Below are 56,753 nucleotides of genomic sequence, written 5' to 3'. Positions count from 1 at the left end.
ATAGAGTTTACATGTTTCGATACTGAGAGAACGTTTCAGATTTGAGTACCTCCGGCTTGGCCGAAGGTCGCTGAGTTATCAATTTTTTCCGAAGATTGCTGTCTACACCACCGCACGCACGTTGGAGTGGCTTAAATACAACTGCCTGCGAATTATAAACTGCTGTGCCTAACCTCTAATTGCTACTCACATCTGGTACATCTAAGCTCCAAGGATATTCAAGTTTATAGTCGGAGGTGCGTTTATGCGTTGGTTTCTGACGCTCACCATCCTGTTTTTAGCGGCTCCCGGGCACGCTACATCGCGGACGGCCCCTCCCGACAGGATGATCTTGTGTCCAACCCAGAAGATCTCGAGGTGCGACGTTACGGTTGATCCGCTTGGGCAGCCGGCACGGCCCGTAATGTGTCAATACAGTCACTGCAGAGTCGGACGCCCCAAAATCGTCGATGGCCGGAAGGTATGCTCCTTCTCTTGTCCGAATTACATAGTACCATGATCAGATCGATTGCTCGAGCGTTTATCGGATTGACCGTCCTTCTCATGATCGGTGGATGCGGTACTTACGTCCCTTCGCTGCAAGAGCCGGGAGAGGGCACTGCACGCTTTTCGGAGTTTTCACCCGGTGGCTCTCTTGCCTTCAAGATAAAGGCGAAGGTGTACTGCGATATTGTTGATGCGGTGGTAGCAACTCGAAGCGAAGGTTTACTTCCGACAGGGTGGGCCGTTCAAACAACTCTAGATTTGCAGGTCGACGAATCGAGCTCATTCAATCCTGGCGCAACTTTTATTGAGCCGCTTCGGGCCTCCGAAACCTTTTCAGTGGGACTCGGAGGTGTGCTTTCCTCCCAAGGCACGCGCGGAGAGAAGTTCGGCACTTATTGGAGTCTCGACAGGCTTCAGTCCCGGACCGGGAATCCTTGTAGAATGGATGGAGAGCAAGTTACGGGCAGTTCGTTTCTTCTGAGTGAGCTCGGGATAACAGAGTGGCTAAGAGATTCGCTCAAATCCCGTTTCTACTTGCCCTCGTCTACGGGCGAGAAGAGTGATCCGTTCTTCAAACAAGACTTCCTATCTTACCACATAAGATTTCTTGTCGTAACGAGCGGTGGGGTAACCCCTACTTGGAAGTTGGTCCGCGTAACGACCGGGGGCGCTCCGCTCGTAGGAGCGGGCAGAACTCGGACACATGACCTGCTTCTTACATTTGGCCCCACCTTCAAGGCGGGAGAACCAAACTTGGCTATTAACTCCCATGCGGCGCAGGATTTCGGAATAGCTGTTTCCAACAACTCGCGCATCCTTCAACGCACATTTTCACCTATACCATGATGCCATGAACAGCCTCGCGAACTCGACCGTCAGTCTTTCTCAGAATCCCGATGCGTCACGAGATCCGACCATTGGAACCAGATGCTTTGTAACCAGATCATCAACAGCGGCTGGTTTCGAGAGAGCATGCCGGCGGATGAACGGCAAGATCAGCGGACCGCGATTCTGGCAAGCGTGAAGCCAGGGGACGCTGTAGAAGGCGTGGTCGCTACCCAGCTCTATGCCTCTCATGCAGCAGCTATGGAATGCTCTCGACGCGCGATGCTTCCCGGTCAGCCGGTGGAAGCCAAGCAGATCAATCTGACGCTCGCCGCGAAGCTGACTAAGGCCAACGCCACTCAGGTGGAAGCGCTGAAGAAGTATCCAAGCAAGGGTCAGCAGAAGGTCATTGTTGAGCATGTGCACGTCTATCAGGGCGGCCAAGCGATTGTCGGTCAAGTGACCCCTGGGGGGTCTGGGAAAAATATGGAAGCACAACCCCATGCTGTTGGATATGCAAAGGGCCCCGAGATGCGGTGCGCGAACCAGAAGCGGCAAGCCCTGCCAGTCCCCGGGAATGCCTAACGGCCGGTGCCGGATGCACGGCGGGCCATCTCCTGGAGCACCGAAGGGCAACCAGAACGCTTTCAAGCATGGTCGGTATTCGGCCAGCTCGATCCAGCACCGTCGCCAGATTGCGGCGCTTATCAACGAAATGCGCGAGGTGGTCCAAGCCGGTCCCGTAAAATGAAATTGAGCCTTTAGGTTTCGGCCTTAGTCACTCAGGGTTGTTAATCTCTTGCGAACATGATTCAAGCGCCGGGGCTGGAGGCTTACAATGAAAAAACTGTTTACGATCGGCTATGAGGGCACTACGCCGGCCCACCTGTTTTCCATCCTTCGTCGCAATGGGATCGAACTCTTGATCGACGTTCGCGACCTTCCCCTCTCCCGCAAGCCGGGGTTCTCGAAGACATCCCTATGTCGGGGCCTTGAAGGCGCCGGCCTCGGATATCTTCACCTAAAGGGGCTGGGCGACCCCAAGGCCGGGCGAATAGCGGCGCGCGAACGCCGCTTCTCTGACTTCCGCCGAATATTCAACTCTCATATGTTAACTACTGCAGCGCAGCAAGCGCTGGAAGAAGCTGTTTCGGCGGCCTCAAAATCAGTTGCGTGCTTGCTCTGCTTTGAACAGGATCACACAAATTGCCATCGCTGCATCGTTGCTGAGTCGATGACGCGGGGTGGGAAATTCAGTCTTGTTCATTTGAATGCTGCACCAGTGATTTCAGGCAGCGTTTCGGGAGGGCGAATATCCTCTAATGACAGGCCACCCGCCCACATCGGGTAGCACCGAAGCCGTTGTGATCGTGAAGGCGGCCCCGCAGGTTGGCCGCCGCCACGGTGAGACGGTCTGTTGTGCCGGAATTGACCTCTACGGCAATTGGCTCAGACTGTATCCGGTGTCATTCCGAACACTGGAGCAATCAAAGAAGTTCGGGCGCTGGGATCGAATAAAGTTCAACTGGCGGCTGCCCAACGACGACAAACGAGCCGAGAGCCGTCGGGTGGATCAACAGTCCATTGAGATTGTAGGCCAGCTCAGAAAATCAGAACGAAGCCGATTCCTCACGAAGGCTGTTGTGACAAGTTTGGCGCGGGAACGGCAGGCCGGTCGAAGCTTCGCACTACTGCGGCCCGAAATTATTGCTTTCAAGGTTGAGAAGAAGGACACGAAGGAAATTGCGGCCGAAAAACAGTTGTTCGAGTCAATCCGCGCGCAGGACGACCTCTTCGCAAAGCAAGTGACCAACAACTACAATCCCTGCCCGTACAATTTCAAATACCGATATCGGACCGACGACGGGATCCGCGAGGGGACCTGCCAGGATTGGGAGATTGAGGCCACGTATCACAACTGGTCCAGGGAATACGGAGAGCAACGAGCGCTGGATGACATGTACCGCGTATTTGGTCAGGAGTACCCGGCCAAGGGTATGCTGCTGGCAATGGGCACGCACTCACTCCATCAGGATACATGGCTAATTAACGGGGTGGTGCGGCAAGACGACTTCGGCCAGGGTGTGATGTTCTAGAAGCATTGTTCGTTCGTTTGAACTGTTAGGAAGCTTGGTAGCCCATTGGTCAGAACGATGACCTCATTGCGGTCCCCATCCACCCGGCGACACCGTAGAAGATACCGTAGCTGATCCATAGCCAGAGGAAGCTCCAGATCCCCGCAAGGGTTTGCTTGAAGCCGCCCCATTCTGACCAGACGGTCGTATCCTTCAAAAATACCTTTACATCTGCCACAGAAGATTTTGTGGCTTCTTTAAACAGGGCGTCTACATCCACATACTCGCGCTCACGAATCTTCTCGAAAAGCTTTTCATAGAATAGTCGGTTGGTGAGTGTGTCAGCCCAAACACGCGCGTAAACACTTTCGTTCGAAATGGTGACGACCTGCACGATCTGGTACGACGCTACGTCAAGCAAGAACACTATCATCAAGAGGATCGTGCCGGTGCGGTCCTCTCGCTGAGAGAAGGCAACCACCGCACAAATGAAGAAGACTGACGACCGGAACAGCCCAAGAGCAAACGCCCTATAAATCGGCGTAGCGGTCATGATTCCCTCCTCAGTGCCACGCTGCGAGCTCCTCTTTTCTGCATTCTATCTACGGCTTCGGTAATGGCCGCGGACGTACGTGCCGTTGCGCCTATAGTATCCGCTAACCGCAATCGTCTTCGGCAGCCCGGTTATTGTGCTTACGTCCCCATAACAGGAGCCGTTTTCTGCGCATCCCGGTCCGCTTGGGACGTACGTTGGGACCGAAGTACCCACTGACGGCGACGCCGTTCTTGCCGCGGCTTCTTCCCGTCCCTTCCGAACTTTCTCTAGGTCGGTCGCCGCAAGTTCTTCTAGTTTGCATGTGGGCGAGCCACTCAGGCATCTGGAGAGATTTCGCTCATAGTTGCTTGCCGCAACCTTGCTTCGCTGCTCCGGCGACAGGTCCTCTAACTTACAAGACGAGTATCCCGACAGGCACGACGAAAAGTTTCTTTCGGCCCTTCGCGCGCTAACCGACAGCTTTTCGTCTGGCGAAAGACCTTCCTCACTGCAAGTGGAATAACCTTGAAGACAGGCGGCCAGAATGCGCTCACGGGCGCGGGCATCAGTTGCTACACGCTGTTCGGCTGTAAGGCTTGTAGGCTGACAATTCGAATATCCTGCCAAGCAGGCGCGCAGGTTACGTTCATTATTCGACGCAGTGACGCGAAGTTGTTGGTCTGGTGTAAGGCTTGAAGGCGAACAGTTGGAATACCCGGCCATACAGGCGCTGTAATTTCGCTCCCGATCGATCACCGAGACCTTTGCAATGTCCTCTCCCGCGAGCGCTTCTCGCCTGCAGCCGTAGAACCCGGCAAGGCATGCTCGGAGATTGCTCACGTATTCCGAGCTGTACGTGGTGGACGGAGGGTCTACGGCCTGAGCAGGCGGTCCAGGACTTGGCTGGATTGGAACCGCCGTGACCTGGCTTCGATCGGGAGGTTGCTCGGCCCTGGCGACCTGAGGAGTGATTGGTGTAGCCGCTTGCTGAACTACGGCCGTCTCCTCCCGAGCAAGGGGCGGCTTGGTCGCGCAGCCACTAAGCACTGCCGCCAATAACGACAGAGACCACAAGAATGTTCGCCAGTCGCGCATCCCCAACTTCCCCCTCCGCATTAGAGCATCGGTTGTTTATGGGAGCCAGCACAATCCTCTCCTGATCCCAGCAACCTGATCCCAGCAACCTGATCCCAGCAAGCTGATCCCAGCAAGCTGGGGCCGATCTCGGCTTATCCCGGGAAAGTACGGGTGGTAGCAGTCCAAGAAGCCATCATGCGAGACCTTGCTTAGGTGACGGCTCATGCGAATGGTCAGGAAATCGAAGAACTAGACGCGCATTCACAAGGGGCGGGCCATTAAGCTTTAGTCGAATTAACTATTGCCCTCGCCGTAAAGTTGCAGGATGCTCAACACAATTTTCTCGGGGGCAGGCATGGCGAAATTATCAGCGAAAGTGTCGGCGCGTATCACAACGCAGCTGAAAAAATATCAGAGCATTCTGGCTAGTTTGCAAAAGCGGGACGTCAGCGAAGCTGACACCGTCACCGTAATCAACGATATGCTCTCCGAGATTTGCGGCTACGACAAATATCTTCATATCACGAGCCAGTACGCGATCCGCGGTACATACGTGGATTTGGCCGTAAAAGTTGATGAAGAAATCCGGTTCCTAATCGAAGTAAAGGCCATAGGCATCGAACTCAAGGATGCCCATGTCAAGCAGGCGATCGACTATGCTGCCAACGAAGGCATTGAGTGGGTCGTTCTGACAAACGGTGCCCAATGGCGGGTCTACAAAGTTCACTTCGGCCAGCCTATCGAAAAGATTCTCGTTTGCGAGTTGGATGCGATCGGAACGAGCGCTAGGAGCCCGGACGCTCTTGAGTGCTTCGGTAATCTGAGCCGCGAGGGTTTTTCAAAGGGCTCTATGGCCGAATTTCTGCTCCAAAAGCAGGTGACTAACAAGTTCACTGTGGCAGCGGTCTTGCAAACCGATTTTATCTTGGAAGTCTTGCGACGTGAAATTCGTCGAATGAGTTCCGGAGTAAAGGTTGAAGTAGACTATCTCAGATCGCTTTTGCGCGAAGAGGTTCTGAAGCGTGATCTGGTGGATGGAGACGAAGCGAAGGCAGCACTTCAGAACATCAGACGGCTCCAACGAGCCGCAACCCGGAAGAAGGGGCCTACTGCCAAATCCGTAGACGACGCTCCGATTGTGGCGCCAGTCGAGGATGCTTCAGCCTCCCTCCCTCGGGCAGTGGTTGCCTCTTAGCGAAACGCCGACACTCCCGGCTCGCTGCAATAGGCCTTTTGCGGCTCGCAAGTTTGCGGGTTGGGGCTCCAAATGGGGTGGGGTACTTCAGAATAAAAATCTAGGCGCGGGCTTTTGGCCTGGGTCAAGCCTGTTCCCAATGTTGTAGGGCTTGGCAGGTGACGATTTGGAAGGCACGCTCCCAGCCAATTAACATGGGAGGGGCCGATGTCCTTCAAGGTCATCGACGGCGGCGGACCAGACAAGGAAGAGCAGGGGCGGCAGCAGAAAGACCGCGAGCAGCAACGCGACCAGGAAGACGAACGGCGACTTCTCCTGCGCGCTGCGAGAATGCGCCGCTAATGTCCTTCGTGTGGTTCCGGGAGCCGGAAAACCGTACGAGCTGCTTCGTCAGATGCAGGAGGTCGTCAATAAGGCGGTTAAGTACCGCGAGGCCCACGGATACTATCCTTCATCGCATCTCATCCAAGCCGAGCTGGCCTTGCTCGATGAGCATGAACAGCAACGGGAGAGGGGCGACCAGGGAGAAAGTTCAATCGACTATATGCGCTGCATATTATTCATCGTGGCGCGCTTCAGATAGCAGCGTCAGGCTTGATCGGCCAAGACACGCAGCAACGGGCCGGTGAAAGTGAATTGCATCGAGGTTTGAGGATGTGGGAACAGTGGCTGGAGGAGCGTGATCGTAAAGCTCGAGAAGCTGCGAGAGTCTCCCGAGCCGATCCCAAGCGGGGACGATCGATCGAGAAGCCAGTAGTCCCGAGGGGCAGCCTACCCGCGGTACCGGCCCTAGCTGCGGCTCCTCGCGCCGGCCAGTCGAAGCAAAACCGCAAGAAAGAGGCTTTTGGCCAAGACGAATTGAAGGAGTTGCGGAAAGCGATCAAGGCGAAGGACTCGAGGAAGATTGCCGAGCTAACCGCGAAGATCGGCCAACGACCGTCAGACGATTAGCTAAGCCCCCGCCGATCTACAAAAGATGGCGGGGGCTTTATTGTCATTTTCCAACTCCAGCCTGCAGCTTGGACTCCCGAAAAAATGGATGGGGGGATGGCGGTCGCGTCTTCCGGATCGCTCGCAACACGGCATCCTTAGCGCCGCTCGGCGGTTCAATGTTCATCCAGCATTTCGGGTTTATGTGATCCTGCTCCTGGACGTGAAGCCACTGGCAGGGAGAGTAGAACCATATAAGGCGGCGCTTGCCGATCGATGCGCTGCCGCTCCAGATGGCGGTGCCCTGCTTGGGCTTGTCGATGCTGGTGATCTTCATGAGCGGACCTCGCCCGGCATTGCATTAAGCGCCTCGGCCAGAGTTGCGAGCGCCGTCATATGCCAATAGTTCTTGTCGTCCGTCAGATCGTTATCCAGAATATACTGCAGTAGCGCCGCGGCGCCGGCTGGTGTGCTGGGCGCCGTTGACGTCGGCGGGGTTCAGGCAACTGCAACATGTGGTAATCTCCAACGGCGCGCGGCCGTCACGCTCCGCACAAGATGGCGGATCGAATGATGATGGTTGCGATGAAGGGGGAAAGCGCGGCGAACGCCGCGATTTCCGGAGTAAACCCATTAGGGCGGCCCGGGCTTTGATTGGCTGGTCGCAAGATGATCTCGCTGAGAAGTCGGGTGTTTCGACGCCAACGATCAAGAGACTTGAGTCCGCCGACGGCGATCTGGGTGGCCGAGCAGAGACGGGTACCGCTCTTGTAAGTGCCTTGGAAAAGGCTGGCATCGAGTTCATCGCCGAGAACGGGGGCGGTGCCGGCGTCAGAATGAAGAAGCGGAAGCGCTGATTTTTTTATTCAGAGGTACCCCACCCTATTTGGGGCCCCACCGCTTCAACTTTCGAGTGACAAAAGGCGATTTCCGCCTGCTGCGCTGCGGACGCCCTTCGGTTGATCGACACGGCGTTCAATAAATGCTCCGTCGATTGCGCACCCCATAAAAGGGGAATTAGATTTATGGCTCGAAATGCAGAGTTGTGCCTGATTTCACGGGACAAATAATTCCCCGGAAATTCCGAGAAAATTGAATTTCGGACTAGGCGGATGGCTTTGAACCCGCCACCGGTTGCCTGCCACAGAGGGCACGAAATGCGAGATCGGGCCAAGCCCCCATATGCCGCCCATAACGAAGCCCATCATTGCACGTTCGCGCCCGCCGGTTCACGCTGGCGGGCCCCTCTCCTCTGACTAGCTATGGTCTCTTGAGAGGCTCGAAGAGTTTAATGGATTGACTTGGAACCCAGTCCCTTGAGCCTTGTGCCGGAGACTGCAAACACTCATCAATCAGGTGACGGTGCCAGACAAGCCCAATGCTGGCGTTGTTCTCGTCGTCGAAGAGACGACCGGAATAGATGCCCATAAATTCCGATGTCAGGATATTTTCGGTACGGATCGTCAAATTAGCTAGGGGGGCGGTTCCGAAGATTCGGGCAAACACGGGAGAGCCAGACATCCCTTTTGAAGTTCGACTGTCAATCAAGAACGCCGGCTCATGTTCCATGGAACAATGATTTCACTGGCGATGCTTCCACGCTTCCAGATCGGAAATGGCACGGGATACGCATTAGTGCTCTCGGGTAGGGCGTGGCCAAGCACAACGCTACCTGCAAAGTGCAGGTACCTGTCGTAGTTCATATCGTTTACGCAGAACACCCGGCTCTGATCTGGAAGATTGTCGAGTTCCAGAGCGACAAGATCAACGTTCCATTCGAACGCCATCGGATGCTGAATCCAAAATGGGCTGTGAAAGTCCTCGTAGAGCGGGACGTGCACCGTCGGCACTAGACCGGTGCGCATCGAGGGGTCCGATGGAATTGACGGATTGTTGGCGATCTGGCGCTCGAAGTAACTCAGCTCAATTCGCTCGGGCACCCAGCCGTTGCCGATTGGCTTGCCGTCCATCATGTTGATGCCGGTTACAACGTGCCAATTCGTAATCAGAAACACTTTGCTGTCCAGACGCCAGAAAAAGCCTGTCGCCTGGCGTGGTTCGTTGCCAACCCCCTTCAGCTTGAGAAAGCACGCGGATAGCGACAGCGTGTCAAAGCGGGTCGCATAGTCTGGGAGGCTCAATTGCATCATTCTCTCGTCAGCAATCTCACGAACGTTCCGCTCACATGCAGGTCGAGCCAACCTTTCTCGACCGCATATTTGATGCCGGAGGCCATGCCACAAAAGCGTTCGAAATTCATCAGCTGGTTCTTCCCCCTGACAAGACGCCGAGCGCGCTTGAACTAGGCTCGGTCGCGCCCTTGTGTCGCCGCGGCCTATGGTCGTACTCTTACTTACATCTTTGAGCGATTCTCGGCACCAAATGCTTAGCCTAGTCCATGAGCACTGAACCAGATGTTTATGCAAAGCAGGCCGAAGCCGCTTATCAGCTCAGCTTCGAGCTGTTGAAGAGTGCCAGGGCTGCCCAGATTGAATACGGCCGTTGGCTGGTGAACACCCTCTGGCTGATGCATTCAGGAGCCATTGTCGGCCTTCTCTTCAAGGCGCACGCTGGTGAGCATCCCCCATCCTACTCGGGGGCTCTGTTTTGGTTTGTGGGCGGTATTGTTTCGGCTTTCATCGCAGCATTCGCCGCTTGGTGGAATTTCACCTTCGCAGCGGTGCTATTCCATCGCTGGACCGACGTCAGAATGCTTTCTGATCCTCAGTATTGGCCGCAGCCAGACAAAGGCAAAGCTATGAAAGCGACCATGTGGATTGCGATAGCCGGTGGTATCGGTTCGTTGGTTTGCCTCGTTGTAGGGAGTATCGCCGTTTGGCGGTCGTGGGCTTAAGAACTTAGGAGCAGCGCCCTTTGACAACAATCAGGCTGAAAAAAGATTGGATACTTGGTGAGCGACTCGGAGCCGGCGGCTTTGGCCAGGTCTTTGCTGCCGAGAGTCCAGATGGATCGAAAGCCGCGGTTAAGCTGGTGCCGAAGGCGCTTGGCGCGAGCAGAGAGCTTCTGTTTGTGGACTTGAAGGGGGCTCGTGGAATCGTCCCGATAATTGATAGTGGCGAACAGGACGAACATTGGGTCCTTGTTATGCCTCGTGCAAGCAAATCGCTGCGAGATCATTTGACAAGCACGAAACCTCTGGGCACGACAGACGCGACATCGATCCTGATTGACATCGCTTCCGCCCTCGCAGAGTTGGACGGCAAGGTTGTCCACAGAGACCTCAAGCCTGAAAACGTCCTCTATCTGGAAGGCAAGTGGTGTCTCTCAGATTTCGGCATTTCTCGATATGCCGAGGCGACAACGGCAGCAGACACTCAGAAGTATGCTCTTAGTCCGCCTTACGCTGCTCCAGAACGATGGCGGGCCGAGAGGGCGACCGGTGCCGTTGACGTGTATGCTTTAGGCGTTATGGCCTTCGAAATGCTCTGCGGCCGCAAGCCTTTTGCAGGCCCCCACATCGAGGACTATCGAGAGCAGCACCTGCATATGGAGCCTCCGGCAATCGATGTAGGGACGTCGGTCCTTAAGGCACTAGTCACGGAAGCGCTCTTTAAGGCCCCGGGCGCTCGGCCTTCGGCCGCCAATTTGCTCGCTCGTCTGAACCGATCACAACAACAACAACGCTCTGGGGGTCTAGGGAGGCTTAGCGAGGCTCATCTCGGGGAGGTTGCCAAACAGAGCGAAGGTGAGCGGCAAAAGTCCGCCGCGCGCTCTGCGACTGAACAGCGTGCCGATCTATTCCAGGGCGCTTCCGCCTTGCTCGACAGCTTGTACGGTCAACTGTCTGAAGCAATTTTAGAAGCTGCCCCGAGTGCTAAGAAGGGAAGGGCAGGCAAGAGGAATGGTGTCACTATCTCGCTTGGCACGGCTCAGCTGGAGTTGGTGCCTCTTACGAAGACACCCCCCTCTCCTTGGGAGTGGGAAGCTCCAGCATTCGATGTCGTAGCTCAGGCCGGTATCATTCTTCGCGTTCCTCGAGACCGATACGACTTCGAAGGGAGAAGTCATTCGCTATGGTATTGCGATGCATTCCAGGCGGGTCGATTCGAGTGGGTCGAGACCGCCTTTATGGTCTCGCCATTGATGGGCAGAAACACGACGATGCGGCCCTTTATGGCGGACCCGGGTATTGAGGCCGCAAAGGCACTCTGGACCGGAATGTCGGAATTTCAGTTGGCTTGGCCAATCGAGCAAATAGATCCCGAGATGCTCATAGATCGTTGGGCGAACTGGCTCGCCGATGGTGCGCAGGATCGGTTGCATGCGCCGTCAACCATGCCCGAAAAGCCAACTCCCCGAAATTGGCGTCAAAAGTAGGGGAACTTGGCTCGGGGAAAACTTGATCCCCAGCCAGGCTACAAACAGCCACCGCGGCTGGTGTGGGTGCCGCCCTGTAGAAAAATCTTGGAGCGGCCGGAAGACTACAAAACTTAGTCGCCATCCATTTCAAGCGTAGTGCTCTCGCCGGTCGAGGTGTCCGTCGCCTCAATCTCGACTGTTCGGCCAGAACGCCGGATGCTGTCTACGTCGTATTCTTTGTAGCCCTCAGTGCTATCGTAGACTTCAATTGTTCGGCCGCTTCTGACAAGTTGCCCGCGTTCGATCTCCACGGATGAGCCCGTATTTGAGTTCGTCCCGTCCCAGGCAAATGCTGGAATGCTGCTGAGAAGACCGAAACATGCAGCGAAGCAAATTCCCCGAGCGTTCATTCAAATATCTCCAAAAGCCGAATGGTGCTTACCCGGTGCTTACCTAAGCAAACACCCGAGCAACGCCGAATTCGAGAAGTGCCTGATTTTACTGGCGCGCCCGGAACGATTCGAACGTCCGATCCTCAGATTCGTAGTCTATTCGGGCCACAGTCGCTAGTCAGCAGCTGCGCCCATCGCGAACGGCCAGCGATCGGCGATGCGCTCGCAGCCGCAAAACCGGGCGTCGCGCTTAAGGACATGATTGATCATTTCGAGGGGAAGCGGTTCGGCCGCGCCGAACCGCTTCTACTGCCAGTCGGCGCTCGATGTAATCGTTGATCGATTTGACTGTGATGCGTCGCGATTTGCCCTCGGTATAACTTTCCAGCTCGCCCGTTTTGATAAGTTCGTACAGCTTTTTGCGCGAGACCTGGATCGCTCTCATCGCTTGGTTCGGCGAAGCTACGAGCGGGACGTCAAACGTGATAGACACGGCGCTAGACATATGAAGCATCCTGTTGTCCCCGGATATTTCTGAGCATGCCAGACCGGACTTTCGGCCCAAAGCACTCACGGGACCGTGCGCATTTTTCGGATGCCCGGTCGTACGACTTCGTGCTCTTTTCGGTCCACAGCCTCGATTTCCTTCGGGTAGAGTACAAGGCCTGCTTAGGTAGATGATCGACTATCTCGAAAATCGCCTCGAACGCGAGACCGGCGACAAACCATCGGACAGAACAAGAAGCGCGGTGGATCGGTCGTGGACTGAACGGAGGCTGAGTTGTCCAAGACAAACTAACCGGTTTTGTCGAAGCGGATGAGATTTGATCCTGCGAGGAATTGCGCCCAATCTTTCATGAGGAAGCGTCGCTTCTCGAGCTTTTGCCCGCGCTGATAGGCTGCCGTGGTCTCCGATTTATACTTGTGGGCGAGCGCTGCCTCGCGGACGCCATCAGGATAGTCTGTGCATTCTTCGGCCCAGGTTGCGAAGGTCGAGCGGAATCCATGCACGGTAACGTGGCCGTAGCCTAAGCGGTCCAGTACGGCGAGCATGGCATTCTCAGAAAATGCTCCACCCTCCGGATTCGGAAAGATCAATTCGCGTTGGCCGCCGGGCATCTTATCGAGGATAGCCAGAGCAGGATCCGACAGCGGCACAACGTGATCCTGGTGCATCTTCATGCGTTCGCCGGGAATTCTCCAGATCGATGAGGGCCGATCGATCTCCGACCAGCGTGCTCCTACAACTTCGTTTGTCCGGCATGCGGTGAAGATCAGAAAGCGCAACATCGCCGCGGCGATGCCAGCGGCGCTGGAAAGCACAAGTATGAACTGCGACGCCTCGGTATATGGTAGGGCAGGATGGTGCTGGACGACACGCTTGGGCCGCTTCGGAAGTTTCTCGCGTAGTTGTTTCGTGAGCTCGGCGGGATTGCGGAAGTCTCTATCGTCGACGTCCACGTTCTTCGCGATGATCGTTTCGATTCGGCCGCGCACCCGGTTCGCCGTTTCTCGCTTCTCGACCCAGATTGGTCGCAACAATTCATAGACATGGCTGGGCTTGATTTCCGGGATCGTGAGTTTCCCGATTGTCGGGTAGGCGTAGCGCTTGAGCGACGACGGCCATTGATCGCGGTGCTTTTCGCTCCAGGTCGTCCAGTGCTGGCGGAAGTATGCTTCGGCGCATTCCTCGAAGGTTGGCAGCACAGCCTTGATCTCGACGGCCTTCTGCTCCTCGCGTGCCTCACGCCTCTCCTGCACGATGTCGACGCCCGGCGTGCAGCGATCACCCTTGACGCGAAGACGCGCGGCATCGCGAGCTAGGCGTGCATCCTTGAGCGACACGTCTTTGAATGAGCCCAGACCGAGCCAGCGCTGCTTGCCGTCCTTCCAGTACCGGTAGCTCCAGTTCTTCGAGGTGGCGCTCGCGACGATGAGGTAGAGACCGTCGCCGTCAGGGTATTTGCCCGGCCGCGTTTCGCGTGCGACGTCGAGCGGTTTGAGCTTGCCGGCCATGTGTTCCCCCTCGCGGAAATCCGTCCTCCGAACCCACAGTCAAAAGCTACGGTTTGCGCGGTATCTAGCGGTAACATCACGGCACTAGCCGCAACAGCCTTCGTCGCGCTACTCGTTGTTTTTGCTGTCGATTCGAACAATCGGATACAGAGGAGAACAGTTTAGTGGCGGAGAGAGTGGGATTCGAACCCACGGTACGGTTTCCCGCACACACGCTTTCCAAGCGTGCGCCTTAAGCCACTCGGCCATCTCTCCGGAGGCCCTCTCTTGAAGGGGCAGGACTGATTTTGCAAGGGACGCCGGGCGCGGCCGCCAAAATTTCCCCAATTCATTGAATTTGTTTGGTAATTCTGGCCGCCCGGCGTCGGATGGCTGGTGCTTTGTCGGGCCTTGAACCGGAATCCGGCCACGATCGACGATGATAAGTGGCAACCCTATCGGTGGAGGACGGCATGATGATCACGCGGGCGCTTCAATTCTCCATCCTGGTATCGGCGCTCGCGTTAAGCGCCGCCGGCCCGGCGATGGCGCAGTCCTGCACCCGCCAAGGGGTGGATGTGACCTGCGACGACGGCAGGCGCGGGATTTTCGCGGGAGAATCACTCATCTGGGCGGACGGCACGCGATCGAACCTGGTCTCGCCGCATCCGAGCGTCATCATCGGCAACAAGTCGTCGGTCGTGATCGGCCCCGGCGTGTTCGCCGGCAATGGCAAGGGCGGTTACGTGCCGATGGAAAATCCGAGCGCGCCGACCAAGGCGCGCTGCCCGGTTCTGGATGGCGTGTCGTATTGCTATTGATTGCTCGGCGGTTTCCTGCCCTCGCATTAGATGCGGGGCAGGTCTTCACCTGAAAAAGCTTCGCTAATGATACCGCGCACCGCCATTGGTGCCGGAGCGAAGCGGCCATAGCGCGGGCTCGGTCACCACAGGCGCCAATTCTTCCCGGTCGAGCTGGCATTCGCGCAGCGCGTCTGTGAAGTCGGCGAGCCATTGCTGGATCGTGTGGCCGCGCAGCTTCGCCATCATCGCTTCCCAGCGCATCCGCCGTTCGGTCAGCGGCATCGACAGCGCGAGCGCGATGGTGCGCGCCATGCCGTCGATATCGTGCGGATTGACCAGCAGCGCGGTATCGAGTTCGTTGGCGGCGCCGGCGAATTTCGACAGCACCAGCACACCGGGATCGACCGGGTTCTGTGCGGCAACATATTCCTTGGCGACGAGATTCATGCCGTCCTGCAGCGGCGTCACCACGCCGACCTGCGCGGTGCGATAGAGGCCCGCGAGCACGGCCTGGCCGTAGCCCTTGTTGAGATAGCGGATCGGCGTCCAGTCGACCTCACCATGCGCACCGTTGACGTCGCTGACGAGCTTGGCGACCTCGCTCTGCAGATTCCCGTAGGCCTCGATCGCGCCGCGCGAGGGCGTTGCGATCTGCAGCAGCGACGCCGTGCGCGAAAGCTGCGGATGCAGGGTCCACATCCGGTCGAAAGCCTTGATGCGGTTGATCAGGCCCTTGGAATAATCCAGCCGGTCGACGCCGATCGCGAGCTTCTCGCCGTTCAGGCTGCGCCGCAGCCGCGAGACATCCGGATGGGTCGACGCCTTCATCGCCAACTGGGCAAACTGCTTCGGATCGATGCCGATCGGAAATACCGCGGCGCGCGTCCGGCCGTAGCGCGAGATGACGACGCCGTCATGCACGACGAGGCCGAGGTCGGACTGCGCGTAAGACAGGAAGTTCTCGCAATCTTCCTCGGTCTGGAAACCGATCAGATCATAGGCCAGCATCGCCTCGATCAGCTCGCGATGATGCGGCACGCCTGATATCACCGAACGCGCCGGCCACGGCGTGTGCAGGAAGAAGCCGATCGGCTGCGTGACGCCGAGATCGCGCAGTTCGGCGCCGAGCGCGAGGAAATGGTAATCCTGAATCCAGAACGCGGAATCGGTTTTTCGGAATCGCAACAGCGCGCGCGCCATGAAGGCGTTCACTTCGCGATAGCTGAGATAGTCTTCCTGCGTGGCGCGGATCAGATCGGCGCGCGAATGCAGCGCCGGCCATAACGCGGAATTCGCGAAGCCTTCGTAATAGCCGCCGTAATGCGCGGCCGGCAGGTCCAGCATCGCCAGCGCGCCGGTGCCAAGCGCCTCGATTTCGGCAAATGGTTCCTTCAGGTTCCCATCGCGGACCCTTCCGCTGGAACCGACCCAGATAGCGCCCGACTTCTCGACGATCGGCAATAACGCCGCGGCGAGTCCCCCCGTCATGGGTTCGTTGGGTTTTCCGCGCGAAACGCGGTTAGAAACGACGACGAGGTTCAAAGGTCCCCTCCCGTTGATGGCGCTCGCGTTAACAACCGTTCATCAATATGGTTCCTGATCACCCTTTCAACGAATTGAAACCAAATTCGGGCTGCGGCGTGCCGGAACTCACCGGAACTCACGAAAAATAAATTTTGTCGTGAACCCCGGCATCAAGGGCGAGAATCTGTGGTCGAAAGCCGTCGAGACGAAAAACATTATGGCAGTGGTGCGTCCCTTTCGTCATCAAGCAGGTGCGCAAGAAATTCACGCACGTCGCTCGGCGCATCGAAGTGCCCGGCCACGCCCGTGGCGCGGCGGCCGACGGAGAAGGCAAGGCCATCGAGATCAGGCATGATCGCAAACACGGTCTCGTCGGTGACGTCGTCGCCGATGAAGAACGGACGGCGGCCCTTGAAAGGTTCGCGTTTCATCAACTCGTGCACGCCGCTCGCCTTGGTGAATCCGGAATGCTTGATCTCGCAAACGCATTTGCCGGGCAGCACCTCGATCGGCGCGTTGGGAAGATCGGCCCTGATCAGCGACACCGCGGCATAGATCGCCTTCTCGGCGTGCGGCGCGAGGCGATAATGCAGCGCCAGCGAATAGCCCTTGTCTTCCAGCAATATTCCCGGGCTGAGCTTTGCGATCGCGGCCAGCCGGCGCTTCAATTCCTTGTCCAGTGGCGGCGCATGGGCATCTACTGACTCGCTATCCGGCTCGATCCGCATCTCGGCGCCATGGCCGCCGACGGCCGGGTATTGATCAGGCGCAAAAATCAGGTCGATATCGTTGAGCGAACGGCCGCTGACCAGCGCCAGCGCGCCGTTGGTTCGTACAAGCAGACGATTCAGCGTCTTCACCAGGCCCGGCGGCACCCAGACTTCGCGCGGCGTTGGCATCAGATCGAGCAGCGTGCCGTCGATGTCGAGCAGGATCGCGGTTTCGCTCAAGTGCGGCACCAGCGAGCGCGGCACCGGAACGGTTTCCGGCGCGGCGTCGTCTTCACGGACGATATCTTCTTCCAATGGCATTTCCAGCAGATCCTCATTCATCTCATCCTACTCCACAAATGCGAGCGGCCGTGCGACAGATTCGAGCGACTTGCGCTCGGCCGCGATGGCATACCGCCACGCGACGGCAGCAGCTACAATCATCAATGCCGACCCGAACAGGTAGCCTAAGAAAACGCTGTTGCGCGATCCGGTATCGATCAGGGCGCCGAACAGCGCCGGTCCCGCCACGCCGCCAATGCCCGTTCCGATCGCGTAGAACAGCGCAATTGCGAGCGCCCGCACCTCCAGCGGAAACGTCTCGCTGACGGTGAGATAGGCCGCACTCGCCGCCGGCGAGGCAAAGAAGAAGATCACCATCCAGGCGATGGTCTGGGTCTGCGCAGTCAGAACGCCGATCGAGAACAGATAGCCCGACAGCGCGAGCAAAATGCCCGAGACGCCATAGGTCACCGTGATCATCATGCGCCGGCCCAGCGTGTCGAACAGGCGGCCGAGCAACAGCGGTCCCAGGAAATTACCTGCCGCGAAGGGCAGGATGTACCAGCCGACATCATTTGACGGGATACCGAAGAAGTCGGTCAGTATCAGCGCGAAGGTAAAGAAGATGGCGTTGTAGAAGAACGCCTGCGAAGCCATCAGCACCAGCCCGACCATCGAACGCTTCCGATAGGTCGTGAATAATGTATGCGCCACTTCTCCCAGCGGTGTGTGGCTGCGCATCTTCAGCCTGACCTTCGGAAATACCTCATCAGCCGGATGATCCGAATGTCTCGTAGATGCCCTCTCGATATCGTCGACGATCGCATGCGCCTCTTCGGGGCGGCCATGGATCATCAGCCAGCGCGGGCTTTCCGGAATCCACATCCGCATCACGAAGACGATGAGGCCGAGAGCTGCGCCGATGAAATAGGCCGCCCGCCAGCCGAGATCCGGCGCCAGCACCTTGGGATCGAGCAGCACGATGGCGGCCACCGCACCAATTGCCGCCCCGATCCAGAAACTGCCGTTGATCACCAAATCAGTCCAGCCGCGATAGCGCGCCGGCACCAGTTCCTGGATCGTCGAATTGATCGCGGTATACTCGCCGCCGATACCCGCCCCGGTCAGGAAGCGAAACAGCGCGTAGCTCGCCACGTTCCACGACAGCGCGGTGGCTGCGGTCGCGGAGAGATAGACCGCGAGCGTGATGAAGAACAGTTTCTTGCGCCCGATCCGGTCCGTCAGCCAGCCGAAACCAAGCGCGCCCAGCACCGCGCCCGCGAGATAGGCGCTGTTGGCGAGGCCAACATCGAAATTCGAAAATTGCAGCGTCGGGCTTTCCTTCAGCGCACCCGACAGAGCGCCCGCCAGTGTAACTTCAAGTCCATCCAGAATCCAGGTGATACCGAGCGCGGCCACGACGCGGGTATGAAAGCCGCCCCAGCGCAGGCAATCGAGCCGCGCCGGGATGCTGGTCTCGACAATGCCGTCGTTATCCTGCTTGGCCGTTGCGGAAACGGACGCACTCTCACCCACTGCCGCACCGTGCCGTATTGCTTTCGGAACCATCCGATTGGACCAATGAAAAAACACCCCGGAACGCCCCAGCCCCAGGGTTTTCACGTCAAATTGCGGCAAACATGATGCCCGACGCCAAGATAACCCCCTCGGAGGATGGGGGTTCCGCGGGCATTGGGGTGGCGAAATTGCATAGCTGTCGTGATGACGCGCACATGCGGGGTATTCAGTGCGCTATGGCCTATCCACGTCATTGCGAAAAACGACAAGGGAACCGAACGATCGGGCGACCGTTTTTGGCAAAAACCGGAAATGGAGTTGACCATGGCCGAACGACGGAAGACCACATACCCGCGAAAAACCGCGGCCCGAAAAAGCGGCCGCACGACGACGGCGAAGAAATCATCGCCGAAGCGATGGTCGCAACGCGTGACACGGGAAAGCGACGCGCTCGATCTGAAGCGCGGTGTCTTCAAGCTGACCAGCGCAAAGAAAATCGCGGCGTCGCTCAAGCGCTCCGCCGAACATAGTTCACGCCGCAAGGCGGGCGCCTATCGCTCGGCGCTATCGATGCTGACCTTCTACATCAACCGCGCCGGCAAGACGTTGCCCAAGACTGAGCGTGCGCGGCTGGAACGCGCAAAAACAGAATTGAAGCACCAGTTCGGCAGAGAGTAGTTTGGACGTCGTCCCTGCGAACGCAGGGACCCATACGCCGCGGCCTTCGCAAGGGCCCCGCGGTTAGTTATCTGGCAAACGACATTCAGCGGTGGTTATGGGCCCCTGCGTTCGCAGGGGCGACGATGGAGAGTGGCCGCCCCTCACGCCGCCCTGATATTCGCCATGAAGCGATCGAGCTCTTCGCGCAGGCGCGTGCTTTCACTCGACAGCGCGCGCGCCGAGTTCAGCACTTCCTCGGAGGCCTCGCCGGTTTCGGTGGCGCCGCGATTGACGTGCATGACGTTGGCGGCGGCCTCCTGCGTGCCTTGCGCGACGTTCTGGACGCTGCGCGCGATTTCCTGCGTCGCCGAGCTTTGCTGCTCGACGGCGCTCGCGATCGTCGAGGCGATGTCGGAGATTTTTCCGATGGTGCCGCCGATCTCCTTGATCGCGGCGACCGATTCCTGCGTCGCGCCCTGCATGCCCGAGATGTGATTGGAAATCTCGTCGGTCGCTTTCGCCGTCTGGCTGGCGAGCGATTTGACCTCGGACGCAACCACGGCAAAGCCGCGGCCGGCATCGCCCGCGCGCGCCGCCTCGATGGTGGCGTTCAGCGCCAGCAAATTGGTCTGCTCGGCAATCGCCGTGATCAGCTTGACGACGTCGCCGATCTCCTGCGCGGCACGCGACAGCTTGCCGATCCGCCCGTCGGTCCGTTCGGCCTGACGAACGGCTGCTTCTGCGATCTGGCTGCTTTCCTTGACGCGCCGCCCGATCTCGTCAACGGACGCCGACAGCTCCTCGGTCGCTGAAGCCACCGACTGCATGTTGCTGGAGGCTTCTTCCGAGGCGCCGGCAACCTGGCTGGACAGGCTTTGGGTGGTCTCCGCGGTCCGTGTGAGTGTGCCCGCCGCCGTCTCGAGCTGCACGGCTGACGAGGACACGTTGGCGACGATCGCGCCGACCGCTTCTTCGAATTCGTCCGCGAAGCGTATGAGCTCGGCGCGGCGCGCGGCGCTCGCGGCCTTGTTCTGCGCTTCCTGGGTGGCGGCGTCGCGCTCGGCGCGCGCAATAGCCTGCACCTTGAACTCCTCGACCGCACTCGCCATCTCGCCGAGTTCGTCCTTGCGGCCAAGGCCCGGCAAAACAACTTCGAAATTGCCGGCGGCAAGTTCGCGCATCGCACTGCGCATCGCCGTCATCGGCCGGGATATGCCCTTGCCGAGCAGCAGCGCCAGCAAACCGCCGAGCACGAAACCGCCGGCGGCCAGCATCAGGATCAGCCGCTTGGTCTCGCCGATGGTCGCGTCCGACTCGGCTTCGAGCCGCTTCTGGTCGGCCAGCAGATCCGACTTCATCGCCGCCGAGCCCTTGTTGATGGCGGCGGCCGACTCCGTCATTTCCAGCGTCAGTTCGTCGATCTCCTTGGAGTTATCGACCAGCTTGGCGAGTGACTTCTGGTATTCCTCCAGGAGAACCGAGATCTCCTGGACCCCCTGACGAAGCTTGTCATTGTTCGCCGGGATCGCCTTTAGCGAGTTGCCGAGAAATTTCAGGCGCGCGAGTGCGCTGGATGCGACCGTTTTATCCGAGTTGATGACGAACGTATTGGCTAATCCGACCACGGCCTGAAACTCATCGGCCACTTTTTTGGCACTGAAGGTGACCGCCTGAAGCTCGGATTCATCGGCGTTGCTGGAGAGATCATCGAGCTTGTAGTAGAGCGACTGGCCGCTGCGCATCAGCTGGTTTTGCGCGATCCGCGCGCTCTCGTCCTTGACCTTGAGGATATCGGCGAAAATCTTGGTGAAGGCGCGGAATTCCCGCTCCAGTTTTACGATCTGCTCGAGCCGTGTCGGGTTAGTGGTCCCCTTCATCGAGGCCATGATCGCTTCCTTCAGGTTGGCTTCGGCCGCCAGTGCCGCCTTGCCGTCCTCTTCCTTTCCGGTGACCACGAAATAGCGGGCGAGCGAGCGATAGGAGATCAGTTCGCGATCGATGTCGCGCGACAGATCCGCCTCCTGCACGCTGTGCCGGTAGGAGTCCACGCCGGCGGAAACATTTTCGAAGCCGAGATAGGCAAAGCCCATGCTGGCGGCCGAAATTGCCAGCACGACGGCAAAGCCAAGCATGATCTTGGCGCGGAACCGCAGGGTTGGGAGTTTGAAAGACGAGCCGCTACGTTTCAAAAATCGCACGTCACACCCCGTTTTCGTTCTGAAAAACAGGCATCGGGAGGCCCACCCCCCAATCCGGTGCGCAAACTTAAGGCAGAATGGATAAGGGCGCGTAAATCCGGGAAAGATTGGCAAGGTTTGGAGGCCGACCGCGGCGGCCCCCCGCCCGGGGACGCCGGGACACGCGAAAACTCGGGCCGGGGAGCGAAGCGGCAGGGCGGGTGAAGCCGCAGCGCGGGGCGAACCGTCTCTCAATTCGAGTGGCGTCCGGGCCGAGAGACCGGGCGCCCGCCACGCATCTCGCTGTCGCGACGACGCCTCCGGAAAGAGTCCCTAAGGGACCATGAAGAAAATAATTCTCCCGGCGATTCGTCGGCGCGCGCTGCGAATGTCATCACAATGACGGGCCCGCCCAAAATCCTAGTTGCAAGTTCCCTCTCCCGTGTTTCTAATTGGAATAATTATAAAACATCGGGAGGTACCACGCGTGTCTACAGTCAAACTGACGGTGAACGGCAAAGCCGTCTCGGCCGAGGTCGAGGACCGGACGCTTCTCGTCCACCTCCTGCGCGAAAATCTGAACCTGACCGGCACCCATGTCGGCTGCGACACCAGCCAGTGCGGCGCCTGCGTCGTCCATATCGATGGCCGGGCGGTAAAATCCTGTACCGTGCTGGCCGGTCAGGCCGCCGGCTCCAGCGTCACCACCATCGAGGGCATCGCCAAAGGCGACGAACTGCACCCCATGCAGGCGGCGTTCCGCGACAATCACGGCCTGCAGTGCGGTTACTGCACCCCGGGCATGATCATGTCGGCGATCGATATTGTGCACCGCCACAGCGGCCAGCTCGACGAGGCGACCGTCCGGCACGAGCTGGAAGGCAACATCTGCCGCTGCACCGGTTACCACAACATCGTCAAGGCGGTGCTCGATGCGGCCGGGCGCATGAAGGTTTCGCAGGCGGCCGAATAGAAGCCGCCGGCCAGCAATTTTTCGAATTCGACACCGCGTTTCGAAACGAAATGGCGGAAACAATAACTCCGGTTGGGAGGACAGGACATGGGCGTTGAAGGCATTGGCGCAAGCGTCGTGCGCAAGGAAGATCGTCGTTTCATTACCGGCAAGGGCCGCTACGTCGACGATATCAAGCTGGTGGGGTTGACCCACGCACACTTCATCCGCAGCCCGCATGCACATGCGAAGATCAAAAGTATCGACACGTCGGCGGCGATGAATATGCCGGGCGTGGTCGGGGTCCTGACGGGTCAGCAACTCGTGGACGACAAGATCGGCAATCTGATCTGCGGCTGGGCCATTACTTCCAAGGATGGCACCGGCATGAAGATGGGCGCATGGCCGGCGATGGCGCCGGAGACCGTGCGTTTCGTCGGCCAGGCGGTCGCGGTCGTGGTCGCCGAGACCAAGAACCAGGCCAAGGACGCGGCCGAGGCCGTGGTCGTCAATTACGAGGAATTGCCCGCCGTTCCGGACATTCGCGCCGCGATCAAGCCGGGCGCACCGCAGTTGCATCCGGAAGCGCCGGGCAACGTGATCTATGACTGGGTCATCGGCGATGAAGGCGCAACCGATGCCGCCTTCAAGTCAGCAGCCAATGTCGTGTCGCTCGACATCACCAACAACCGCCTCGTTCCGAACGCGATGGAGCCGCGCGCGGCGATCGCGGAATATAACGAGCCGGAAGAGCATTTCACGCTCTACACGACCTCGCAGAATCCGCATGTTGCCCGCCTCGTGCTGTCGGCGTTCTACAACATCGCGCAGGAGCACAAGCTGCGCGTCGTGGCCCCCGATGTCGGCGGCGGTTTCGGCTCGAAAATCTTCATCTACCCTGAGGAAATGGTGGCGCTGTGGGCCTCCAAGAAGGTCGGCCGTCCGGTGAAGTGGACCGGCGACCGCACCGAAGCCTTTTTGACCGACGCGCACGGCCGCGATCATCTCACCAAGGCGGAGATGGCGCTCGACAAGGACAACAAGGTCACCGGCCTGCGGGTGAAAACCTACGCCAATCTCGGCGGCTACATGTCGCTGTTCTCCTCCTCGGTGCCGACCTATCTCTATGCGACGCTGCTGTCGGGCCAGTACAACATCCCCAACATCTTCGCCGAAGTGATCAGCGTCTACACCAACACCGTACCGGTCGACGCCTATCGCGGCGCGGGCCGGCCCGAAGCGAGTTTTGTGGTCGAACGGCTGATGGAGACCGCGGCGCGGCAGTTGAAGGTCGATCCGGCCGAACTGCGGCGCAAGAATTTCATCACGCAGTTCCCGCATCAGACGCCCGTGATCATGGCCTATGACATCGGCGATTTCGGTGCTTCACTCGACTCCGCGATGAAGGCGATCGATTACGCGGGCTTCGCAGGCCGCAAGGCCAAAGCCAAGTCCGAAGGCAAGCTCCGCGGCATCGGCGTCTCCTGCTACATCGAAGCGTGCGGCATTGCGCCGTCAAAGGCCGTCGGCAGCCTCGGCGCCGGCGTGGGCCTGTGGGAATCGGCGGAAGTGCGCGTCAATCCGGTCGGCACCATCGAAGTCCTGACGGGATCGCACAGCCACGGCCAGGGTCATGAGACGACCTTCTGCCAGCTTATCGCCGAACGCCTCGGCATTCCGATCAGCCAGGTGCAGATCGTTCATGGCGACACTGATAAAGTGCAGTTCGGCATGGGCACCTATGGTTCGCGCTCGGCGGCCGTGGGTCTCACCGCGATCCTGAAGGCGATGGAAAAGGTCGAAGCCAAGGCCAAGAAGATCGCAGCCCATCAGCTCGAGGCATCCGAAAACGACATCGTCATCGAGAACGGCGAGTTCAAGGTCACCGGCACCGACAAGTCGATCGCGCTGCCGATGGTCGCGCTCGCCGCCTACACCGCGCACAATCTGCCTGACGGCATGGAGCCGGGCCTGAAGGAGGGCGCGTTCTACGACCCCACCAACTTCACCTTCCCGGCCGGCGCCTACATCTGCGAAATGGAAGTCGATGCCGCCACCGGCAAAACCTCCTTCGTCAACTTCGTGGCGGCGGACGATTTCGGACGGCTGATCAATCCGATGATCGTCGAAGGCCAGGTCCATGGCGGTCTCGCCCAGGGCATCGGCCAGGCGCTGCTCGAAGGCGCGGTGTACGACGCCTCAGGCCAGCTCCTGACGGCGTCGTTCATGGACTACACCATGCCGCGCGCCGACGATCTGCCGTCGTTCAAGCTGTCGCACACGACGACGCTGTGTCCAGGCAATCCGCTCGGCGTCAAGGGCTGCGGCGAAGCTGGCGCGATCGGCGCATCGGCCGCCGTCATCAACGCCATCACCGATGCGATCGGCAACAACAACCTCGAAATGCCTGCAACGCCCGATCGCGTCTGGCATGCGATCCACGGCTGAGCGGGAGGAAACATCATGTACCAGACAACTTATCATCGTCCCTCCTCGGTCGACGAAGCTGCGGCCGCGTTCGCCAAGGGTTCGGACTCGAAATATCTGGCCGGCGGTCACACGCTGATCCCGGTCATGAAACAGCGGCTGGCCTCGCCATCCGACGTCATCGATCTCGGCAAGATCAAGGAATTGGTTGGCATCGAGCCAAGCGGTGACGGCATCATAATCAAGGCGGCGACGACCCATTACGACGTGGCGTCGAGCGGAACCGTGCAAAAGGCGATCCCGGCGCTTTCTTACCTCGCCTCGCTGATCGGCGACCCCGCCGTGCGGCATCGCGGCACCATCGGCGGCTCGCTCGCCAACAACGATCCCGCGGCCGATTATCCGGCGGCGGTGCTGGCGCTCGGCGCCACCGTGAAGACCAACAAGCGTTCGATATCGGCGGATGATTTCTTCAAGGGCCTGTTCACGACGGCGCTCGAGGACGGCGAGATCATCACTGCCGTATCGTTCCCGGTTCAGGCCAAAGCGGGCTACGCCAAGTTCAACCATCCGGCGTCGCGCTTCGCCCTGACCGGCGTGTTCGTCGCCAGGACCCCGGCAGGCGACGTCCGCGTCGCAGCCACCGGCGCATCGCAAAGCGGCGTGATGCGGGTGCCGGCGATCGAGGCGGCGTTGAAGGCCAACTGGTCGGCGGGCGCAATCGACGGCGTCAAGATTTCCGCCGACGGGTTGATGAGCGATATCCATGGAACATCGGACTATCGCGCCAACCTGATCAAGGTGATGGCGCAGCGCGCGGTGACTGCCGCGGGCTGATAACGTCTACAGCTTCGGTTCTGATTGAATCAGAACCGAAGCTGTAAATTATTGTTTTGACGCGTTTTCTTCACGCGAACCGGTGTCCACTTCGCTCGAAAACGCTATGGACACAACTTTCATACAAGCGGCGCGCAGCAATGCGCGCCGCTTTCGCATTTTGGGTCGATTCTCGGCAAAAGAAGCTTGCCACGGTCTCGCTTCGGCGGGACAATTTAGCTAATCAACTAATTAAGACGCTTCTGTTGGGAGAGAAAACAAGTGCTCGACAAACCAGCCACCCAATCCGCCACCCGCACCTCCGGCCCGCTCGCCGGCTTTCGCATCGTCGAGTTCGCCGGCATCGGCCCGGGCCCGTTCGCTTGCATGCTCCTGGCGGATATGGGCGCAGAGGTCGTTACGCTTGACCGTGTCGGCGCGAAGAAGAACCTGAAATCGGTGGCGGGGCGCGGCCGCAAGGTGGTCGAGTTGGATTTGAAGGATAAGGCCGCGGTCGCGCAGGTGCTGGACCTGCTCGCTGGCGCCGACGCGCTGATCGAAGGTTTTCGCCCCGGCGTGATGGAGCGGCTGGGTCTGGGGCCCGACGTGGTGATGGCGCGCAATCCGCGTCTCGTGTTCGGCCGCATGACCGGCTGGGGCCAGGAAGGCCCGCTGGCGCAGGCCGCCGGCCATGACATCAACTACATCTCGGTGACCGGCGCGCTCGCCGCGATCGGCACCAAAGAGAAGCCGGTGCCGCCGCTCAACCTCGTCGGCGATTTCGGCGGCGGCGCGCTCTATCTCGTGGTCGGCGTGCTCGCCGCGCTGCTGGAGGCATCGAAATCAGGCAAGGGCCAGGTGGTCGATGCTGCGATGTGCGACGGCGCGGCCTCGCTGATGTCGATGTTCTTCGACATGACCGCGATCGGCCGCTGGGTCGAAGGGCGCGAGCAGAATTTCCTCGACGGCGGCGCGCATTTCTACGGCATCTATGAATGTTCCTGCGGCAACTTCATCTCGATCGGCTCGATCGAGCCGCAGTTCTATGCGCTGCTGCGCCAGCATGCCGGTCTCACAGACGCCGATTTCGATGCGCAGATGGACCGCAAGGCCTGGCCGGCGCTGAAGGACAAGCTGACCAAAGTGTTCAAGGGCAAGACACGCGAGGACTGGTGCAAGATCATGGAGGGCACCGACATCTGCTTCGCGCCGATCCTGACCATGGCGGAAGCGCCGAAGCATCCGCACAACGCCGCGCGAAACATTTTTGTCGAGCGCCACGGCGTGACACAGCCCGCGCCGGCGCCGCGCTTCTCGCGCACGCCGTCGGCGATCAGGGATGCGGAGACGGCGGATATCGGGGAACTGACGAAGGAGTGGAAGGCGGCAAAGTAGTTTCGATGCCGTAGGGTGGGCAAAGCGGAGCGTGCCCACCATCAGTTACTCGGCAAGCAATGGTGGGCACGCTTCGCTTTGCCCACCCTACAAACTTACGCCGCGTCATTCACCTTCAGCACACCCCGGCGGATCTGATCCTCCTCGATCGATTCGAACAGCGCCTTGAAATTGCCCTCGCCGAATCCATCGTCGCCCTTGCGCTGGATGAACTCGAAGAAGATCGGCCCGATCGCGTTCGCCGAGAAAATCTGCAGCAGCACCTTGGTGTGCCCGCCATCGACGACGCCCTCGCCGTCAATGAGAATGCCGTCACGCTGCAGGCGGGCGACGTCCTCGCCATGCTGCGGCAGGCGCGCGTCGATCTTCTCAAAGTAGGTATCCGGCGGCGACGGCATGAACGGCAAACCATCTGCGCGCAGCGTCTCGACGGTGCCATAGATGTCCCGCGCGCCGCAGGCGATGTGCTGAATACCCTCGCCGCGATAGATGTTGAGATATTCCTCGATCTGGCCGGAGTCGCCGGCATCCTCGTTGATCGGAATCCGGATCTTGCCGTCCGGGCTGGTCAGCGCACGGGAGAACAGGCCGGAGGCGCGGCCCTCGATGTCGAAGAAGCGGATCTGGCGGAAGTTGAACAGTTTTTCGTAGAAGCCGGTCCAGACGTCCATGCGGCCGCGATGGACGTTGTGAGTAAGGTGATCGATGTAATAGAGCCCGGCGCCTGCGGGGTGCGGGTCTTTCGCGCCAAGCCATTCGAACTCGATGTCATAGGCCGATCCCTTGGCGCCGTAGCGATCGACGAAATAAAGCGCGCTGCCGCCGATGCCCTTGATGGCGGGAACGTCGAGCGTCTTCTGCGCGGAAGAAATATCGGCGGGCTCCGCACCAAGCGAGAGCGCGCGCTCATAGGCCAGCTTCGCATCGACCACGCGAAACGCCATCGACGGCGCGCAGGGCCCGTGCGCGGCGACGAAGCCGTGGCCGTGGCTGCCCGGTTCCTCGTTGACGAGATAATTGATGTCGCCCTGGCGATAGACCGTGATCTTCTTGGTCTTGTGGCGGGCGACCGGCGCATAGCCCATCAGCTTGAACAGTGCGTGCAGTTCTTCAGGCTTCGGGTGGGCGTATTCGACGAATTCGAAACCATCGGTGCCCATCGGATTGTCGGCGCTGATGGTGGCGGCCGGCGCGTCGTGCGGAAACGGACCCATGGCGGTTCTCCTGAAAATTGATCTGAATCAATATCGATCGAGACGGGCGCAAAGTGTATGCAAACGGGCCTGCGTTCAGCTATCATGATGCACAATCCATGCATCGAAACGGCAATTTACGCATGATCTCCGTAGACGCCTTCGACCTCAAAATGCTGGCCGCCCTGCAGGACGACGGCCGGCTGACCAACCAGCAGCTCGCCGACCTGGTCGGCCTGTCGGCCTCGCAATGTTCGCGGCGGCGGATGCGGCTGGAGGAAGAAAAGGTAATCGCGGGCTACCACGCCGACCTCGCCGGCGAAGCCCTCGGCTTCAACCTGATCGCCTTCATCCACATTACGCTGGCGACGCATTCGCCCGACAACGCCAAGAAATTTCGTGAACTGGTCAACCGCGTGGACGACATCCAGGAAGCCTACTCGCTGACCGGCGACGCCGACTACGTGCTGAAGGTCGTGTTGCGCGACCTCAAGGACCTCTCCGGCCTCGTCAACGACGTGCTGATGCCGCACCAGAGCGTCGCGCATGTCCGCTCATCGATCGTGCTGGACCGGCTGAAGGAGAGCGCGAGGTTGCCGCTGAAGTCCTGACGTGGCGCAATTCGAGGGAAATTTGTCATTCGCTTTCGCAGATCGATTTGCGATGATCCCTTTGGAATCACGTTACGAGGCGACGATGGCACTGCAACTCCGCCCGAACTGCGAATATTGCGACAAGGACCTGCCGCCGAACGCGGCGGACGCGCGGATATGCTCCTACGAGTGCACGTTCTGCGCGGATTGCGTGGACAACAAGCTGCACAATGTCTGCCCGAACTGCGGCGGCGGCTTTGTGCCACGGCCGATCCGGCCCGCGACCGAGCGCCGACCCGGGGTTTGCGTCACCAAGCAGATGCCATCGGACAAACGGGTGCATCTGAAGTACAGCGTCGAAGATGTCGCGGCACATTCGGCGCAGCTGCGGGATATTCCGCCGCAAGAGCGCTGAATTCTCCGCGTCATTGCGAGCGATGTAGGGTGGGCAAAGCGAAGCGTGCCCACCACTCTTACACGGAACGTGATGGTGGGCACGGCGCAAATGCGCCTTTGCCCACCCTACGAACTATCCACGTCATTGCGAGGAGCGGTAGCGACGAAGCAATCCATGCCCCCGCTTGCGACTCGATGGATTGCTTCGCTTCGCTCGCAATGACGGGGAAAGAGAGTCACTCCGCCGCCAGAATCGTCCCCTCGACCTCGCCGAAGCCGACACGATAGCCATCGCCCTGGCACCAGCCGCGCATCACCAGCGAATCGCCGTCCTCCAGGAACGTCCGTTTCACGCCGGAAGCCAGCTCCACCGGCTCGGTGCCGTTCCAGCTTATTTCGAGCAGGCTGCCGCGCTGGTCCTTCTCGGGGCCCGAGATAGTACCTGAGCCCAAGAGATCGCCGACGTTCATGGCGCAGCCGCTTGAAGCATGGTGCACGAGCTGCTGCACCGACGACCAGTACATATACTTAAAATTGGTGCGGCTGATGTTTTGGGCCGCATTCATCTGCGCCGCGCGCAAGCCGACCTCCAGCGCCATGTCGTAATTATTCGGCTGCGCCTGCTGCAGATAGGCCAGCGGCTTTGGGTCCTGCGCAGGCCCATGCAATCGGAACGGCTCCAGCGCCTCGCGCGTCACCACCCACGGGCTGATCGAGGTCGCGAATACCTTGGCCTGGAACGGCCCGAGCGGCACATACTCCCATTGCTGGATATCGCGCGCGCTCCAGTCGTTGAGGATCACAAAGCCGAAGATCATTTCCTCGGCCTGCTTCTCGGTGAGCATTTCGCCCATCACCGAGGGCTGGCCGACCACCACGCCCATTTCGAGTTCGAAATCGAGCCGCTTGCAGGGCCCAAAACTCGGCACCTCGGCGGTCGGCGGCTTCAATTGCCCGCGCGGCCGGCGCACCGGCGTGCCGCTGACGACGACAGTGGAAGCGCGGCCGTTGTAGCCGATCGGCATGTGCAGCCAGTTCGGCTGCAACGCATTGTCCTTGCCGCGGAACATCACGCCGACATTGGTGGCGTGCTCCTTCGACGAATAGAAGTCGGTGTAGCCGGAAACGGCGAACGGCAGATGCAGCGTGACATCCGCCATCGGCACCAGCGCGCGCTTGCGCAGCTTTTCATTGTCACGGAGTTCGGGATGGTCGTGCCGCAAAAGCTCGCTGATCCGTGAGCGCGTGCTCGGCCAGACCTTTGGCCCCAGCGCCATGAACGGGTTGAGTTGAGGTGCTGCGAACACCGCCGGCTCGACGGCATCGAAGCGGCAATCCTGTGCGAGCTGCCAGAGATCGAGCACGTAATCGCCGATCGCGACGCCGACGCGCGGGGCGAGCCCGTCCTTGGCGGAGAACACGCCGTAGGGGAGATTCTGGATCGGGAAATGGGAATCGGGCGCGACGTCGATGAAGGAGCGGAGTTTGGGGTCGTTGGGATGCGTTGTCACTTTAGGCTTCGTCCTTTCTTCCTTCTCCCCTTGTGGGAGAAGGTGGCGAAATCGACCGGAGAGAGATTGCGCCGGATGAGGGGTTCTTTCCGCGGAGACAGACCCCTCACCCGTCTCAATCGCGCGACGCGCGATTGATCCACCCCAAGAGCGAGCTTCGCTCGTCTCGCTCCCACAAGGGGAGAGGGGAACAACATCATGGCTTGTTCGGATCGAACCGCTTCTCAAGACCCTTCCAGCAATCCGCGTAATCATCCTGCAAGGTCGCCGACTTCGCCGCATGCGCGGTGACGCGCTGCGGGTATCGCGTCTCGAACATGAACGCCATGGTGCCGGTCAGCTTCACCGGCTTCAGTTCGCCATTGCTGGCATGATCGAAGGCCTCGCGGTCGGGGCCGTGCGGCAGCATCATGTTATGCAGCGAGATGCCGCCCGGCGTAAAACCCTGCGGCTTGGCGTCGTAGACGCCGTAGATCAGCCCCATGAACTCCGACATGATGTTCATGTGATACCAGGGCGGACGGAAGGTGTTTTCGGCGACCGCCCATCGCTCCGGGAAAATCACGAAGTCGATATTGGCGGTGCCGGCGGTTTCCGACGGCGAGGTCAGCACCGTGAAGATCGAGGGATCGGGATGATCGAAGCCGATGGCGCCCACCGGCGAGAAGGTGCGCAGGTCGTATTTATAGGGCGCGTAATTGCCGTGCCACGCCACCACGTCGATCGGCGAATGCGGCAAGGTGGTCCTGAACAGCGAGCCGCCCCATTTCACGTAGAGTTCGGTCGGCGTGTCCTTGTCCTCATAGCTGGCCACGGGGGTGAGGAAGTCGCGCGAATTGGCGAGGCAGTTGGCGCCAATCGGCCCGCGCTCCGGCAGCGTGAAGGCGCCGCCGTAATTTTCGCAGAGATAGCCGCGCGCGGGCCCTGACGGAATCTCGACGCGGAATTTCACGCCGCGCGGGATCACGGCGATCTCGCCTGGCTCGATATCGATGCGGCCGAACTCGGTGACGAGCCGCAGATTGCCCTGCTGGGCCACGAACATCATCTCGCCGTCGGCGTTGTAGAAGTGCTGATCGACCATCGATTTGGTAATGAGATAGACATGCGCCGCCATGCCGGCCTGGGTGTTGGCGTCGCCTGCGGTGGTCATGGTCTGCACGCCCTGCAGGAAGGTCATGTCTTCCCCAGGGATCGGCGCCGGATCCCAGCGCAGCTGCGCGATCGGCAGGTCATATTCGTGGCACGGCGCGGTGCGCCACAGCCCGGCATCGGCTTTGGCAAAGCGGCCGGAATGTTTCACCGACGGGCGGATGCGATAAAGCCATGAGCGCTCGTTGCTGCCGCGTGGCGCGGTGAAGGGCGAGCCGGAGAGTTGCTCGGCATAGAGCCCGTAGGCGCAGCGCTGCGGCGAGTTACGCCCCATCGGCAGCGCGCCGGGCAAGGCCTCGGTCTCAAAACTGTTGCCGAAGCCGGACATATAGCCCGGTGTCAATTGGGCGGTGCTTCGAACGATCGCATCAGGCGAGGTGTTGATATTCATGGTCATCCTCCTCCTTGCAGGGCGGCCCACATTTCCTGGTCGCGCTTGTCGGTCCAGATCACGGGATCGTCGATCCCGGAAGCTTCGTCGAACGCGCGCGAGACGTTGAACGGCAAGCAATGCTCGTAAATGGCGAAGCCGGAGAATTTCGGGTCCATCACCTCGCGCGTCGCGGCCATGGTCTCCTTCAGCGTACGGCCCCTGGCGACCGAGCTTTCTGCCGCACCATAAAGTGAGGTGACGAAGTCGCGCGTCATCGCGATCGCGTCGCGCCCGGTCGAGAGACCCTTCAGCGCATCGCCGCGGCCCGGCGCGATCGCTTTCGGGTTAAAGGCGCGGATTTCATTCAGCGTGGCCGGCCATTCCCGCAAATGCGCGTCGCCGCAGTAGCAGGCCGAGTGATATTCAATGAGGTCGCCGGAGAACATCACCTCCGCATCCGGCACCCAGGCCACGATATCGCCTGAGGTATGCCCCGCACCGAGCTGCATCAGCCGCACCTCGCGTTTTCCTAAGTAGATCGACATCTCGCCTTCGAAGGTCAGCGTCGGCCAGGTCAGGCCGGGAATGCTCTGCGCATCCTGGAACAGGCGCGGGAAGCGGCCATACTCGGAATCCCAATCCTGCTGGCCGCGCTCCTCGATCAGCCGATGGGTTTCCGCGGAGGCCACGATGCCCTGCGCCTTGTAGGCGGAAGCGCCCAGCACGCGCACGGCGTGATAATGCGACAGCACGACATATTTGATCGGCTTGTCGGTCACGGTGCGAACGCGCTCGATCACTTTATTCGCCATCGCCGGTGTCGACTGCGCGTCGAACACCAGGCAGCCGTCGTCGCCGACGATGATGGCGGAGTTCGGATCGCCCTCGGCGGTGAACGCGTAGAGGTCGGTGCCGATTTCGGAGAAGGTGATTTTCTTCTCGGCGAGATCCGTGGTGGACGCGAAACCTTTGGCCATCAATTCGATTCCTGACTTCGTTCGAGACGTGAATTATTGCTGCTGTTGTTGCTGTTGCTGGCTCGCATCGAGCATCCGCCGCTTGGCAAGGGCGATGGCCTCGTGCAGAACGGCGATATCGCCGATGTGGTTGGCCAGCACCAAAACCAGCGCCGCGTCGAGATCGGCGCTTTGCGCCTCGCTCAGTCCGCGATGCGCCTCGACGACGGCGCGAAATGCGTCGTCAGGCTTGGCAAAATTCGAAGCGGTCGATAGCGCCATGACAAAACCTCAGTTCAGGCCGGACGCGCGCGACAGCGCCGCATCGACCGCCGATCGTGACGGCTTGCGGAAACGCGCCGCGACGTAGCCATCAGGCCGCAGCAAATAGGCAGAGCCCGGCTCGGCATCGTAACGCGCCGCAGCAAGGCCCGCGGCATCGGTCAAGCCGCCATCGCCGCCAATGCGGATGACGCCCACCCCTTCCGGTACTTCCGCAACCGCACCATTGCCAAACTCCAGCAGTGTGAACCGCGTTCCACTCTTGATGAAGGCATCCGTCAGGAACATCGGCTCACCGTTTGCGGCGGCGAGCGACGCATCCGGCATCGACGCGCCGGGCCGCGGGCCGCCGCGCCAGGCGTCGCCATCGGCGGTCGAGAGCGGTGTTTCGTAGACCGACGGCACCGACAGCCGTCCCCCATTGACCATGCGCTTGCCGAATTCGGTTTCCTTCGCGAGCGACAGCACCGCCTTGCGCAACCGCGCCTCCTGCGCCGTCACCGGCGCCATGAAGTCCGTCGAGCGGGTGGATTCGCGGATGTTTTCGTCGGCGGCAGCGCTGCGTTCGATGTGATAGCTCTCGAGCAGCGTTTCTGGCGATGTTCCCCGCAGCACGCGATCGAGCTTCCACGCAATATTCTCGGCGTCTTCGAGGCCCGAATTGGCGCCGCGGGCGCCGAACGGCGAAACCTGGTGCGCGGCATCGCCGGCGAAGATCACGCGGCCATGGACGAACCTGTCCATCCGCCGGCACTGGAATTTGTAGAGTGAGATCCACTCGAAATCGAACTTGTCATGCCCGAGCATGCGCGCAATGCGCGGCCGCACGTTCTCGGGACGCTTCTCCACCGCCGGATCGGCATCCGGGCTGAGCTGCAAATCGATCCGCCAGATATCGTCGGGCTGCTTGTGCAGCAACGCCGAGCGCCCGGCATGGAACGGCGGATCGAACCAGAACCAGCGCTCGGTCGGAAACGCCGCCGTCATCTTGACATCGGCGATCAGAAACTGGTCCTCGAACACTTGCCCCGCAAATTCAGCGCCCACCATCTGCCGCAGCGACGAGCGCGCGCCGTCGCAGGCGATAACGAAGCGCGCGCTCAATTGGTAGGGACCTTCGGGTGTTTCGATCGTCAGCAGGACCTGATCGTTGCGCGGCTCCAGCCCTGTCACCTTGTTGCGCCAGCGCAGGTCAATTGCGGGAAGCTCGCCGACGCGATCGACCAGATAGGCCTCTGCATAGAATTGCTGCAGGTTGATGAAGGCCGGCCGCTTGTGGCCCTGCTCGGGCAGCAGATTGAACTGGTAGAGTTGCTGCTCGCCGTGAAAAATCTTGCCGACGCTCCACACCACGCCCTTGTCGACCATGCGCTGGCCGATGCCGAGCCGGTCCCAGAATTCGAGCGAGCGTTTTGAGAAGCAGATCGCCCGCGAGCCCTCGCCGATCCGGTCGGTGTCGTCGAGCAGCACGACGGACTGGCCGCGCTGCGCTAGGTCGATCGCCAGCGACAGCCCCACGGGACCAGCGCCGACCACGACAACAGCGTGTTCGGTGATATTCGCGCCCGCCCGATCCTGATCGGGATGGCGGCGATAGCCGAACTGGGTTTTAGTCTGCGCCATGCGGGCTCAACCCCGTGACTAGAGCTTACCGGTTCTGATTGAATCAGAGCCGATAAGCTTAGATTCCTGTTTTGACGCGTTTTCTTGTCGCGAACCGGTATCCACTTCGCTCGAAAACGCTGGCTAGCGGCCTGCGACCCTGCTAAATTAGTCGCATCTGCAACTATCTTAAACCCCGGGCCGGCTCCGGCGTCAACTCAAATTGAGGCGATCCTTGCCAAAAGCGATCTCAGGCGAAGTGGCTGCCGGCCAGCGCGAAGAAGGCGCATCCAAGCGAACGACCAGGCTGGACCTGTTCGGCTTCGTCCCGTTCCGCCTGAACCGGCTGGCCGCCGAAGTAAGTTCCGCGCTCTCTGTCGAGTATGCGGCCCGCTACGGGCTGGATATTCCGGAATGGCGCGTGCTGGCGACGCTCGGCTTCCGCCACGATGCCTGCAGCGCGCAATATATCGCCCAGTGCACGCGCACTCATAAATCCACCATCAGCCGCGCCGTCACGGCATTGATGAAGCGGCAGATCGTCGAGCGCGTCGAGAACGAGGACGACCGCCGCGAATTCCGCCTGCGCCTGACACGCAAGGGCGCAGCGCTTTACGAAGAACTGATCCCGCGCCTGTTGCGCAAGGAGCAGGAAATCCTGTCATGCCTCTCCGCGCAGGAACGGCGCGATTTCGCGCGGCTGCTCGGCAAGATCGAGGAGAGCCTCGAACTGGTGCAGACCAGCGAAGAGGCCGATGCGAAAGAGGCCTACTGACCGGCTCACTTCACTGCCGTCACCACGATCTCCACGATGTGCGGCGGCTCGAGATCGACGCCAATGCAGGCGCGCATCGGCGGATTGTTGGCATCGACCCATTCGTCCCAGGCCCGGTTCATCTCGCCCTTGCGCTTGATGTCAGTGATATAGACGATGGCCGAGAGGATCTTGCTCTTGTCCGTGCCGCACAGCGCGAGGCTTTCGTCGATTCTAGCAAGCGCCTTTGCGCTCTGATCATACATCGAGGAACTGACCGGATCGGGCGCGACCGCCACCGTGAAAACCAGATCGTCGTGAGCGACGGCGCGGCTGCGGGTGGGCGTGAGCCCGGCAAAGCGATGGATCATGTTTGTCTCCGTTTGAATCCAGACTCAGTTGCGGCCATCAATATGCTTCGCGATCACAGGAAAATAATTTTCCCCTGAACCGGCATCGATGGCTTCCTGCAACACGGTGCCGATCAGCTCCGCGCCGCGAATTCTTAATCCGGCATCGGCCGCCAGCTCCAGCGCATAGGACAGATCCTTCAGCGCATATTCGGTCGAGAACGCGCGCTCCGGGAAATTACCCGGCACGATCGCCTTCATGCCGTGATTGCGCAGCGCAAAACTGTCGGCCGAGCCCTTTGAAAGCGTATCGAGCAGGAGCTTGGGATCGACGCCATTATGCTTCGCCACCGCAACCGCCTCCGCGAGCGCGTTGACGGTTTCGAACAGCACCATGTTGTTGAGGATCTTCGTCACCTGCCCCGCGCCGACCTCGCCGCAATGGGTGACGTCGGTCGCAAAGCAGCGGATCAATGGTTCGATATCGGCGTAAAGCGCCGGCGTTGCGCCAACCATGACGCTGAGCGTACCGTCCTGCGCCGCCTGACGCGTGCGCGCAATCGGCGCATCGGCCCAGGCAGCGCCCTTTGCCTGCAACTGCTTTGCGAAATCACGCGTCTGGCTGACCGCGGAGGTACCGAGATCGACGATGACCTGCCCGCTCCTGACGTTCTTGAGAATGCCATCGCCCTCGAACACCGCGCGAACATGTTTGGCGCTGGGCAGGCACAGGAACAGCAGCTCGCTTTGCTTGATCACGTCGGCAATGGAGGCCGCGACGTCGGCACCATCGGCACGCAGCCGCGCCAATGGCTCCGGCGATCGATCAAAGGCAAGGACGCGCCTGCCGCTCTTCTTCACGAGATTGCGACAGATCGGCTCGCCCATCACGCCGAGGCCGATGAAACCGATCGTCTTGTACGTCGGCATCGCGACCGCCCGTTATTTCGCGAACGAACGCGACGGCGCCAGGTGCAGCGCAAACGCATCGACCTTGTCGCTGGCGCGCGGATAGATCTCGCTGACGATCGGATCGTGTCCGGGGATGAAACGGTCGGGATGGCCGGCCAGCCGCTCGACGATCTCCCAGCCCTGCGCCATGTCGCCGACATTGTAGACGATCGGAAACGGGCTGCGCTTCTGGAGGTTGGCATAGTAATGCGCTGCGTCCGACGCCAGCACCACCGGCCCGCGCGCCGTTTCCACGCGCACCACCTGCAACCCGTCGGAATGGCCGCCGACGCGATGCACCGTCACGCCGGGCGCGATCTCGCCATCGCCGGAATGAAAGGTGACGCGCTCGCCATAGACATGGCGCACCATCGTCGTGACGTGCTCGACCGAAAACGGATGCCGCAGCATGCCGTTGCACATGCAGCGCCCGGTCGCGTAGCTCATCTCGCGGTCCTGCAGATGAAACCGCGCATTCGGGAAGCGATCGAGATTGCCGGCGTGGTCGTAATGCAAATGGGTGACGATTACGTCGCGAATCGTGTCGGCCGCGACGCCAAAGTTCGCCAGCGCGTCGACCGGATTGAGCGTGAGCTTGCGCGAACGCGCCTTCGCCTCTTCGGCATTGAAGCCGGTGTCGACCAGGATGTCGCGGCCGGCGCCTCGGATCAGCCAGACGAAATAATCCAGATCCTGCGCCGTGGTCTCGTGCGGGTCGGGGATCAGAAAATTCAAATGGGGGGTGCGCGGCGACATCGTCGCATAGCGCAGCGCGTAGATTTCGTAGGCATTTCCCATCGGTGTCACTTTTTTCTTGGATGTTTGGATTGGCCGATCCCGGCAACAAGCCATTGTCATCCGCAAAGGTCAAACACCGGAGGCGAATGGCAGCCGCGTGCCAATGCAGAAGGCTATGTGAGAGGCATCACATTACCACCCGCGAAAGTGGTGACCCCAGCATTTACGGACGGCAGCGATAGAACCGACAGGCCGCAGCGTACTGGATACCCCGCTTTCGCGGGGTATGACGATCAGGTCGGACACGAAGCCGGGCATATGCGCAAAAGGGTTGTCGGCCTGATCGGGAACCGTTTGCACGGGCCAGATCGCACGCTGTGGTTCTGTCGCAACGGACGACTTTTATTCCCTTCATCCACTCCGGCCCTGTCGCGGTTAATTGTCGCAATTAGTGACGACATCGCAAGCGGTTGACGGACTGCGGGCGCGGTTTGATAATGCCGATAGCGTAGAGTAAGGTCGCCGCGGCGCGAGCTGGCATCGGCGCTATTTTGGCTGGACTGCCGTGATCTGGACTGCCGTCATTATGAAAATCCGCCTCGCATTGCTCCTCACATTGTTTTTTTCAGTTGCGTCGGTAGCCCCGTCGTTCGCAGCCGGTGAGCGCTATGCGCTGGTCATCGGCAACGCGAAATATCCGGACGCCGAGGCGCCGCTGAAGGAGCCGATCAACGATGCGCGCGACATTGCCGAAGAGCTCAAGCGCGACGGTTTCAATGTCGATATCGGCGAGAACCTGACCGGCGAGCAGATGCGCCGCGCCTTCGAGCGCCTGTATGGCAAGATCAAGCCGGGCTCCGTCGCGCTGATATTCTTTTCCGGCTTTGGCGTGCAATCGAGCCGCCAGAGCTACATGATCCCCGTCGATGCCCAGATCTGGACCGAGCCGGACGTCCGCCGCGACGGTTTCAGCCTCGAAACCGTGCTGGGGGAGATCAACAGCCGCGGCGCCGGCGTCAAGATCGCGCTGATCGATGCCTCCAGGCGCAATCCGTTCGAGCGCCGGTTCCGCAGCTTTTCCGCCGGCCTTGCGCCGGTGATTGCGCCGAACGGCACACTGGTGATGTATTCGGCCGCGCTCTCGTCCGTCGTTTCCGACAATGGCAGCGACCGCAGCCTCTTTGTGAAAGAGCTGCTGAAGGAAATCCGCACCCCCGATTTGATGGCGGAAGAAACGCTGAATCGCACCCGCGTCGGCGTGACCCGCGCCTCGCGCCAGGAACAGGTGCCGTGGATTTCGTCGTCGCTCGCCGAGGATTTCTCCTTCATCCCCAGCGGCTCAGGCCCGCGGCCGGCGAGCCCGCCGTCGACTCCGGTGGCCACGGCGCCTGCGGCGCCACCTGCTGCTCCCGCGCCTGCGCCTCCTGCACCCCCACCGGTGGCTGCGCCGGCACCGCCGCCTCCTCCGGCGCCAGCGAAACCGGTTGAAGGCGCGATTCCTCCGCCCCCGCCACCGGCCAAGCCGGTCGAGAGTCCCAGCCCGACCGTGATCGCGCTAGCCGACGACCCGACCATCAAGAGCCTGACCACCAAGCTCAACGACAATCCGGACGATGCGGCCGCGCTGTACCGGCGCGGGCAGGTCTATGCGAGCAAAGGCGCCTACGAACTCGCCATCAAGGACTTCAACAATTCGCTGCGGCTGAACCCGAAGGATGTGGAAGCCTTCAACAACCGCTGCTGGGCGCGCACGGTGATCGGCGACCTGCAGGCGGCCCTGAAGGATTGCAACGAGGCGTTGCGGCTGCGACCGAATTTCGTCGACGCGCTCGACAGCCGCGGCCTCGTCAACCTGAAGAGCGGCCAGAACAAGAATGCAATTGCTGATTTCGATGCCGCTCTCAAGATCAACCCGAGATTGACGTCGTCGCTGTATGGTCGGGGCCTTGCCAAGAAACGCAACGGCTCGATTTCCGAAGGCGACCTGGATATTAACAATGCGAAGGCGATGGACCCCAATATCGTCAAGGAATTCGCCGATTACGGGGTGCAGTGACTATTTTTTTAGATGAAGGCTGCCGGCCCCTCGAACCCTGTGGCGGGCCGTCCAGACTAAAGAAAAGCCGCCGACCGCGATCCAGGGGTCCGGCAGCTCATTTGGATGACGTTGGAACCGCGTGGGAAGCCCTCAGGAGGGGACTGGCAATGGCAAACATCTCGGCAGCGAAAACCTTTACCGCAATCGTCTCGGTTGCAACGCTCGGCGCCGCAATTTTCTTCAGCGCGGGAACCGCACTGGCCCAGGAAAAGAACGTTACCGAGGATCAGATCGTCCGCGCGCTGGCGCCCGAAAAGAAGCCGCTGACCCGCGGCCTTTCTACCGGTCCGCAGACCACCGTGGACCCGGCAGTAACCGCCGCCGAGGGCAAGTTCGTCCAGAAGATCCGCGGCCGCTCCACGCGCTCGCTTTCGATCGCCGAACGCGAGGAGATCGCTGCCATCGTCAAGGACAAGCCGAAGATCGATCTGGAGATCAACTTCGACTACAACTCGGCCGATATCAGCGCGAAGTCGCTGCCGTCGGTTCAGGCGCTCGGCCGCGCGCTCACCAACAATGATCTCAAGGGCTCGGTCTTCGTGGTCGCAGGCCACACCGATGCGGCCGGCGGCGAGGCCTATAATCAGGATCTCTCCGAGCGCCGCGCCGACGCGATCAAGCGCTATCTCGTCGACAAATATGGCATCAACGGCACCGACCTCGTCACCGTCGGATATGGCAAGAGCAAGCTCAAGGATCCGGGCCAGCCGATGGCGGAAGTGAACCGCCGCGTTCAGGTCGTGAACATGGAAAACAAGGCCACTGCGTCGAACGCTTCCAAGTAAGGACCTGCAAATAAGGCCTTGCAAGCAAGGGCGTGGCGCCGACCGATAGTTTCCGGCTACAATGCGTCCCGCAGCACCCGTGCGGGACGTATTCGTTTTGGGCTCCATTGCAGGCCGTCGGCCGGCCTCATGCGCCCTGTTTGATTTGACTTCCAGTCTGGATTGATCCGGCGATGAAATTCTCCGAATACCTCAAACCTGCGCTCGGCGTGACTTTCGTTGCCGTCGTGGCCGTCGGCTACTACTGGTTCGAGCACCGTCCGCGCGCGGAAGTAAAAGACACGCCGGGCCAGGCACTGGTGATCGTGACCAAATCCACCAATGCCTGCTTCTCCGACATGGTGCGGGTCACCGGCTTTATCGTGCCGCGGCGCGAGGCCCAGGTCGGCGTCGATCAGGAGGGCTCCAGGGTCACCGACCTGTTCGTCAAGGAAGGCGACACGGTCACCGAAAATCAGGAACTGGCGCGCCTTACCCCGCCGCCGCAGCAGCCCGGCGCCCCGGGCGGCCGACAGGGACCGATCTCGCTGCGCGCCCCCGCCGCCGGCCTCGTCACCGAGGCCAGAACCGCGGTCGGCGCTCCCGCCTCGCCGCAGGCAGGCCCGATGTTCCGCATTTCCGTGAACAATGAAATCGAACTCGAGGCCGAAGTGCCGAGCGTTCATCTGCTCAAGCTCAATCCGGGTGCTACCGTGCGCATCAGCCGTGACGACGCACCCGATGTTGTCGGCAAGGTCCGGCAGATCTCGCCGCAGATCGACCGCACCACCCAGCTCGGCAAGGTGCGGATTTCGCTGAACAACAATCCCTCCCTCAAGGTCGGCATGTTTGCCCGCGCCAATATCGACGCCAAGCGCTCCTGCGGCGTCGCCGTTCCGCGTACCGCCATCGACCGCCTGACGCTGCAGGTCGTAAAAGGCAATACCATCGAGACGCGACGAGTGCGCGTCGGCCTGACCTCCGAAACCTCCACCGAAATTCTTGAAGGCCTCGACGTCGGCGAAACCGTCGTGGCCGATGCTGGCACCTCTTTGCATGACGGCGACCAGGTCAAGACCATGTTCGCCGATGAACTCGAGCGCACGCGGGCACGCTAATGGCTTTGAATATCTCGGCATGGTCGATCCGGAACCCGCTGCCTTCGATTGTCTTCTCGATCATCCTGCTGGTGCTGGGCTGGGTCAGCTTCACCAAGCTCGCGGTGACGCGGCTGCCGAGCGCCGACATTCCGGTGATCTCGGTCGCGGTAGCGCAATTCGGCGCGGCCCCCGCCGAGCTGGAGAGCCAGGTCACCAAGACCATCGAGGACGGCGTATCCGGCGTCGAGGGCGTGCGGCATATTTCGTCCTCGATCACCGACGGCCTGTCGGTGACCACGATCCAGTTCGCGCTGGAGACCAACACCGACCGCGCGCTCAATGACGTCAAGGACGCCGTCACCCGCGTCCGCGCCAACCTGCCGCAGAACGTCAACGAGCCGCTGATCCAGCGCGTCGACGTGATCGGCCTGCCGATCGTCACCTATGCCGCGATCTCGCCTGGCAAGACGCCGGAGCAGCTTTCCTATTTCGTCGACGACGTCGTCAAACGCGCGCTGCAGGGCGTGCGCGGCGTGGCGCAGGTCGAGCGTATCGGCGGTGTCGAGCGCGAGATATTGGTCTCGCTCGATCCCGACCGGCTGCAGGCCGCGGGCCTGACCGCCGTCAATGTCAGCCAGATTCTGCGCGGCACCAATGTCGACCTGGCCGGCGGCCGCGCCGAAATCGGCAAGAACGACCAGGCCATTCGCACGCTGGCCGGCGCCAAGACGCTCAACGAGCTCGCCGGCACCATGATCCCACTGTTCGGCGGCGGCGAGGTGCGGCTCGACGACCTCGGCACCGTCACCGACACCATTGCCGATCGCCGGACCTTCGCCCGCTTCAACGGCGAGCCGGTGGTGGCGCTCGGCATCAAGCGCTCCAAGGGCGCCAGCGACGTCGTGGTGGCGGCTGCCGTGCAGAAGCGCATCGATGCGCTGAAGGTCGCCTATCCCGACGTCGATCTGAAGCTGATCGATACCTCGGTCGACTTCACCAAGGGCAATTACGATGCGGCGATCTCGACCTTGTTCGAGGGCGCAATCCTTGCGGTGATCGTCGTGCTGCTGTTCCTGCGCGATCTCAGAGCCACCATCATCGCCGCGATTTCGCTGCCGCTGTCGATCTTCCCGGCGTTCTGGGCGATGGACCTGCTCGGCTTCTCGCTGAACCTGGTCTCCTTCCTCGCCATCACGTTGTCGACGGGTATTCTGGTCGACGACGCCATCGTCGAGATCGAGAACATCGTGCGCCACATGCGCATGGGCAAATCACCCTATCGCGCCGCGCTGGAAGCCGCCGACGAAATCGGCCTCGCCGTGATCGCGATCTCGCTGACGATCATCGCGATCTTTGCTCCGGCCAGCTTCATGTCCGGTATCGCCGGGCAGTTCTTCAAGCAGTTCGGCATCACCGTATCGGTCCAGGTGTTCTTTTCGCTGCTCGCCGCGCGGTTCGTCACGCCGGTGCTCGCGGCTTACTTCCTGAAGGATCACCCGCACGAAGACCCGCCACCCGGGCGCATTCTGCAGACCTACACCAAGCTCGTCACCTGGTCGGTGAAGCACTACTTCATCACCGTATTGATCGGCTTCGGCGTGTTCGCAGCCTCGATCTGGAGCATCACGCTGCTGCCGCAAGGCTTCCTGCCGGCGCAGGACACCGCACGCTCGCTGCTGGCGATGGAGCTGCCGCCGGGTACGCAGCTCGCCTATACAGAGAAGGTAACGGAAGAAATCGTCGCGCGCCTGCGCAAGCGGCCCGAAGTGAAGAGCATCTTCGTCGACGGCGGCCGGGTGCCGCCGGGCACGCTGGAAGTGCGCCGCGCCGCGCTGATCATCAACTACACGCCGAAGGGCGACCGCAAAGTCACCCAGCGGCAGCTCGAGCTCGAGATCGGCCAGGAACTCGAAAACGTTCCTGACATTCGCTTCTGGTTTCTCGATGAAAACGGCCTTCGCGCGATTTCACTCGTCGTGACCGGCGTCGACAGCAATATCGTCAACAACGTTGCCAGCGAGCTGGCGACGCAGATGAAGCGGATTCCGATCATCGCCAACGTGATCTCGGAAACCTCGCTCGACCGCCCCGAGCTTCGCATCCGGCCACGGGCGGAACTCGCAGCGCGGCTTGGCGTCTCGACCGAGAGCCTGTCGCAGACGATCCGCGTCGCCACCATCGGCGACGTCGGGCCGGCATTGGCAAAATTCGACGCCGGCGACCGTCAGGTGCCGATCCGCGTCCAGCTCGAGGACAGTGCGCGCAGCGACCTGCAGATGCTGCAGCAATTGCGGGTGCCGCTCGGCCAGCGCGGCGAACGCGGCGGCGTGCCGCTATCCGTCGTGGCTGACATTCAGCTCGATCAGGGTCCGACCAGCATCAACCGCTACGACCGCGAACGGCAGGCGACTGTCGCCGCCGATCTCGTCGGCAACGCCGCGCTCGGCGACGCCACCAAGATGATCTACGACCTTCCGGTCATGAAGAGCCTGCCCAAGGGCGTGAAGGTAAGTCCGTCGGGCGACGCCGAAAGTCTGAACGAATTGTCGGAAGGCTTTGCCACCGCCATCACCGCCGGCCTGATGATGGTCTATGCGGTGCTGGTGCTGTTGTTCGGCACCTTCCTGCAGCCGATCACCATCCTGTTCTCGCTGCCGCTCTCGATCGGCGGCGCGATCGCGGCCTTGCTGCTCACCGGCAAGCAACTGACCACGCCGGTGTGGATCGGCATCCTGATGCTGATGGGCATCGTCACCAAGAACGCCATCATGCTGGTCGAATTCGCGGTCGAAGCAATCCGCGAGGGCAAGAAACGCGAAGACGCCATGATCGACGCCGGCATGAAGCGCGCGCGCCCGATCGTGATGACGACGATCGCGATGGCGGCGGGCATGATGCCATCGGCGCTGGCCTTCGGCGCCGGCGGCGAATTCCGCTCGCCGATGGCGCTCGCGGTGATCGGCGGCCTGATCTTCTCCACCATCCTGTCGCTGGTGTTCGTGCCGGCGATGTTCATGGTGATGGACGATCTCGGCGCCCTGTGCTGGCGCTGGGGCCAGAAGCTGCTGGTCTCCAGCGGCGAGCCAGAGGTGGCCGGTCACGGGCCGGATCATCACAACGAACCGCCCGCCAAGGGCCCACCTGCCGTGCCGCCAGCGATGTCACCTGCGGCGAAGTAGGGGGCGGCTCTGCGCACTTGGGCAGCGCCGGCTACCTATCGTTCTTCCATGCTCTTCGAGACGTGTGCCGGATGTGCAGAATTTCTATCGCTTCTCGCACTCGATAGAAGATCTTGTAGGGATAACGGACGACAAATATTACCCGCACATCGGGATCATTCGTCCGATAACCGCTGTGTGGATGGTCTTTGAGCTGGGCTACTGCCTCGCGAATGCTTGCCGCTACGTTGCTCGCGCCGCTGGCAGATCGTCCTCTCACATATTCGATTATTCGCTCTCGGTCGGAGAAGGCAGCGGGCGTATAGCGTATCTTCATCCGTCGTGGCGCTTGTCGGCTTCGGTAATGATCTCGTCCGAAACAAATTCCCCGCAATCGGCCTCAGCCAACCCTTTCCGGACTGCCGCACGCTCATCGTCTGACATCGTGTAGACGCCGGTCCGACGCGCCTCGATTTCTCGGGCGTACTCGGCAAGCTCCTCTTGATCCTCCACGGGCCAAGTCTCGGCGTGCTCGATCACTTCTTTGAGTATCTTGTTCATGCAGTCATCATACCATAACAGGTCATGATTGACGACGGATGGCCCCTACTCGTTCCTTGCCACCGCCGTCAGCTTGGTCATGTTCTGCAGCAGAATGCGTCCGCGCTGGAGGTCCAGAATGCCGTCCTTGCGCCAGAGCTGGAGTTGACGGTTGACGCTTTCACGGGCAGCGCCGACGAAGACGCCGAGTTGCTCCTGCGAGATGTGCACTTCGGAACCGAAATCGGAAGCGAGTGCGCAGAGCCTTCGCGCCAGCCGAACTGGCAGCGGCTGCAGCACGGATTCCTCCATCCGCTCGCTCTGCCAGCGGATGCGCTGGCACAGCAGCATCATGATCTTGATCGCGACCTTGGGCTCGCGTTCCAGGAAGGCGAGGAAATCCTCGCGCCGCAGCACGAACAGTTCCGACGGCTCGCCGGCGGTGGCGTCCGCGGTGCGGCTCTGGCCGTCGAGGACGGCGACCTCGCCGAACAGATCCCCGGGGCCCATGAAATTCAGCGTCAGGCGGCTGCCGTCGGAGGCGCCGGTCTCGATCCGGATCTGGCCGCGCCGTACGCCATACAGGGCATCGCCCGCATCGCCCTTCTGGAACAGCATCTGGCCGAGGCCGAGCTGCTCGGTGTGGCAAAGACCGGAGATGCGCTGCAATTCGTCGGCGCCCAAATCCGCAAACATCGGGTTCATTTTCAGAATGACCGCAAATTCGGCCTGTTTGCTCATTGTACTATTACCTTCCAAATAGGCCCCGGACCCGCCCCCTCAGGCCGTTAGCAAGATTCCCACGCCAACGAGTGTGTCATAAGTCACATAACTTTGCAGTACCCCCGTAATATTTTTGGCTTCTTTGGGCCCGACCCCTTTCCGGGATAAGCTCGCCTGACCGGTTGCGCCCGCGTCTCGCGCCACCGAAATAAGTGCCGTTCGCGCGGTCTGGAATGTCGATATGAAAGCACTGAAAATTGCCGGCGCCGTCATCGCGGCCGTGATCGTCGTCATCGCGCTGCTGCTGGTGATCGGCATCCCGTCGGGCTTCCTGACGGCGCAGATCCAGGAGCGGGTCGAGCGGGAGACCGGCTACCAGCTCGCCATCAATGGCGGCGCCAAGCTCGGCCTGTGGCCATCGCTCAACATCACGCTGAACGATGTCACGCTGCAGGACCCGAAGGACCGCGACATCAACCGCCGCTTCGCGGCCGCAACCATCGAGGCGGACGTGACGCTCGCCAGCCTGTGGGCAGGCAAGCCGCACATCACCGACCTGGTCATCATCCGCCCGGTGGTGAACCTGCCGCTGAGACGCGAGCGCGTCAGGGAGGCCAATCCTCCCTCGAAGCCCGCTGCCGGCAAGGCGGCTGACGCGTTTTCGATCGAGCACATCAGCGTCACCGGCGGCACCGTCGTGTTCTCCAACGTGCGCGACCGCGTCGAGAACAGGATCGAGACCGTCAACGTCGACGTCACCATCGATTCCGACCGCAAGGTCGTGCTGTCAGGCAGCGCCCGCCGCAACGGCTATCCGCTGAAATTCGAGATCAAGGCGGCGCCGCCCGCACCGCCGATCGAGCGGCAGAATATCCCGGCCGAGATCAAGATCGACGCGCCCGACCTGTTGCGCGCCCCGCTCACGGCCAAGGCCGAAGCCCGCCTCAACGGCTCGGTCGTGATGATCAACAGCGTCACCGGCGCGCTCGGCGACGCCGCGTTCAACGGCTGGGCCTCGGTCGATCTTTCGAGCAAGCCGCTGGTGAAGCTCGACCTCGATTTCCAGAAGCTCGCCATCGCGACGACACGCAGCACCGGCGATACTTCGGCACAGCCCTGGAGCAGTGCGACGATCGACATCAACGGCCTCAACTATATCGACCTGCAGGTGCGCATTTCCGCGGCCGAGCTCAACGTCGGCGACGCGCGCTTCACGCCCGCCGCGATCGACGCCACCCTCACAAGCGGCGTCCTGAAGGCGCAGGTTTCCAATCTCGGTGCCTATGAGGGTAACGCCAACGGCGATCTGACCGTCGACGTCTCCACCGCCAATCCGACCTACACGATGCGGGCCGACCTCACCGGCGTCCGCGCGCTGCCGCTGCTGCAGGGCCTGGCCGACTTCGACAAGCTCGACGGCAAGATGCAGGCGAAGCTCAGCGTGCGCTCCTCCGGCACCAGCCAGCGCGCGATCATGTCGAACATGGCCGGTACTGCGTTCGTCGTATTCCAGGACGGCGCCATCAAGGGACTCAACGTCGCGCAGATGATCCGCTCGCTGACGGCGAGCACCTTGTCGGGCTGGCAGGAGAGCGAGGAGAAGGCGACGGATCTCTCGCAATTGTCGGCGTCGTTCAAGATCGACAAGGGCCAGGCGCAGACCACCGATCTCAATCTGGTCGGCCCACTGGTCAAGATGACCGGGGCAGGCACCATCGACCTCGGCACCAAGCAGATCGGATTCCGCGTCGAGCCAAAACTCGTGATGACCACCGAAGGCCAGGGTCGCGTCACCGATCCGGTCGGGCTCGGTATCCCCGTGATGATCTCGGGCCCGTGGGGCGCGCCGCGGATTTATCCGGAGATGCAGGGCATCCTCGACAATCCCGACGCCGCCTATGCCAAGCTGAAGGAAATGGGCAAGGGCCTGTTCGGCCAGAACGGCGCCGGGCTTGGTGCCGCGATCGGCAGCCTGCTCGGCGGACAGCCGGGGACGGCCGGCGGACAACAAGGCGTTGCCGGCGGACAGGGCGCAACTGGTGGCCAGCAGCCGGCTGGTCCGCTCGGCGGCCAGCTCGGCGAGACGATCGGCAATCTCTTGCAGCAGGGCCTGAGCGGTCTCGGCCAGAGCCAAGGCCAGGGCGGCGGCAGGCCGAGCAGCCAGCGCAGCATCCCGAGCCGCACCTCGCCCGCCGAGGCGCCGACCCAGGACGCTCCGGCCGCCGAACCTGCCCCTCCCGCGCCGCCGAGCGATACGACTGCCGAGCAGGACAGTCAGCCAATGAACGAGGTCTTGCGGCAGTTGTTCAATCGCTGAGGCCGGCACTCCCTCGCCCCGCTCTTGCGGGGAGAGGGCGGGGTGAGGGGCTCTATCCGCGAGTACCGATGCCTGAATACCTGTACCCCCTCACCCGCCGCTTCGCGTCGACCTAAGAGCAAGCTTCGCTTGTCTCGACCCCCGCAAGCGGGGCGAGGTTAAGCAAGCCCGGGCATGACGAATCCCCGCGATTCCTGCCCTAAATCGGGGCTAACCATGTTGGCGAGCCCACAAACCCGCCCCCCAATTCGTGCTAAACAGGGCCCTCATGCCGGGGCTGCCGAGACAGACCGGCGCCAGTGACAAACCGATGCGCGCGCAAGCCGTGGCGCACGAGGGCCCGGATGAACGAGGTCAAGGACAGAGCAGGATTTCTGCGCGAAGGCCTGTTCGCCAAATACGTCGTCGCGCTGGTCGGCCTCGTCGTGTTCGTGCTGGCCGTCAACGGCGCGATGGAAATCTGGATCACCTATCGCGGCATCAAGAGCTCGGTTAGCGACGGCATGTCGGAGAAGGCGGAGGCGACCGCCAAGCGAATCCAGCAATCCTTGTCCGACCTCGAGCGGCAGATTTCCTGGGTGACGCGCGCCAGCGCCACCAAGATCACCGAAGCCGCAACGCTGGAGCAGCACCGCGAAGACTATGCGCAACTGCTGCGGCAGGTGCCGCAGGTCAGCCAGCTCTCGTTCCTCAACGGCCAGGGCCGTGAGCAACTCCGCCACACGCGCCAGACCGTCACGCTCGGCAGCGGCGCCGATTTTTCCCGCAGATTCACCGAAACCATCTCGCGCGGCACCAGTTTTGCGCCGGCCTACTTCCGCGGTGAGCGACCGTTGATGTCGATCGCGCTGTCACATGCCGATGGCAGCACCACCGTCGCCGAGGTCGACCTTGATTTCCTGTCGGAGTTTTTGATCGATGCCCAGGTTGGCAAGGTGGCGTTTGCCTATATCACCGATTCCAAGGGTGACGTGCTGGCCGCCTCCTCGAACGGGCCCGAGGTCGGCAAGAATCTGTCGATGCTGCCGCAGGTCGCCGCCGTCAGCAAGCCCGGCGGCGTGGCCCCGGCGTCGGGCAAGGATGCCAGGGGCAACGCCGTTCTGACCACATCGAGCCTGGTGCCGAAGCTCGGCTGGCACGTGTTCTTCGAACAGGAGACCGCGCAGGCGTTGACGCCGATCCGCGATCAACTGATACGGATAGCGCTTTTGATCGGACTTGGTCTCGTGGTCGCGATCATCGCCGGCACCATCATGGCGCGGCGTATGCTGGTGCCGATCACGGCGCTGCAGGCCGGCGCCAGGCGTCTCGGCGCCGGCGATTTCGGCCACCGCATCGAGGTGAAGACGTCGGACGAACTGGAGGAGCTGGCCAATCAGTTCAACGGCATGGCCGGCCAGCTCGCCGAGACGTATTCGAACCTTGAATCCAAGGTGAAGGAGCGCACGCGGGATCTGGCGCAATCGATCAACGAGCTCAAGGTGCTCGAGGAAGTCGGCCGCGCCGTCGCCTCCTCGCTCGACCTCGACGCCGTACTGCCCACGGTCGCCGCGCGTGCGCTGGAGATCACCCATGCCGACGCCGTGCTGATCTACGGCTATGACGCCGGCAACCACCAGTTCAGCCTCACCGAATCCATCGGCATCGACAGATCGGCCGAAGGCCGCCATCGCGCCATCGACGCCGACAATTCCCCGCTCGGCGAGGCCGCGATGAGCGGCGAGCCGATCGCGATTCCCCAACTCGGCGCGATGCCTGAGCATCCCTTGCGCGATGTCACGGTTGAAGCCGGCTTCAACTCCGTGCTGGTGGTGCCGCTGGTCGACCAGACCGGCATTTTGGGTTCGCTGGTGGTGCTGCGGCAGAACGCGGGAGAATTCTCCGACAACCTGATCGGGCTGATGAAGACGTTTGCGCACCAGGCGGTGCTGGCGATGCGCAATGCGCGACTGTTCACCGAGGTGGACCACAAGAGCCGCGAACTGCTGGCCGCCAACGACATCGTGCGCGAGCAGGCCGACAAGCTGCAGGAGCAGACCGACCAGCTCAGGGACTGGAATCGCTCGCTGGAGGAGCGCGTCGAGACGCAGCTCGGCGAGATCGAACGCATCCGAAAGCTGGAGCGCTTCCTCGCGCCGCAGGTGGCGCAACTGATCGCCTCCTCCGACGGCCATGAGGGCCTGCTCGACAGCCACCGCCGCGAAGTGACGGTGGTGTTCTGCGATTTGCGCGGTTTTACGGCGTTCACCGAGACGACCGAGCCGGAAGAGGCGATGAACGTGCTGCGCGAATATCACGCGGCGCTCGGCGAGCTTATTTTCAAGTATGAAGGCACGCTCGACCGCTATGCCGGCGACGGCGTGATGATCCTGTTCAATGCGCCGATCCAGTTCGACGACCACACCGCGCGCGCCGTTCGCATGGCTGTCGAGATGCGCGACACCATCGGGCAACTCACCGAGAAGTGGCGCAACCGCGGCCACAATCTCGGCTTCGGCATCGGCATCGCGCTCGGCTACGCCACGCTCGGCCAGATCGGTTTCGAGCAGCGGCTGGAATACGCCGCGATCGGCAGCGTCACCAATCTGGCGTCGCGGCTGTGCGACGAAGCCAAGGCCAACCAGATCGTGGTGAGCCGGCGCGTCTACGGCATGGTCGAGCCATGGGTCGAGGGCCGAGCGATCGATGATTTGAATCTGAAGGGGTTCAATCATCCGATTCTGGCGGCGGAGATCATGAGCTGGCGTGAGGCGGTCGACAACGTGGTGGATGCGGCGGCCGCACGACGGAAGAAGATGCAGTAGTCTTGTAGGGTGGGCAAAGCGAAGCGTGCCCACCATGCAACGTAACGCCGGGGAGAGATGGTGGGCACGCTGCGCTTTGCCCACCCTACGGCTCCGCCTTTATGTCAAACAGCAGCAAACCTCCCGCGGCGCCACGCGCCCGAGGATTTGCTTCATTCATCCGCCCTCACGAAAATTCAGAGGGCGCAGGGAAAGCCGGGTGCCCTCAGCACCCGCAATCGTGCGCAAAAAATGCACACGGGTGATCGCAAGGTGCGCCGGAACACCCGGCCTTCCCTGCGCAATGGTTTTACGGCTTATAGCGCGCTCTCCCCGGCGACGAATTCCTCTTGCCACCGTCGCTGACGGATTGACGACTGACGACGCCGTACCCGCTCGTCAGTGCCAGCCAGGCTGCTGCATTCGCGCGCGCGTCTGCGCCAATTCTTCGAGCCTGCTGTCGATCTGCGAGCGGTACATACCGATATCCTGGAGATGGCGATCGTCGAGCTTGCGCAGGGCCTCACGCGCGGCGTGACGCTCGTGGCGCGAGATCACCGCCGCGAAGAAGCGGTTGATGAGACGGCGCCCGCGCGCCAGCCAAATCGCAGTTCGCCAGGCAAATGGCCTGGTGGCGGAGGTCGGAATGGTGGTCAACATGGTCATGGCTATTTTCTTTCAAGAGTAGCCGGAGCCCGGTCAGCTTGCCGGGCATCCTTTCTATCGAAGGCCTGCTGCCAGCATGGTGTCAGCAGGCTTCAGCGCGTACGCCGAAAGGCAGGACGAGTACCGGATACGGTTGGATCAAGGATCTAAATGAGGAAACGATGAGCCGCACCGCCGGCAGGGCCAGCCCGCCGGCATGCAAGGCCGGAACTCGTCAGGCCACCTTTCGTCCGGCCGCGAGATCCTTGACGGCTTCGGTGGTCAGCGGCTGACCGCCGATGCCCCAATCGCCGCTCGCGACTTCGGAAATCTTGACCCAGGTAACGCCGCGCATGCTTTCGCCTTCGATCGACACCATGGCGTCGGTGAGCTTCCTGATCATCTGGCGCTTCTGCTCGGAATTGAACACGTTCTCGATAACGTGAACCTCTATCAATGGCATGCCGTTCTCCTTGATGGTTGCCTCGCGAAAGCGCGGCAGCATCAACATGCCCGTTGCGGCCGGCGAAGACTTTCAGACGGTTTTGATTTACCGTCCAGTTCAGCTTGAGATATCGCCGCGCAGCTATTGCAGACCCGCGCGCCGAAACCCTTCCAGGTAGTGCACCTTGTCCGCCTCGTGTTCGAACGGCAGTCCGCTTGCCAGCCAGGCGAGCGAAATGTTGGGCTGGGCGCGGCGGAGTTCTTGCAGCGCCGCTTTGGCAGCGTCGCCTCCGCCGGCCATGCCGAAGGAGGCCGTCAGCACGCGGTGAGCTCCGACAAAATCGATACGCTGCCGCAGCGCTTCGCGCGACAGTTGGATCGCCTCCGCGTAATTTTTGCCGACATACTGGCAATAGGCGGCGACGCCGCAATAGATCGCGGCAAAGGGATCGCGGGGTGAGAATTTCAGCGCTTCGCGCGCGGCGCGATCGCCTTCCTGCCAGCGCCCGCGATAGGACAGCGCAACGCCGTAAAGGCCGCGCGCGGGCGAAAAATTCGGGTTGAGCCGCAGCGCCAGCTCGAATTCAGCGAGGCAATCATCAAAGCGCCGGTTGAACAGATAGACGCTGGCCAGCGCATAATGCGCCCACGCATCCTCACTGTCGGCCCGGATCGCCGCCAGCGCCGCACGCTCCGCGACCGGGACCACTTTGGTGATTTCCTGCCAGCCCATATGGGCGCTGAACGTATGGCAGGAAGCCAGCAAGGAAAGCGCCTGGCCGTAGGCGGGATCGACGCTGATCGCCTTTTCCAGAAGCGCCAGCGCGACCAGATTGTCCTGCCGCGTCACGCGCCAGTAATGCGACAGCGCGCGCATCACCAGATCCCACGCATCCATGTTGTCAGGCGTCTTGCGCCGAGCCCGGAAATCCTCGGCGGCGTAGAGCTGCGGCTCGATCGCCGCGACGACGGCCTGGGTGATCTCGTCCTGCACGGCGAACACGTCGGCGAGATTGCGGTCGTAGCGCTCGGCCCAGAGGTGGCTGCCGGTGGCCACGTCGACGAGCTGGGCCGTGATGCGGACGTGGTCGCCGTCCTTGCGCACGCTGCCTTCGACGACATAGCCGACGCCAAGCTCCTCGCCGATCTGCTGGTGGTGGACGGATTTGCCCCGGTAGCTGAACGAGGAATTCCGCGCGATCACGTAGAACCAGCGCAGCTTCGACAGCGCGGTGATGATGTCCTCGCTGATGCCTTCGGAAAAATATTCCTGCTCCGGCTCGCCGGAGAGATTGGCAAACGGCAGCACGGCGATCGCGGTGCGATCAAGCGCCGGGAGTTGCTGATGCGGCAGCTCGCCGGCAAAACCGGGCGAGGAAGGCGCATCGGCGCGCGCCAGGGCGCCGTTCGCAGCTTTCGGCCGCACGTCGCCGACGAAACGAAAACCCTTTCGCGCAATGGTGCGGATCACGGCTTGATCCTTGCCGCTGTCGCCGACCGCCCTGCGCGCGGCGTTGATCCGGCTCGTCAGCGTGGATTCGGAGACGATGCGGCCGTCCCATATCGTCTCGATCAGATCGTCCTTGGTGACGACGTGGTCGCGGTTTTCGATCAGGTGAATCAGGAGATCGAACACCTGCGGCTCGACCGCGATGCTCTCGCCGCCGCGGGTCAGCTCGCGCAGGTCGACATCAAGTACATGGTTGGAAAAGTGAAATTGCACGGCTTCATCCCGGTTAAATCATCCTAGATCACTTCGTCCCGGCACGCGATTTCCGGTCATTTTGTTTGTCCCGCACCTTTTTGTTTGTTTGAGCATGATCTCGGGGCAAACGCTTCGCGTTTGTCCCGAGGGAAAACCGGTACCTACTTTTCCGGATCATGCTCCCGGCCTGAGGTAGACCGAAATTCCCTGCGGGAAAGTGTGTGAAATCTCACAGAAAGAGAAATCTCACTGAAAAATCAGGGTCCTCTCAAGGCAAAATCAGCCCGGCATCACAGTCTTTAGGTCCTGACAGGGCGATGTTCGGTTCATCGTGGCCGCCTCCCGTGGCCGCACGATCCAGATCAAGGAGACACCGATGGCCGGCCAGACAGCGACCGCAGCGACCCCGATCCAGCCTGCCCCCGACCTCGCAGCCCTGAAGACGCGTCAGCAGGCCGCATGGTCCTCGGGCAATTACGCCATTGTCGGCGCGACACTGCAGATCGTCGGCGAGGAACTCTGCGAGGCGCTCGATCTCAAGGCCGGCTCAAAGGTGCTCGATGTCGCCGCCGGCAACGGCATGGCGAGCCTCGCCGCAGCGCGGCGGTGGTGCGACGTCACCTCGACCGACTACGTGCCGGCACTGCTGGAACGCGGCCAGGCGCGCGCCGCGGCGGAAGGCATGCAAATCGAATTCAGGGAAGCCGACGCGGAAAACCTGCCGTTCGACGACAACAGCTTCGACACCGTGCTCTCCACCTTCGGCGTCATGTTCACGCCGAACCAGGACCGCGCGGCCGCCGAACTGATGCGGGTCTGCAAGCCCAAGGGCCAGGTCGGCCTGGCGAACTGGACGCCGGAAGGTTTTATCGGACAGCTCTTCAAGACGCTCGGCAAATATCTGCCGCCTCCAGCCGGCGCCAAATCGCCCGCGCTGTGGGGAACGAGCGCGCGGCTGACCGAAATGTTCGACGCTGACGCGCGCTCGATCAGAGCGGAATCGCGCCTGTTCAAGTTCCGCTATCGCTCGCCGGCGCACTTCCTCGACGTGTTCAAGACGTACTACGGCCCGGTGCTGAAAGCGTTCGCAGCCCTCGAGCCGGCGAAACAGGAAGAGCTGCATAACGATCTGAACGCCCTGATCGTCCGCATGAACCGCTCCAGCGACGGCACGATGGTCGTGCCCAGCGAATATCTCGAGGTCGTCATCACCAAGCGGTGAAACTTTAGCCCGGACAACAATTCAGCGGGCGCTGGAAGCGATCGACATGTTCATCGAATTCTGGAACGGCTCCGGTCCGCAGGATCCGCTGCCGGCCAGCGCGCGCCTGCGCATGATCGAGCGCGCCCACAAGCTTGCGTTCGATTTCACGGCAGCGTTCGCCGAAGAGAATGTCGCCACCGCGGCGGCCTCGCTTCGCGTTCCGACGCTGCTGTTTTCGGGAGGGCTGTCGCCATATCTCACCCAACGCATCGTGCAGCGGCTCTGTGCGATCATTGATGGCGCCGAGGTCCGGCATTTGCCGGATGGCGGCCATATGCTCCCGCTCACCCATGCGTCATCAGTCAATCCCGCGATCGCAGGGCATATCGCCCGCGCGGACGAGTTGGCCGGCGTTCCGCTGGCGGCGGAGGCGGCGCCGGCGGAGGCCGTCAGCATGGTGGTGGAGTGACATTTCAAGATGACCCTTGCCGGCACGGCCGAACCTGCCCGAGGGCGGCAGGCTACGGTGCACTATCGAGAAACGGATTGACGATGGCGAGGCCGCCGATGCTGCGGCCGTGCTGCATGTCTTCGCTGAACAGCGTGTCACAACCGGCCTCGATGGCGGCGGCGACGATCAGGGCGTCATAGAACGGCACGCCGTGCTCGCGGGCGAGGGACACGGCGCCCGTGTGAATGTTCAGCGTGACGGGCAAGACGTCATCGAGCGACGCGCGGAACAGCCCGAGCGCCAGTTCGATCTGCGGCCAGTCATGACGAAGCTTGCGGCGGGCGACGTGAACGAACTCGTTCAGCACCTGAACGCTGACGACACCGCCGCGGCTCAGGCAATCCACCGCCCGTTGTTTTCTGGCGTCCGAAGTCGCGGTGTAGACGAGAATGTTGGTATCGAAAAACGCCTTCACCGTTCGTTCGCCTCGTCCCGATCGAACTTGTAATCGGGAGGAAGCGCCCAGTTCAGCGAAGCCAGACGCTCGAGCGCGGCCTTGCGGCGGTCTTCCTTCTGGACGATCAGCGTTCGCTCGGCCACGTCGACGATGTCGAGTTCGTCGCCTGCCCGCAGGCCCATCTTTTCGACCAGGGCTTTGGGCAGCCGCACGGCCAGGCTGTCACCCCATTTTGAAACCTGCATGGCATCCTCCAACGACGCGGAAATGATATCATCATTATGATATCATTTCAAGAGCGACGCAGCCGAGACGTTTTCGTCCGTCGCCGCCCGCATCGGTCGAACGAAACGTGCGGATCCGGTGCGGCCGGCGTTGGCCTTGGCTCCGCGGCCGGGCTTCTGGTATTCATGATGTGA

The 56,753-nt window shown here is 61.2% G+C and carries 52 protein-coding genes and 2 tRNA genes; 26 read left to right on the top strand and 28 right to left on the bottom strand.

All coding sequences use genetic code 11. The annotated features are described in order from the left end of the window. Positions 1-1,458: 1,458 nt before the first annotated feature. From IVB05_RS01620 to IVB05_RS01610, 4 genes are all read left to right on the top strand, one after another. Positions 1,459-1,896: a hypothetical protein gene (locus IVB05_RS01620; protein ID WP_247782713.1), complete on the top strand. Its 438-nt coding sequence runs from the start codon at positions 1,459-1,461 to the stop codon at positions 1,894-1,896. Continuing rightward, on the top strand, positions 1,814-2,062 hold the full coding sequence (locus tag IVB05_RS43640) for an HGGxSTG domain-containing protein (RefSeq protein WP_346771822.1): 249 nt from the start codon (positions 1,814-1,816) through the stop codon (positions 2,060-2,062). Before IVB05_RS01620 ends, IVB05_RS43640 begins: the two co-directional genes overlap by 83 nt. An 87-nt stretch (positions 2,063-2,149) precedes the next feature. Further along, positions 2,150-2,662, top strand: a complete 513-nt coding sequence (locus tag IVB05_RS01615) for a DUF488 domain-containing protein (RefSeq protein WP_247782712.1) — start codon at positions 2,150-2,152, stop codon at positions 2,660-2,662. Positions 2,663-2,675: 13 nt separating this feature from the next. Beyond that, positions 2,676-3,407, top strand: coding sequence for a hypothetical protein (locus IVB05_RS01610; RefSeq protein ID WP_247782711.1), 732 nt, complete (start codon positions 2,676-2,678; stop codon positions 3,405-3,407). Positions 3,408-3,456: 49 nt separating this feature from the next. On the opposite strand, the gene IVB05_RS01605 is transcribed toward IVB05_RS01610, so the two are convergent. Further along, positions 3,457-3,939 (bottom strand): hypothetical protein, encoded by a 483-nt coding sequence (locus IVB05_RS01605; protein WP_247782710.1) that lies wholly within the window; start codon positions 3,937-3,939, stop codon positions 3,457-3,459. Positions 3,940-5,353: 1,414 nt separating this feature from the next. Between IVB05_RS01605 and IVB05_RS01600 the strand changes: the two genes are divergently transcribed. Together IVB05_RS01600 and IVB05_RS43460 are read left to right on the top strand one after the other, a co-directional pair. Continuing rightward, complete coding sequence (locus tag IVB05_RS01600; RefSeq protein ID WP_247782709.1) at positions 5,354-6,193, top strand: type I restriction enzyme HsdR N-terminal domain-containing protein; 840 nt, start codon at positions 5,354-5,356, stop codon at positions 6,191-6,193. A gap of 207 nt (positions 6,194-6,400) precedes the next feature. Further along, positions 6,401-6,535, top strand: a complete 135-nt coding sequence (locus tag IVB05_RS43460; protein WP_256473130.1) for a hypothetical protein — start codon at positions 6,401-6,403, stop codon at positions 6,533-6,535. Between the two features lie 652 nt (positions 6,536-7,187). Here the strand turns inward: IVB05_RS43460 and IVB05_RS01595 are convergent. Beyond that, positions 7,188-7,460, bottom strand: a complete 273-nt coding sequence (locus IVB05_RS01595; protein WP_247782708.1) for a hypothetical protein — start codon at positions 7,458-7,460, stop codon at positions 7,188-7,190. Between the two features lie 130 nt (positions 7,461-7,590). Here IVB05_RS01595 and IVB05_RS43690 point away from each other — a divergent pair, with 130 nt between their 5' ends. Continuing rightward, positions 7,591-7,980, top strand: coding sequence for a helix-turn-helix transcriptional regulator (locus IVB05_RS43690; protein WP_346771821.1), 390 nt, complete (start codon positions 7,591-7,593; stop codon positions 7,978-7,980). A gap of 687 nt (positions 7,981-8,667) precedes the next feature. Here IVB05_RS43690 and IVB05_RS01585 read toward each other — a convergent pair. Continuing rightward, positions 8,668-9,270: a hypothetical protein gene (locus tag IVB05_RS01585; protein ID WP_247782707.1), complete on the bottom strand. Its 603-nt coding sequence runs from the start codon at positions 9,268-9,270 to the stop codon at positions 8,668-8,670. 251 nt (positions 9,271-9,521) lie between these two features. On the opposite strand from IVB05_RS01585, the gene IVB05_RS01580 reads away from it, so the two are divergent. After that, the gene (locus IVB05_RS01580) at positions 9,522-9,977 is read left to right on the top strand and encodes a hypothetical protein (protein ID WP_247782706.1); all 456 of its coding nucleotides are present in this window, start codon (positions 9,522-9,524) and stop codon (positions 9,975-9,977) included. A 20-nt stretch (positions 9,978-9,997) separates the two neighbouring features. Continuing rightward, a complete protein-coding gene (locus IVB05_RS01575) occupies positions 9,998-11,461 on the top strand; it encodes a serine/threonine-protein kinase (RefSeq protein ID WP_247782705.1) in 1,464 nt (487 codons plus the stop codon). 113 nt (positions 11,462-11,574) lie between these two features. On the opposite strand, the gene IVB05_RS01570 is transcribed toward IVB05_RS01575, so the two are convergent. The 5 genes from IVB05_RS01570 to IVB05_RS01550 all read right to left on the bottom strand — a co-directional run bounded on the left by IVB05_RS01570 (position 11,575) and on the right by IVB05_RS01550 (position 14,106). Beyond that, positions 11,575-11,853, bottom strand: coding sequence for a DUF5334 family protein (locus IVB05_RS01570; protein WP_247782704.1), 279 nt, complete (start codon positions 11,851-11,853; stop codon positions 11,575-11,577). A gap of 92 nt (positions 11,854-11,945) precedes the next feature. Continuing rightward, positions 11,946-12,010 (bottom strand) — tRNA-Arg (locus tag IVB05_RS01565). 75 nt (positions 12,011-12,085) lie between these two features. Continuing rightward, on the bottom strand, positions 12,086-12,340 hold the full coding sequence (locus tag IVB05_RS01560; RefSeq protein WP_346771820.1) for a helix-turn-helix domain-containing protein: 255 nt from the start codon (positions 12,338-12,340) through the stop codon (positions 12,086-12,088). A 290-nt stretch (positions 12,341-12,630) separates the two neighbouring features. Further along, positions 12,631-13,851 carry an integrase arm-type DNA-binding domain-containing protein gene (locus tag IVB05_RS01555; protein ID WP_247782703.1) on the bottom strand — a complete coding sequence of 407 codons (1,221 nt, stop codon included), beginning with the start codon at positions 13,849-13,851 and terminating at the stop codon, positions 12,631-12,633. Between the two features lie 165 nt (positions 13,852-14,016). Next, positions 14,017-14,106, bottom strand: a tRNA-Ser gene (locus IVB05_RS01550). A gap of 200 nt (positions 14,107-14,306) precedes the next feature. Between IVB05_RS01550 and IVB05_RS01545 the strand changes: the two genes are divergently transcribed. Next, positions 14,307-14,651 carry a hypothetical protein gene (locus tag IVB05_RS01545; protein WP_247782702.1) on the top strand — a complete coding sequence of 115 codons (345 nt, stop codon included), beginning with the start codon at positions 14,307-14,309 and terminating at the stop codon, positions 14,649-14,651. A 63-nt stretch (positions 14,652-14,714) separates the two neighbouring features. Here IVB05_RS01545 and IVB05_RS01540 read toward each other — a convergent pair whose 3' ends face one another. The 3 genes from IVB05_RS01540 to IVB05_RS01530 all read right to left on the bottom strand — a co-directional run bounded on the left by IVB05_RS01540 (position 14,715) and on the right by IVB05_RS01530 (position 18,718). Then, on the bottom strand, positions 14,715-16,175 hold the full coding sequence (locus IVB05_RS01540) for a trehalose-6-phosphate synthase (RefSeq protein ID WP_247782701.1): 1,461 nt from the start codon (positions 16,173-16,175) through the stop codon (positions 14,715-14,717). A gap of 197 nt (positions 16,176-16,372) precedes the next feature. Then, a complete protein-coding gene (gene otsB / locus IVB05_RS01535; RefSeq protein ID WP_247782700.1) occupies positions 16,373-17,209 on the bottom strand; it encodes a trehalose-phosphatase in 837 nt (278 codons plus the stop codon). 6 nt (positions 17,210-17,215) lie between these two features. Beyond that, the gene (locus tag IVB05_RS01530) at positions 17,216-18,718 is read right to left on the bottom strand and encodes an MFS transporter (protein ID WP_247782699.1); all 1,503 of its coding nucleotides are present in this window, start codon (positions 18,716-18,718) and stop codon (positions 17,216-17,218) included. Positions 18,719-18,991: 273 nt separating this feature from the next. On the opposite strand from IVB05_RS01530, the gene IVB05_RS01525 reads away from it, so the two are divergent. Beyond that, complete coding sequence (locus IVB05_RS01525) at positions 18,992-19,345, top strand: DUF3175 domain-containing protein (protein ID WP_247782698.1); 354 nt, start codon at positions 18,992-18,994, stop codon at positions 19,343-19,345. Positions 19,346-19,488: 143 nt separating this feature from the next. Here IVB05_RS01525 and IVB05_RS01520 read toward each other — a convergent pair whose 3' ends face one another. After that, positions 19,489-21,459, bottom strand: a complete 1,971-nt coding sequence (locus IVB05_RS01520) for a HAMP domain-containing methyl-accepting chemotaxis protein (protein WP_247787427.1) — start codon at positions 21,457-21,459, stop codon at positions 19,489-19,491. A gap of 532 nt (positions 21,460-21,991) precedes the next feature. On the opposite strand from IVB05_RS01520, the gene IVB05_RS01515 reads away from it, so the two are divergent. The 4 genes from IVB05_RS01515 (at position 21,992) to IVB05_RS01500 (ending at position 27,094) form a co-directional block, all read left to right on the top strand. Further along, complete coding sequence (locus tag IVB05_RS01515) at positions 21,992-22,477, top strand: (2Fe-2S)-binding protein (RefSeq protein WP_247782697.1); 486 nt, start codon at positions 21,992-21,994, stop codon at positions 22,475-22,477. Between the two features lie 87 nt (positions 22,478-22,564). Further along, complete coding sequence (locus IVB05_RS01510) at positions 22,565-24,904, top strand: xanthine dehydrogenase family protein molybdopterin-binding subunit (RefSeq protein WP_247782696.1); 2,340 nt, start codon at positions 22,565-22,567, stop codon at positions 24,902-24,904. A gap of 15 nt (positions 24,905-24,919) precedes the next feature. Next, entirely contained in the window at positions 24,920-25,720 is an 801-nt protein-coding gene (locus tag IVB05_RS01505; RefSeq protein ID WP_247782695.1) for a xanthine dehydrogenase family protein subunit M, read from the top strand. A gap of 261 nt (positions 25,721-25,981) precedes the next feature. Beyond that, a complete protein-coding gene (locus tag IVB05_RS01500) occupies positions 25,982-27,094 on the top strand; it encodes a CaiB/BaiF CoA-transferase family protein (protein ID WP_247782694.1) in 1,113 nt (370 codons plus the stop codon). 95 nt (positions 27,095-27,189) lie between these two features. On the opposite strand, the gene hppD is transcribed toward IVB05_RS01500, so the two are convergent. Next, positions 27,190-28,308, bottom strand: coding sequence for a 4-hydroxyphenylpyruvate dioxygenase (hppD, locus tag IVB05_RS01495; protein ID WP_247782693.1), 1,119 nt, complete (start codon positions 28,306-28,308; stop codon positions 27,190-27,192). 122 nt (positions 28,309-28,430) lie between these two features. On the opposite strand from hppD, the gene IVB05_RS01490 reads away from it, so the two are divergent. After that, complete coding sequence (locus tag IVB05_RS01490) at positions 28,431-28,898, top strand: Lrp/AsnC family transcriptional regulator (protein WP_247518121.1); 468 nt, start codon at positions 28,431-28,433, stop codon at positions 28,896-28,898. Between the two features lie 85 nt (positions 28,899-28,983). Next, positions 28,984-29,295, top strand: a complete 312-nt coding sequence (locus IVB05_RS01485; RefSeq protein WP_247782692.1) for a DUF1272 domain-containing protein — start codon at positions 28,984-28,986, stop codon at positions 29,293-29,295. A gap of 217 nt (positions 29,296-29,512) precedes the next feature. Here the strand turns inward: IVB05_RS01485 and fahA are convergent, their stop codons facing one another. The 5 genes from fahA to IVB05_RS01460 form a co-directional block, all read right to left on the bottom strand. After that, positions 29,513-30,787, bottom strand: a complete 1,275-nt coding sequence (gene fahA, locus IVB05_RS01480) for a fumarylacetoacetase (protein ID WP_247782691.1) — start codon at positions 30,785-30,787, stop codon at positions 29,513-29,515. 196 nt (positions 30,788-30,983) lie between these two features. Continuing rightward, positions 30,984-32,330 (bottom strand): homogentisate 1,2-dioxygenase, encoded by a 1,347-nt coding sequence (hmgA, locus tag IVB05_RS01475; RefSeq protein WP_247782690.1) that lies wholly within the window; start codon positions 32,328-32,330, stop codon positions 30,984-30,986. Positions 32,331-32,332: 2 nt separating this feature from the next. Beyond that, positions 32,333-33,289, bottom strand: coding sequence for an MBL fold metallo-hydrolase (locus IVB05_RS01470; RefSeq protein WP_247782689.1), 957 nt, complete (start codon positions 33,287-33,289; stop codon positions 32,333-32,335). Between the two features lie 33 nt (positions 33,290-33,322). Continuing rightward, the gene (locus IVB05_RS01465) at positions 33,323-33,550 is read right to left on the bottom strand and encodes a DUF2783 domain-containing protein (protein ID WP_247782688.1); all 228 of its coding nucleotides are present in this window, start codon (positions 33,548-33,550) and stop codon (positions 33,323-33,325) included. A gap of 9 nt (positions 33,551-33,559) precedes the next feature. Beyond that, the gene (locus tag IVB05_RS01460) at positions 33,560-35,173 is read right to left on the bottom strand and encodes an FAD-dependent oxidoreductase (RefSeq protein WP_247782687.1); all 1,614 of its coding nucleotides are present in this window, start codon (positions 35,171-35,173) and stop codon (positions 33,560-33,562) included. Positions 35,174-35,399: 226 nt separating this feature from the next. On the opposite strand from IVB05_RS01460, the gene IVB05_RS01455 reads away from it, so the two are divergent. Next, on the top strand, positions 35,400-35,927 hold the full coding sequence (locus IVB05_RS01455; protein WP_247787426.1) for a MarR family transcriptional regulator: 528 nt from the start codon (positions 35,400-35,402) through the stop codon (positions 35,925-35,927). Between the two features lie 5 nt (positions 35,928-35,932). On the opposite strand, the gene IVB05_RS01450 is transcribed toward IVB05_RS01455, so the two are convergent. The 3 genes from IVB05_RS01450 to IVB05_RS01440 are packed head-to-tail and all read right to left on the bottom strand — an operon-like array spanning position 35,933 to position 38,005. After that, positions 35,933-36,277 carry a RidA family protein gene (locus IVB05_RS01450; RefSeq protein ID WP_247782686.1) on the bottom strand — a complete coding sequence of 115 codons (345 nt, stop codon included), beginning with the start codon at positions 36,275-36,277 and terminating at the stop codon, positions 35,933-35,935. A gap of 24 nt (positions 36,278-36,301) precedes the next feature. After that, positions 36,302-37,186: an NAD(P)-dependent oxidoreductase gene (locus tag IVB05_RS01445; protein WP_247782685.1), complete on the bottom strand. Its 885-nt coding sequence runs from the start codon at positions 37,184-37,186 to the stop codon at positions 36,302-36,304. A 12-nt stretch (positions 37,187-37,198) separates the two neighbouring features. Further along, positions 37,199-38,005: an N-acyl homoserine lactonase family protein gene (locus IVB05_RS01440; RefSeq protein ID WP_247782684.1), complete on the bottom strand. Its 807-nt coding sequence runs from the start codon at positions 38,003-38,005 to the stop codon at positions 37,199-37,201. Between the two features lie 526 nt (positions 38,006-38,531). Between IVB05_RS01440 and IVB05_RS01435 the strand changes: the two genes are divergently transcribed. The 4 genes from IVB05_RS01435 (at position 38,532) to IVB05_RS01420 (ending at position 45,086) form a co-directional block, all read left to right on the top strand. Next, positions 38,532-40,001, top strand: coding sequence for a caspase family protein (locus tag IVB05_RS01435; RefSeq protein ID WP_247782683.1), 1,470 nt, complete (start codon positions 38,532-38,534; stop codon positions 39,999-40,001). Positions 40,002-40,150: 149 nt separating this feature from the next. After that, positions 40,151-40,828 carry an OmpA family protein gene (locus IVB05_RS01430; protein WP_247782682.1) on the top strand — a complete coding sequence of 226 codons (678 nt, stop codon included), beginning with the start codon at positions 40,151-40,153 and terminating at the stop codon, positions 40,826-40,828. A gap of 173 nt (positions 40,829-41,001) precedes the next feature. Next, complete coding sequence (locus tag IVB05_RS01425) at positions 41,002-41,925, top strand: efflux RND transporter periplasmic adaptor subunit (RefSeq protein ID WP_247782681.1); 924 nt, start codon at positions 41,002-41,004, stop codon at positions 41,923-41,925. Continuing rightward, on the top strand, positions 41,925-45,086 hold the full coding sequence (locus IVB05_RS01420; protein WP_247782680.1) for an efflux RND transporter permease subunit: 3,162 nt from the start codon (positions 41,925-41,927) through the stop codon (positions 45,084-45,086). Before IVB05_RS01425 ends, IVB05_RS01420 begins: the two co-directional genes overlap by 1 nt. 312 nt (positions 45,087-45,398) lie before the next feature. Here the strand turns inward: IVB05_RS01420 and IVB05_RS01415 are convergent, their stop codons facing one another. Beyond that, positions 45,399-45,626, bottom strand: coding sequence for a hypothetical protein (locus IVB05_RS01415; RefSeq protein ID WP_247782679.1), 228 nt, complete (start codon positions 45,624-45,626; stop codon positions 45,399-45,401). Between the two features lie 45 nt (positions 45,627-45,671). Further along, complete coding sequence (locus IVB05_RS01410; protein WP_247518318.1) at positions 45,672-46,346, bottom strand: Crp/Fnr family transcriptional regulator; 675 nt, start codon at positions 46,344-46,346, stop codon at positions 45,672-45,674. Between the two features lie 223 nt (positions 46,347-46,569). On the opposite strand from IVB05_RS01410, the gene IVB05_RS01405 reads away from it, so the two are divergent. Both IVB05_RS01405 and IVB05_RS01400 read left to right on the top strand, forming a co-directional pair. Further along, complete coding sequence (locus IVB05_RS01405) at positions 46,570-48,645, top strand: AsmA family protein (RefSeq protein WP_247782678.1); 2,076 nt, start codon at positions 46,570-46,572, stop codon at positions 48,643-48,645. A gap of 344 nt (positions 48,646-48,989) precedes the next feature. Then, on the top strand, positions 48,990-51,449 hold the full coding sequence (locus IVB05_RS01400; RefSeq protein ID WP_247782677.1) for an adenylate/guanylate cyclase domain-containing protein: 2,460 nt from the start codon (positions 48,990-48,992) through the stop codon (positions 51,447-51,449). A gap of 378 nt (positions 51,450-51,827) precedes the next feature. On the opposite strand, the gene IVB05_RS01395 is transcribed toward IVB05_RS01400, so the two are convergent. The 3 genes from IVB05_RS01395 to IVB05_RS01385 form a co-directional block, all read right to left on the bottom strand. After that, positions 51,828-52,094 carry a DUF1127 domain-containing protein gene (locus tag IVB05_RS01395; protein WP_247782676.1) on the bottom strand — a complete coding sequence of 89 codons (267 nt, stop codon included), beginning with the start codon at positions 52,092-52,094 and terminating at the stop codon, positions 51,828-51,830. 214 nt (positions 52,095-52,308) lie between these two features. Beyond that, positions 52,309-52,536 (bottom strand): tautomerase family protein, encoded by a 228-nt coding sequence (locus tag IVB05_RS01390; RefSeq protein WP_247782675.1) that lies wholly within the window; start codon positions 52,534-52,536, stop codon positions 52,309-52,311. A gap of 123 nt (positions 52,537-52,659) precedes the next feature. Continuing rightward, the gene (locus IVB05_RS01385) at positions 52,660-54,240 is read right to left on the bottom strand and encodes a winged helix-turn-helix domain-containing protein (protein WP_247782674.1); all 1,581 of its coding nucleotides are present in this window, start codon (positions 54,238-54,240) and stop codon (positions 52,660-52,662) included. A gap of 358 nt (positions 54,241-54,598) precedes the next feature. On the opposite strand from IVB05_RS01385, the gene IVB05_RS01380 reads away from it, so the two are divergent. Both IVB05_RS01380 and IVB05_RS01375 read left to right on the top strand, forming a co-directional pair. Continuing rightward, entirely contained in the window at positions 54,599-55,444 is an 846-nt protein-coding gene (locus IVB05_RS01380; RefSeq protein ID WP_247782673.1) for a class I SAM-dependent methyltransferase, read from the top strand. A gap of 46 nt (positions 55,445-55,490) precedes the next feature. Continuing rightward, a complete protein-coding gene (locus tag IVB05_RS01375) occupies positions 55,491-55,895 on the top strand; it encodes an alpha/beta hydrolase (protein WP_247782672.1) in 405 nt (134 codons plus the stop codon). Between the two features lie 52 nt (positions 55,896-55,947). Here IVB05_RS01375 and IVB05_RS01370 read toward each other — a convergent pair whose 3' ends face one another. Together IVB05_RS01370 and IVB05_RS01365 are read right to left on the bottom strand one after the other, a co-directional pair. Then, positions 55,948-56,352, bottom strand: a complete 405-nt coding sequence (locus IVB05_RS01370) for a PIN domain-containing protein (RefSeq protein WP_247782671.1) — start codon at positions 56,350-56,352, stop codon at positions 55,948-55,950. Continuing rightward, positions 56,349-56,579, bottom strand: a complete 231-nt coding sequence (locus tag IVB05_RS01365; RefSeq protein WP_247782670.1) for an AbrB/MazE/SpoVT family DNA-binding domain-containing protein — start codon at positions 56,577-56,579, stop codon at positions 56,349-56,351. Before IVB05_RS01365 ends, IVB05_RS01370 begins: the two co-directional genes overlap by 4 nt. Positions 56,580-56,753: the final 174 nt, after the last annotated feature.

This window comes from Bradyrhizobium sp. 170 (assembly GCF_023101085.1).
Taxonomy (GTDB): Bacteria; Pseudomonadota; Alphaproteobacteria; order Rhizobiales; family Xanthobacteraceae; genus Bradyrhizobium.
Note: the sequence above shows the minus strand (reverse complement) of the source record. Positions and strands in the feature narration are given on the sequence as shown.

Excerpts from the sequence above, each read along its gene's own strand:
- IVB05_RS01620 (WP_247782713.1), top strand. The coding sequence starts at position 1,459 with ATGCCGGCGGATGAACGGCAAGATCAGCGGACCGCGATTCTGGCAAGC.
- IVB05_RS43640 (WP_346771822.1), top strand. The coding sequence starts at position 1,814 with ATGCTGTTGGATATGCAAAGGGCCCCGAGATGCGGTGCGCGAACCAGA.
- IVB05_RS01615 (WP_247782712.1), top strand. The coding sequence starts at position 2,150 with ATGAAAAAACTGTTTACGATCGGCTATGAGGGCACTACGCCGGCCCAC.
- IVB05_RS01605 (WP_247782710.1), bottom strand. The coding sequence starts at position 3,939 with ATGACCGCTACGCCGATTTATAGGGCGTTTGCTCTTGGGCTGTTCCGG.
- IVB05_RS01600 (WP_247782709.1), top strand. The coding sequence starts at position 5,354 with ATGGCGAAATTATCAGCGAAAGTGTCGGCGCGTATCACAACGCAGCTG.
- IVB05_RS43460 (WP_256473130.1), top strand. The coding sequence starts at position 6,401 with ATGTCCTTCAAGGTCATCGACGGCGGCGGACCAGACAAGGAAGAGCAG.
- IVB05_RS01595 (WP_247782708.1), bottom strand. The coding sequence starts at position 7,460 with ATGAAGATCACCAGCATCGACAAGCCCAAGCAGGGCACCGCCATCTGG.
- IVB05_RS01585 (WP_247782707.1), bottom strand. The coding sequence starts at position 9,270 with ATGCAATTGAGCCTCCCAGACTATGCGACCCGCTTTGACACGCTGTCG.
- IVB05_RS01580 (WP_247782706.1), top strand. The coding sequence starts at position 9,522 with ATGAGCACTGAACCAGATGTTTATGCAAAGCAGGCCGAAGCCGCTTAT.
- IVB05_RS01570 (WP_247782704.1), bottom strand. The coding sequence starts at position 11,853 with ATGAACGCTCGGGGAATTTGCTTCGCTGCATGTTTCGGTCTTCTCAGC.
- IVB05_RS01560 (WP_346771820.1), bottom strand. The coding sequence starts at position 12,340 with ATGTCTAGCGCCGTGTCTATCACGTTTGACGTCCCGCTCGTAGCTTCG.
- IVB05_RS01555 (WP_247782703.1), bottom strand. The coding sequence starts at position 13,851 with ATGGCCGGCAAGCTCAAACCGCTCGACGTCGCACGCGAAACGCGGCCG.
- IVB05_RS01545 (WP_247782702.1), top strand. The coding sequence starts at position 14,307 with ATGATCACGCGGGCGCTTCAATTCTCCATCCTGGTATCGGCGCTCGCG.
- otsB (WP_247782700.1), bottom strand. The coding sequence starts at position 17,209 with ATGAATGAGGATCTGCTGGAAATGCCATTGGAAGAAGATATCGTCCGT.
- IVB05_RS01530 (WP_247782699.1), bottom strand. The coding sequence starts at position 18,718 with ATGGTTCCGAAAGCAATACGGCACGGTGCGGCAGTGGGTGAGAGTGCG.
- IVB05_RS01525 (WP_247782698.1), top strand. The coding sequence starts at position 18,992 with ATGGCCGAACGACGGAAGACCACATACCCGCGAAAAACCGCGGCCCGA.
- IVB05_RS01520 (WP_247787427.1), bottom strand. The coding sequence starts at position 21,459 with ATGCTTGGCTTTGCCGTCGTGCTGGCAATTTCGGCCGCCAGCATGGGC.
- IVB05_RS01510 (WP_247782696.1), top strand. The coding sequence starts at position 22,565 with ATGGGCGTTGAAGGCATTGGCGCAAGCGTCGTGCGCAAGGAAGATCGT.
- IVB05_RS01505 (WP_247782695.1), top strand. The coding sequence starts at position 24,920 with ATGTACCAGACAACTTATCATCGTCCCTCCTCGGTCGACGAAGCTGCG.
- hppD (WP_247782693.1), bottom strand. The coding sequence starts at position 28,308 with ATGGGTCCGTTTCCGCACGACGCGCCGGCCGCCACCATCAGCGCCGAC.
- IVB05_RS01490 (WP_247518121.1), top strand. The coding sequence starts at position 28,431 with ATGATCTCCGTAGACGCCTTCGACCTCAAAATGCTGGCCGCCCTGCAG.
- IVB05_RS01485 (WP_247782692.1), top strand. The coding sequence starts at position 28,984 with ATGGCACTGCAACTCCGCCCGAACTGCGAATATTGCGACAAGGACCTG.
- hmgA (WP_247782690.1), bottom strand. The coding sequence starts at position 32,330 with ATGAATATCAACACCTCGCCTGATGCGATCGTTCGAAGCACCGCCCAA.
- IVB05_RS01470 (WP_247782689.1), bottom strand. The coding sequence starts at position 33,289 with ATGGCCAAAGGTTTCGCGTCCACCACGGATCTCGCCGAGAAGAAAATC.
- IVB05_RS01465 (WP_247782688.1), bottom strand. The coding sequence starts at position 33,550 with ATGGCGCTATCGACCGCTTCGAATTTTGCCAAGCCTGACGACGCATTT.
- IVB05_RS01460 (WP_247782687.1), bottom strand. The coding sequence starts at position 35,173 with ATGGCGCAGACTAAAACCCAGTTCGGCTATCGCCGCCATCCCGATCAG.
- IVB05_RS01450 (WP_247782686.1), bottom strand. The coding sequence starts at position 36,277 with ATGATCCATCGCTTTGCCGGGCTCACGCCCACCCGCAGCCGCGCCGTC.
- IVB05_RS01445 (WP_247782685.1), bottom strand. The coding sequence starts at position 37,186 with ATGCCGACGTACAAGACGATCGGTTTCATCGGCCTCGGCGTGATGGGC.
- IVB05_RS01440 (WP_247782684.1), bottom strand. The coding sequence starts at position 38,005 with ATGGGAAATGCCTACGAAATCTACGCGCTGCGCTATGCGACGATGTCG.
- IVB05_RS01435 (WP_247782683.1), top strand. The coding sequence starts at position 38,532 with ATGAAAATCCGCCTCGCATTGCTCCTCACATTGTTTTTTTCAGTTGCG.
- IVB05_RS01430 (WP_247782682.1), top strand. The coding sequence starts at position 40,151 with ATGGCAAACATCTCGGCAGCGAAAACCTTTACCGCAATCGTCTCGGTT.
- IVB05_RS01425 (WP_247782681.1), top strand. The coding sequence starts at position 41,002 with ATGAAATTCTCCGAATACCTCAAACCTGCGCTCGGCGTGACTTTCGTT.
- IVB05_RS01420 (WP_247782680.1), top strand. The coding sequence starts at position 41,925 with ATGGCTTTGAATATCTCGGCATGGTCGATCCGGAACCCGCTGCCTTCG.
- IVB05_RS01415 (WP_247782679.1), bottom strand. The coding sequence starts at position 45,626 with ATGAACAAGATACTCAAAGAAGTGATCGAGCACGCCGAGACTTGGCCC.
- IVB05_RS01410 (WP_247518318.1), bottom strand. The coding sequence starts at position 46,346 with ATGAGCAAACAGGCCGAATTTGCGGTCATTCTGAAAATGAACCCGATG.
- IVB05_RS01405 (WP_247782678.1), top strand. The coding sequence starts at position 46,570 with ATGAAAGCACTGAAAATTGCCGGCGCCGTCATCGCGGCCGTGATCGTC.
- IVB05_RS01400 (WP_247782677.1), top strand. The coding sequence starts at position 48,990 with ATGAACGAGGTCAAGGACAGAGCAGGATTTCTGCGCGAAGGCCTGTTC.
- IVB05_RS01395 (WP_247782676.1), bottom strand. The coding sequence starts at position 52,094 with ATGACCATGTTGACCACCATTCCGACCTCCGCCACCAGGCCATTTGCC.
- IVB05_RS01390 (WP_247782675.1), bottom strand. The coding sequence starts at position 52,536 with ATGCCATTGATAGAGGTTCACGTTATCGAGAACGTGTTCAATTCCGAG.
- IVB05_RS01380 (WP_247782673.1), top strand. The coding sequence starts at position 54,599 with ATGGCCGGCCAGACAGCGACCGCAGCGACCCCGATCCAGCCTGCCCCC.
- IVB05_RS01375 (WP_247782672.1), top strand. The coding sequence starts at position 55,491 with ATGTTCATCGAATTCTGGAACGGCTCCGGTCCGCAGGATCCGCTGCCG.
- IVB05_RS01365 (WP_247782670.1), bottom strand. The coding sequence starts at position 56,579 with ATGCAGGTTTCAAAATGGGGTGACAGCCTGGCCGTGCGGCTGCCCAAA.